This is a genomic window from Acinetobacter qingfengensis (assembly GCF_008693185.1).
GTDB classification, from domain to species: domain Bacteria; phylum Pseudomonadota; class Gammaproteobacteria; order Pseudomonadales; family Moraxellaceae; genus Acinetobacter; species Acinetobacter qingfengensis.
Window position 1 is genome coordinate 57672 of record NZ_VXKN01000011.1, and the last position, 57671, is coordinate 115342.

General features: G+C 35.0%; 53 protein-coding genes and 4 pseudogenes (2 of these 57 cut by a window edge). 33 read left to right on the forward strand and 24 right to left on the reverse strand.

The genetic code is table 11. The annotated features are described in order from the left end of the window. The 4 genes and pseudogenes from F4V57_RS12725 to F4V57_RS12740 all read right to left on the reverse strand — a co-directional run. A protein-coding gene (locus F4V57_RS12725; RefSeq protein ID WP_081409221.1) for a hypothetical protein crosses the window boundary here: on the reverse strand, window positions 1-391 show its start. 1433 nt of this gene lie to the left of the window's left edge; the window shows 391 of its 1824 coding nt (coding positions 1-391); it begins with the start codon at window positions 389-391; its stop codon lies off the left edge, out of view. Window positions 392-650: 259 nt separating this feature from the next. Continuing rightward, window positions 651-1247, reverse strand: a complete 597-nt coding sequence (locus F4V57_RS12730; RefSeq protein ID WP_070070055.1) for a putative adenosine monophosphate-protein transferase Fic — start codon at window positions 1245-1247, stop codon at window positions 651-653. A 7-nt stretch (window positions 1248-1254) separates the two neighbouring features. Beyond that, complete coding sequence (locus tag F4V57_RS12735; protein WP_070070054.1) at window positions 1255-1416, reverse strand: YhfG family protein; 162 nt, start codon at window positions 1414-1416, stop codon at window positions 1255-1257. Window positions 1417-1514: 98 nt separating this feature from the next. Continuing rightward, a pseudogene (locus F4V57_RS12740) lies at window positions 1515-1715 on the reverse strand (tyrosine-type recombinase/integrase); the annotation flags it as partial. A 275-nt stretch (window positions 1716-1990) separates the two neighbouring features. Here F4V57_RS12740 and F4V57_RS12745 point away from each other — a divergent pair. Beyond that, the gene (locus F4V57_RS12745; RefSeq protein WP_141729241.1) at window positions 1991-2971 is read left to right on the forward strand and encodes a hypothetical protein; all 981 of its coding nucleotides are present in this window, start codon (window positions 1991-1993) and stop codon (window positions 2969-2971) included. Between the two features lie 84 nt (window positions 2972-3055). On the opposite strand, the gene F4V57_RS12750 is transcribed toward F4V57_RS12745, so the two are convergent. Beyond that, complete coding sequence (locus F4V57_RS12750; protein WP_070070051.1) at window positions 3056-4321, reverse strand: tyrosine-type recombinase/integrase; 1266 nt, start codon at window positions 4319-4321, stop codon at window positions 3056-3058. 314 nt (window positions 4322-4635) lie between these two features. On the opposite strand from F4V57_RS12750, the gene F4V57_RS12755 reads away from it, so the two are divergent. The 3 genes from F4V57_RS12755 (at window position 4636) to F4V57_RS14795 (ending at window position 5622) form a co-directional block, all read left to right on the forward strand. Beyond that, on the forward strand, window positions 4636-4905 hold the full coding sequence (locus F4V57_RS12755) for a hypothetical protein (protein ID WP_070070050.1): 270 nt from the start codon (window positions 4636-4638) through the stop codon (window positions 4903-4905). A 16-nt stretch (window positions 4906-4921) separates the two neighbouring features. Continuing rightward, complete coding sequence (locus F4V57_RS12760; protein WP_070070049.1) at window positions 4922-5383, forward strand: hypothetical protein; 462 nt, start codon at window positions 4922-4924, stop codon at window positions 5381-5383. A gap of 65 nt (window positions 5384-5448) precedes the next feature. Further along, on the forward strand, window positions 5449-5622 hold the full coding sequence (locus F4V57_RS14795; protein ID WP_171257544.1) for a hypothetical protein: 174 nt from the start codon (window positions 5449-5451) through the stop codon (window positions 5620-5622). Between the two features lie 235 nt (window positions 5623-5857). On the opposite strand, the gene F4V57_RS14960 is transcribed toward F4V57_RS14795, so the two are convergent. Continuing rightward, window positions 5858-6229 carry a hypothetical protein gene (locus F4V57_RS14960; protein ID WP_227515693.1) on the reverse strand — a complete coding sequence of 124 codons (372 nt, stop codon included), beginning with the start codon at window positions 6227-6229 and terminating at the stop codon, window positions 5858-5860. Between the two features lie 114 nt (window positions 6230-6343). On the opposite strand from F4V57_RS14960, the gene F4V57_RS12770 reads away from it, so the two are divergent. The 5 genes from F4V57_RS12770 (at window position 6344) to F4V57_RS12785 (ending at window position 14826) form a co-directional block, all read left to right on the forward strand. Next, a complete protein-coding gene (locus tag F4V57_RS12770; protein ID WP_070070048.1) occupies window positions 6344-6655 on the forward strand; it encodes a 3-hydroxybutyryl-CoA dehydrogenase in 312 nt (103 codons plus the stop codon). A gap of 497 nt (window positions 6656-7152) precedes the next feature. Continuing rightward, the gene (locus tag F4V57_RS15025; protein WP_264754220.1) at window positions 7153-7275 is read left to right on the forward strand and encodes a hypothetical protein; all 123 of its coding nucleotides are present in this window, start codon (window positions 7153-7155) and stop codon (window positions 7273-7275) included. A 462-nt stretch (window positions 7276-7737) separates the two neighbouring features. Further along, window positions 7738-10740 (forward strand): cytosine permease, encoded by a 3003-nt coding sequence (locus tag F4V57_RS12775; RefSeq protein WP_081409220.1) that lies wholly within the window; start codon window positions 7738-7740, stop codon window positions 10738-10740. 196 nt (window positions 10741-10936) lie between these two features. Next, window positions 10937-12430, forward strand: coding sequence for an aldehyde dehydrogenase (locus F4V57_RS12780; protein WP_070070047.1), 1494 nt, complete (start codon window positions 10937-10939; stop codon window positions 12428-12430). A gap of 1094 nt (window positions 12431-13524) precedes the next feature. Next, a complete protein-coding gene (locus F4V57_RS12785; RefSeq protein ID WP_070070046.1) occupies window positions 13525-14826 on the forward strand; it encodes an MFS transporter in 1302 nt (433 codons plus the stop codon). A 343-nt stretch (window positions 14827-15169) separates the two neighbouring features. Here F4V57_RS12785 and F4V57_RS12790 read toward each other — a convergent pair whose 3' ends face one another. Continuing rightward, window positions 15170-15661 carry a GNAT family N-acetyltransferase gene (locus F4V57_RS12790; protein ID WP_070070045.1) on the reverse strand — a complete coding sequence of 164 codons (492 nt, stop codon included), beginning with the start codon at window positions 15659-15661 and terminating at the stop codon, window positions 15170-15172. Window positions 15662-15748: 87 nt separating this feature from the next. On the opposite strand from F4V57_RS12790, the gene F4V57_RS12795 reads away from it, so the two are divergent. Continuing rightward, window positions 15749-16642, forward strand: a complete 894-nt coding sequence (locus F4V57_RS12795; RefSeq protein WP_081409219.1) for a LysR family transcriptional regulator — start codon at window positions 15749-15751, stop codon at window positions 16640-16642. A 266-nt stretch (window positions 16643-16908) separates the two neighbouring features. On the opposite strand, the gene F4V57_RS12800 is transcribed toward F4V57_RS12795, so the two are convergent. Beyond that, window positions 16909-17793 (reverse strand): dihydrodipicolinate synthase family protein, encoded by an 885-nt coding sequence (locus F4V57_RS12800; protein WP_070070043.1) that lies wholly within the window; start codon window positions 17791-17793, stop codon window positions 16909-16911. After that, window positions 17793-18581: an aldolase gene (locus tag F4V57_RS12805; protein ID WP_070070042.1), complete on the reverse strand. Its 789-nt coding sequence runs from the start codon at window positions 18579-18581 to the stop codon at window positions 17793-17795. Before F4V57_RS12805 ends, F4V57_RS12800 begins: the two co-directional genes overlap by 1 nt. A 105-nt stretch (window positions 18582-18686) precedes the next feature. Between F4V57_RS12805 and pdxR the strand changes: the two genes are divergently transcribed. After that, the gene (gene pdxR, locus F4V57_RS12810; RefSeq protein ID WP_070070041.1) at window positions 18687-20123 is read left to right on the forward strand and encodes a MocR-like pyridoxine biosynthesis transcription factor PdxR; all 1437 of its coding nucleotides are present in this window, start codon (window positions 18687-18689) and stop codon (window positions 20121-20123) included. 37 nt (window positions 20124-20160) lie between these two features. Here pdxR and F4V57_RS12815 read toward each other — a convergent pair. Next, window positions 20161-20403 (reverse strand): annotated as a pseudogene (locus tag F4V57_RS12815) (GNAT family N-acetyltransferase); the annotation flags it as partial. A gap of 30 nt (window positions 20404-20433) precedes the next feature. On the opposite strand from F4V57_RS12815, the pseudogene F4V57_RS14970 reads away from it, so the two are divergent. Continuing rightward, window positions 20434-20547, forward strand: a pseudogene (locus F4V57_RS14970) (hypothetical protein); the annotation flags it as partial. Between the two features lie 214 nt (window positions 20548-20761). Here the strand turns inward: F4V57_RS14970 and fur are convergent. Then, window positions 20762-21181 carry a ferric iron uptake transcriptional regulator gene (fur, locus tag F4V57_RS12825; protein WP_070070040.1) on the reverse strand — a complete coding sequence of 140 codons (420 nt, stop codon included), beginning with the start codon at window positions 21179-21181 and terminating at the stop codon, window positions 20762-20764. A 335-nt stretch (window positions 21182-21516) separates the two neighbouring features. Here fur and F4V57_RS12830 point away from each other — a divergent pair, with 335 nt between their 5' ends. The 3 genes from F4V57_RS12830 to zigA are packed head-to-tail and all read left to right on the forward strand — an operon-like array spanning window position 21517 to window position 23920. Continuing rightward, on the forward strand, window positions 21517-22263 hold the full coding sequence (locus F4V57_RS12830) for a D-Ala-D-Ala carboxypeptidase family metallohydrolase (protein ID WP_070070039.1): 747 nt from the start codon (window positions 21517-21519) through the stop codon (window positions 22261-22263). A 22-nt stretch (window positions 22264-22285) separates the two neighbouring features. Continuing rightward, window positions 22286-22684 (forward strand): Fur family transcriptional regulator, encoded by a 399-nt coding sequence (locus F4V57_RS12835; protein WP_070070038.1) that lies wholly within the window; start codon window positions 22286-22288, stop codon window positions 22682-22684. Between the two features lie 27 nt (window positions 22685-22711). Beyond that, window positions 22712-23920: a zinc metallochaperone GTPase ZigA gene (gene zigA, locus F4V57_RS12840; protein WP_070070037.1), complete on the forward strand. Its 1209-nt coding sequence runs from the start codon at window positions 22712-22714 to the stop codon at window positions 23918-23920. A gap of 317 nt (window positions 23921-24237) precedes the next feature. Here zigA and F4V57_RS12845 read toward each other — a convergent pair whose 3' ends face one another. The 3 genes from F4V57_RS12845 to F4V57_RS12855 are packed head-to-tail and all read right to left on the reverse strand — an operon-like array spanning window position 24238 to window position 29763. Further along, entirely contained in the window at window positions 24238-25461 is a 1224-nt protein-coding gene (locus F4V57_RS12845; RefSeq protein WP_081409238.1) for a multidrug effflux MFS transporter, read from the reverse strand. 22 nt (window positions 25462-25483) lie between these two features. Further along, complete coding sequence (locus F4V57_RS12850; RefSeq protein ID WP_141729259.1) at window positions 25484-28591, reverse strand: efflux RND transporter permease subunit; 3108 nt, start codon at window positions 28589-28591, stop codon at window positions 25484-25486. Continuing rightward, window positions 28588-29763, reverse strand: a complete 1176-nt coding sequence (locus tag F4V57_RS12855) for an efflux RND transporter periplasmic adaptor subunit (RefSeq protein ID WP_070070321.1) — start codon at window positions 29761-29763, stop codon at window positions 28588-28590. The genes F4V57_RS12850 and F4V57_RS12855 overlap by 4 nt, the downstream gene beginning before the upstream one ends. Window positions 29764-29910: 147 nt before the next feature. Here F4V57_RS12855 and adeR point away from each other — a divergent pair, with 147 nt between their 5' ends. Both adeR and adeS read left to right on the forward strand, forming a co-directional pair. After that, entirely contained in the window at window positions 29911-30636 is a 726-nt protein-coding gene (gene adeR, locus F4V57_RS12860) for an efflux system response regulator transcription factor AdeR (RefSeq protein ID WP_070070322.1), read from the forward strand. Beyond that, complete coding sequence (adeS, locus tag F4V57_RS12865) at window positions 30633-31706, forward strand: two-component sensor histidine kinase AdeS (protein ID WP_070070323.1); 1074 nt, start codon at window positions 30633-30635, stop codon at window positions 31704-31706. The genes adeR and adeS overlap by 4 nt, the downstream gene beginning before the upstream one ends. A 130-nt stretch (window positions 31707-31836) precedes the next feature. Here the strand turns inward: adeS and F4V57_RS12870 are convergent, their stop codons facing one another. The 4 genes from F4V57_RS12870 to F4V57_RS12880 all read right to left on the reverse strand — a co-directional run bounded on the left by F4V57_RS12870 (window position 31837) and on the right by F4V57_RS12880 (window position 35947). Continuing rightward, the gene (locus F4V57_RS12870; protein WP_070070324.1) at window positions 31837-33243 is read right to left on the reverse strand and encodes an aminotransferase-like domain-containing protein; all 1407 of its coding nucleotides are present in this window, start codon (window positions 33241-33243) and stop codon (window positions 31837-31839) included. Between the two features lie 119 nt (window positions 33244-33362). After that, window positions 33363-33491, reverse strand: a complete 129-nt coding sequence (locus F4V57_RS15030) for a hypothetical protein (protein WP_264754223.1) — start codon at window positions 33489-33491, stop codon at window positions 33363-33365. Between the two features lie 13 nt (window positions 33492-33504). After that, complete coding sequence (cydB, locus tag F4V57_RS12875; protein ID WP_070070325.1) at window positions 33505-34509, reverse strand: cytochrome d ubiquinol oxidase subunit II; 1005 nt, start codon at window positions 34507-34509, stop codon at window positions 33505-33507. Continuing rightward, on the reverse strand, window positions 34502-35947 hold the full coding sequence (locus F4V57_RS12880) for a cytochrome ubiquinol oxidase subunit I (RefSeq protein ID WP_070070326.1): 1446 nt from the start codon (window positions 35945-35947) through the stop codon (window positions 34502-34504). The genes cydB and F4V57_RS12880 overlap by 8 nt, the downstream gene beginning before the upstream one ends. 308 nt (window positions 35948-36255) lie before the next feature. On the opposite strand from F4V57_RS12880, the gene F4V57_RS12885 reads away from it, so the two are divergent. From F4V57_RS12885 to F4V57_RS14975, 5 genes are all read left to right on the forward strand, one after another. Further along, entirely contained in the window at window positions 36256-37068 is an 813-nt protein-coding gene (locus tag F4V57_RS12885; protein ID WP_070070327.1) for a hypothetical protein, read from the forward strand. 41 nt (window positions 37069-37109) lie between these two features. Then, window positions 37110-38753 carry a nitrite/sulfite reductase gene (locus tag F4V57_RS12890; protein WP_070070328.1) on the forward strand — a complete coding sequence of 548 codons (1644 nt, stop codon included), beginning with the start codon at window positions 37110-37112 and terminating at the stop codon, window positions 38751-38753. Window positions 38754-38811: 58 nt separating this feature from the next. Continuing rightward, window positions 38812-39120, forward strand: coding sequence for a CidA/LrgA family protein (locus F4V57_RS12895; protein ID WP_171257554.1), 309 nt, complete (start codon window positions 38812-38814; stop codon window positions 39118-39120). Between the two features lie 27 nt (window positions 39121-39147). Continuing rightward, a complete protein-coding gene (locus F4V57_RS12900; RefSeq protein WP_070070330.1) occupies window positions 39148-39834 on the forward strand; it encodes an LrgB family protein in 687 nt (228 codons plus the stop codon). A 406-nt stretch (window positions 39835-40240) separates the two neighbouring features. Further along, the gene (locus tag F4V57_RS14975; protein WP_228268233.1) at window positions 40241-40345 is read left to right on the forward strand and encodes a hypothetical protein; all 105 of its coding nucleotides are present in this window, start codon (window positions 40241-40243) and stop codon (window positions 40343-40345) included. 168 nt (window positions 40346-40513) lie between these two features. On the opposite strand, the gene F4V57_RS12905 is transcribed toward F4V57_RS14975, so the two are convergent. Beyond that, entirely contained in the window at window positions 40514-42448 is a 1935-nt protein-coding gene (locus tag F4V57_RS12905) for a sigma 54-interacting transcriptional regulator (RefSeq protein WP_070070406.1), read from the reverse strand. A gap of 218 nt (window positions 42449-42666) precedes the next feature. Here F4V57_RS12905 and F4V57_RS12910 point away from each other — a divergent pair, with 218 nt between their 5' ends. The 7 genes and pseudogenes from F4V57_RS12910 to F4V57_RS12935 all read left to right on the forward strand — a co-directional run bounded on the left by F4V57_RS12910 (window position 42667) and on the right by F4V57_RS12935 (window position 48511). After that, window positions 42667-43149, forward strand: coding sequence for an MSMEG_0572/Sll0783 family nitrogen starvation response protein (locus F4V57_RS12910; RefSeq protein WP_070070407.1), 483 nt, complete (start codon window positions 42667-42669; stop codon window positions 43147-43149). Window positions 43150-43175: 26 nt separating this feature from the next. Further along, complete coding sequence (locus F4V57_RS12915) at window positions 43176-44168, forward strand: Nit6803 family nitrilase (protein ID WP_070070408.1); 993 nt, start codon at window positions 43176-43178, stop codon at window positions 44166-44168. Window positions 44169-44198: 30 nt separating this feature from the next. Beyond that, entirely contained in the window at window positions 44199-45281 is a 1083-nt protein-coding gene (locus F4V57_RS12920) for an MSMEG_0568 family radical SAM protein (protein ID WP_070070409.1), read from the forward strand. Between the two features lie 10 nt (window positions 45282-45291). Beyond that, complete coding sequence (locus F4V57_RS12925) at window positions 45292-45855, forward strand: MSMEG_0567/Sll0786 family nitrogen starvation N-acetyltransferase (RefSeq protein ID WP_070070410.1); 564 nt, start codon at window positions 45292-45294, stop codon at window positions 45853-45855. Beyond that, window positions 45855-46841: pseudogene (locus F4V57_RS12930) on the forward strand (sll0787 family AIR synthase-like protein); the annotation flags it as partial. The gene F4V57_RS12925 and the pseudogene F4V57_RS12930, both read left to right, overlap by 1 nt. A 63-nt stretch (window positions 46842-46904) precedes the next feature. Continuing rightward, on the forward strand, window positions 46905-47195 hold the full coding sequence (locus tag F4V57_RS14800) for an MSMEG_0570 family nitrogen starvation response protein (protein WP_171257556.1): 291 nt from the start codon (window positions 46905-46907) through the stop codon (window positions 47193-47195). An 11-nt stretch (window positions 47196-47206) separates the two neighbouring features. Continuing rightward, window positions 47207-48511, forward strand: a complete 1305-nt coding sequence (locus F4V57_RS12935) for an MSMEG_0569 family flavin-dependent oxidoreductase (RefSeq protein ID WP_070070411.1) — start codon at window positions 47207-47209, stop codon at window positions 48509-48511. A 61-nt stretch (window positions 48512-48572) separates the two neighbouring features. On the opposite strand, the gene F4V57_RS12940 is transcribed toward F4V57_RS12935, so the two are convergent. After that, the gene (locus F4V57_RS12940; protein ID WP_070070412.1) at window positions 48573-49319 is read right to left on the reverse strand and encodes an alpha/beta fold hydrolase; all 747 of its coding nucleotides are present in this window, start codon (window positions 49317-49319) and stop codon (window positions 48573-48575) included. A gap of 103 nt (window positions 49320-49422) precedes the next feature. Here F4V57_RS12940 and F4V57_RS12945 point away from each other — a divergent pair, with 103 nt between their 5' ends. Continuing rightward, the gene (locus tag F4V57_RS12945) at window positions 49423-50307 is read left to right on the forward strand and encodes a LysR family transcriptional regulator (protein ID WP_070070413.1); all 885 of its coding nucleotides are present in this window, start codon (window positions 49423-49425) and stop codon (window positions 50305-50307) included. Between the two features lie 173 nt (window positions 50308-50480). Here the strand turns inward: F4V57_RS12945 and namA are convergent, their stop codons facing one another. Further along, window positions 50481-51557 carry an NADPH dehydrogenase NamA gene (gene namA / locus F4V57_RS12950; protein WP_070070915.1) on the reverse strand — a complete coding sequence of 359 codons (1077 nt, stop codon included), beginning with the start codon at window positions 51555-51557 and terminating at the stop codon, window positions 50481-50483. Window positions 51558-51663: 106 nt separating this feature from the next. On the opposite strand from namA, the gene F4V57_RS12955 reads away from it, so the two are divergent. From F4V57_RS12955 to F4V57_RS12965, 3 genes are all read left to right on the forward strand, one after another. Continuing rightward, a complete protein-coding gene (locus F4V57_RS12955; RefSeq protein ID WP_070070916.1) occupies window positions 51664-52059 on the forward strand; it encodes a winged helix-turn-helix transcriptional regulator in 396 nt (131 codons plus the stop codon). A 287-nt stretch (window positions 52060-52346) separates the two neighbouring features. Beyond that, window positions 52347-53588: a 3-(3-hydroxy-phenyl)propionate transporter MhpT gene (gene mhpT, locus F4V57_RS12960; RefSeq protein WP_070070346.1), complete on the forward strand. Its 1242-nt coding sequence runs from the start codon at window positions 52347-52349 to the stop codon at window positions 53586-53588. A gap of 203 nt (window positions 53589-53791) precedes the next feature. Next, window positions 53792-54679: a LysR substrate-binding domain-containing protein gene (locus F4V57_RS12965; protein ID WP_070070345.1), complete on the forward strand. Its 888-nt coding sequence runs from the start codon at window positions 53792-53794 to the stop codon at window positions 54677-54679. A 110-nt stretch (window positions 54680-54789) separates the two neighbouring features. Here F4V57_RS12965 and F4V57_RS12970 read toward each other — a convergent pair whose 3' ends face one another. From F4V57_RS12970 to F4V57_RS12980, 3 genes are all read right to left on the reverse strand, one after another. Continuing rightward, a complete protein-coding gene (locus F4V57_RS12970) occupies window positions 54790-56046 on the reverse strand; it encodes an OprD family outer membrane porin (RefSeq protein WP_070070344.1) in 1257 nt (418 codons plus the stop codon). 195 nt (window positions 56047-56241) lie between these two features. Further along, entirely contained in the window at window positions 56242-57102 is an 861-nt protein-coding gene (locus F4V57_RS12975; RefSeq protein ID WP_070070343.1) for an alpha/beta fold hydrolase, read from the reverse strand. A 202-nt stretch (window positions 57103-57304) separates the two neighbouring features. Then, window positions 57305-57671 carry the 3' portion of a LysR substrate-binding domain-containing protein gene (locus F4V57_RS12980; protein ID WP_070070342.1) on the reverse strand. 524 nt of this gene lie beyond the right edge of the window, so only the last 367 of its 891 coding nucleotides appear in the window; its start codon lies off the right edge, out of view — the gene reads right to left on this strand; it ends in the stop codon at window positions 57305-57307.

Below are 57671 nucleotides of genomic sequence, written 5' to 3' on the forward strand. Positions count from 1 at the left end.
GGTGTGTTAAAAAATCTTGAGGTACTCCATTGTAATTTAATGCACTTAAGCGTAAATCTGACATCAATTTACAAGTTAATGGTGAAACAAGATTAAACTCTTTAGTACCTTGCTCGATCTGAAACTTGGCATTTTTTAATATGCTTGTATTATTTAAGGCTGAAAGAGTCCAAAATTCATTGCTTCCATTTCCAGCTTTGCATTGATGATGTTCTGTTCTGCCATCTAGTCTTCCAATAATGACGTCTACACCTACTTCATCAGTACCTATGGGTTCTATAGTGACATAAGCAAGTTTTTCTTCAAGAAGTCTTATTAATTGATAGGCAATCCAATTTGTCTCAAAATAGTTGCCCAATTTCTCAGCAAAACCACCTGCTTCTAGTGCCACGTATAAAACCTTATTTAACTCTAGTGTTCAGTAATATATAACAATTCTTAGTTATGGCAATACTCTCCCCAATCTACTATTAATCCTTTTTGCTTTTCAAGATATGCTCCATTGAAGTAAGCAGCTCTATCCATCTAGATATCGTTTTTAATGAATTATAATATTTAACTAAGTTGCTTTTTTATAGAAATATTTTATCTAAAATGATGATGAGAATTCAGTCTATTTGTGGGAAGTATAGCTCAAGATAAGAAAAAAATTAATCGTGAGTAATAATGCAAACTTCAAATATTTTAACTAAACTATTTAAATCGCAGAAATAGCCAGCAATGTTGGCTTCAATCCAAACCTCTTGACTGGGAACTTTTGACCAGTCAATACCATAACCACAGAAGGCAAGAAGGTGTTCAAAAAAGATACGTTGAGTACGTCCATTGCCTTCTCTAAAAGGATGAATAATATTAAGCTCACAATACAGATCAGCAATTTTTTGAATAAATTCTTGTTGATTCAAGTGTTGAAAATAATTTTGTTGCTCCAGATTTTTGAAAATTTTATTTGCTTCAATTTCAATACGGGGAAAAGTACAAAAGCGAGTATCATCCTTAGAAATATCTACTTGTCTAAGTTCACCAGCCCAAACATATACATCTGAAAATAATTGATAATGAATAGACTTTAGATAATTTAAATCATAAGGCGGGTCAATGTATTCTATTTGAGAAATAGCAAGCTCTGAAAAGTCTTTTTCTGCTTGGGATAGTAGCTCTTGGTTTTTAATATTTAATTTATTTTTTAAGATATTAGAATCAGGATAACAGTATAGTTGATCGCCAGAAGCGCTATATTTATCCATGACTCTGTTAGCCTTTATTGGCTTGTTGATATTTTTTGAGTAATTGTGATTTAGTAAGTGACGGTTGTGCTGAAGATGCGTGATAGCCTTCAAGCACTAGACTTGCTTGATAGTTTTTTAAACGAGTTTCTTGAATATATTGTTTCTTTTTTTCAAAAGTATTTAACATTGCATTTACTCACAATAAAAGTCAGTGTATACGAAAATTTTAACATATAAATCTGAAAACTATAAATATCCTGTAATTTAGCACATACAAAATTCTGCCTAATCAGCCATTAAATCTTTCCTTTTTCCAAGATAAGCTCCTCGTAGATAAGCAGCTTCAACTTCATCAGGAAGTTTGTGGGCAAGTACATGTTCACAAACTTCACGAGGGTAGTCGGTTTTATCAACTGACCAGTCACGGAATGTAGATCGGAAACCATGTGTAGTAATCACACGGTTTTGTTTTGGATCAATATGGCCTGAGAGGTATGGGAAGGTGTCGTGATAGGAATAGCCTTTTTGATTCACCTTTACCGATAGAAGTACTGATCAGTTGTTTTTCTGTCGGAATTTGTACCGAAGTTTACAGTAAATAATTAAGCGTAAAGAGCTGACTATAATTAGTTAGTCTTTTATGCGTCATTTCATGACGTACTCTAGTTGACTATATTGACGTAACTTTATATTTTAAATTGATTAGTATAATTTTTAGTAGAACGTATATGACAAGAGGCCTCTATAATTCGATACAGGAAATGCCTGAGTATAATGATGCTGAGAAAAGTTGGCACATTACAATCGACTCATCATACTTTCTTTGGTACGACTTGATTGTTGATCCGCCATTTGATGAAGCTAAAAATGAGCTTAAAGAAATGTTGAATAATTTCAAAGAGTATGTTGAATCAAGTAATGAAAAAAGATTTATCTATTTTGTCACTTCACGAAAGAAAGTTCGTTTCGATGTAAAAAAGCAACCGAAATTTTCCTTCTTCGATAGACGAAAGTTGACTATTTATTTTTTAATAGGAAATAAAGATAAAAGGAAAATTGAAATTTATTTCCCGAAAGAAATTCCATCTAACATAACTGTAGATGAAAAGTTTATTTATTTTCACAGTGAAGTTTCTGAATCACTAGCTTATCCCATTCATTATTTTCTAAGAGAGTATGGGATCAATTTGGGGATTGCAAGTGAAGTACAGTATGTTGGTATAACTGAAAATCCTGTAGGACGAGCTTTAGGCTTGAAGCACAGAGGCTTGACAGAGATACTTTATAAAGTTCCTACATCAGAAAATGATATTTTTTTAACAGTTAATACATTTAAAGTTGGATCATTTACTAAAATTGAAGAGAGAAATATAGATATAATATCAACTAACTCAATGATTTATGATATACCTTTAGACAAGGAAGGTTTAGTTATTGAAAAAGCACTAATTTATTATTTCAATTCCAAATTTCAAGAGGTTGATAAAAAGGCTTGGGGGGAGTTTCGAAATCTTTTGATAATGATGAAAAAAAAGAAAAATATTAGTTCAGTATCCTTTCATTTAGAAATTAACGACCCAAATGAATATGACATAATGGGCTCTAGAGATGTAGAAGCAAATATATCCCATTCATTTCTATGGAAATTGGGAGAGATAGAACCTGAATTAAAGAAATTTAATTCAGAAATAGATCTTTTGGAGTATACGAAAGTCCTTAGCAGAGATTTGGGTTCTGTTTAAATAAATGATATTGAGTGACTTCTCTCCAAAAGGAGAAAAGTCATACTTTAAATCTTTGATAGAATTCAGTATCTACCATGTGAGCTAAAGAGTACAAAAGTTAGCCCAATCACTCATTAAAGCTTTCCTTTTCTCAAGATAAGCCCCACGTAAATAAGCGGCTTCAACTTCATCAGGAAGTTTGTGGGCTAGAACATGCTCACAGACTTCTCTAGGGTAATCTGTCTTATCGGCTGACCAGTCACGAAATGTAGATCGGAAACCATGTGTAGTAATCACACGATTTTGTTTTGGATCAATATAGCCTAAACCATTTTCTTTAAGTCTTTGTTCATGCAAACGCTTAATTAGAGTTGTCAAAGACATATCAGAGAGCATACCGCCACGAGGTGCAGGGAAGATAAAATCATTGGACTGAGTATACTGTCGAATGGACTCAAGCAAAGTAATAACTTGTTGAGACAAAGGAACACGATGCTCTTTATCTGCTTTCATCCTTTCTTTGGGAATAATCCAGACTTTATTTTTAAAATCAATTTCCTGCCATTTTGCCCCAAAAACTTCACCAGAACGACATGCCGTTAAAATAGCAAATTCAAGAGCTTTAGGTGAAATGCCTTTTCTTTGTCTTAGATGTTGAATAAATTCATTCACTTGTTCATAAGGTAAAGACGGATGAGGGCGAGACTCTTGTTTTAAGTTTCCAAGAAGAGGTTCTAGATTGCCTTTCCACTCAGCTGGATTATCGCCTTCAAAATATCCCATTGCTTTAGCATAGTCAAAAACTGATTCTATTCGACCACGAATACGTTTAGCGGTTTCATTTTTTTCAATCCAGATGGGTTCGAGAGCCGTAGCAATATTGGTCTTGTTAATTGTTCCAATGATCAAATCCCCAAGAGTAGGATAAATATAAGTTTCAAGGGTTGATGACCATTGACCAATATGTTTCTGATTTTTGAGTTCAAGTGTTTTCTTGTCAATAACAATTTCGGCACATTCACGAAAGGTCTTAGCACGATGTTTTTGTATTTTTAAAGCGTTAAGGCGTTCCTGTTTTTCTTGTAGTGGATCAATGCCATCTCGAATCTTTTTCTTTAATTCACGGGCTTTTTCTCGTGCTTCTGATAATGAAACTTCTGGAAAAGACCCTAGCCCAATATCTCTACGATGAATTTTAACTTTACCTTGATCATCAACTCTGTTACCGACAGCAACTCGAAGTACCCATGCACGAGAACCATCTACAATACGTAAATGTAACCCATCTACACCGCCAACAGCATGTCTACCATTTTCTTTGATCTTTGATACACTAAACGCAGATAGCTCTTTTGCTTTCTTTGGCATGGATATATTGTCCCACATTAAAACCCACATAGAATTGTGGATTTGACTTTACTATATCAAATGCTATCGTACAAGTATTTATTTAAGTTATTGAAAATAAATATTTTAAAATATTGCATAAGATGCCATAGGATCTATGTTATACGGACACCGCTTCCGCCAAATATCAATGACTTAGCCCTGACATTCTCAGGGCTTTGTTGTTTCTAGGGTTATGCAACGTAAGCCTGTAGTAAGCGAAAGATAAATACTAAACTTATATAAATTGTTAAAATCAAAACAAATTAAATCATTAATAACGGAATAACTAACTTATGACACCATTTTCAATCGAGTTAGCAATTGAGAACATTGTAGATAGAAATTCTAAAGAAAATTTTCTAGAAGTGTACAAGTGCTATGAAGCTGGGTGCTATAGAGCTGCTGTTGGCTTACTGTGGTCTGTAGTTGTAACAGATATAGTTTCAAAATTGCAAAAGGTTGAAATCGATTTTAATGATTCCACAGCCCATAAAATTTTAGCCGAAATAAAAACTAAACAACAAAAACGAGAAAAAGGAAGTGATTTAGCAGTCTATTGTTAAAGATGTATGTGAGCGAATGAAATTTTTTGACCAAGATACATATGAAAATCTTCTACATTTACAAAAGAAACGTCATTTATGTAGCCATCCTTTGATTCAAGAAAATGATAATAAACTTTATACCCCGACTCCTGAAGAAACAAAATCTTTTTTACGACATGCCCTTGAAGATGTTCTGACAGTTCCAGCTAGCTTTTCAAGGCACGCTTTGACCGATTCTATTTTGGGGGAGATATCTAAATTAAGAGAAGCAGAGCATACCTTAGAAACCTTTAAAATAATTATTCGCCAAAGATATCTTAAACATTTACCAAATGAAATTTTACCAGTTTTATTAAAAGATCTATGGAAATTTGTTTTTGTTAAAGATGATGAAGATATTGATGCTAATAGAGTATTTAATGCGGAATTTCTTTTTCAAGTTATTGAAAGTAAAAAGAAAGATGCAAGGAGATATTTAAGGATGAAGACTATGTAAATAATATAAATCAAAACGATAAAATACTTTTTATATTTGTTATGTTGCTTTCTTGATTTGAATTTATGTATGAGTTACTTGATGCGGGTGGAAAAGCTATCTTAGAAACGTACTTATCTAGAAAAGAAAAAATGAAAGTATTTTGTCCTTTCTTATCTGCTAATATTTTAGAGCACTTAAAGATCTATATTCCTTTGGCTGACAAAAGAGATTTCAAGTATTTTAAAGCTAGCAGATAAGCATATGATTAGAAGGGAAGCTCTAGAAATGGGGTTGAATGAATACATTGCTTGTCCAACATATAATGGATTTGCTTTTACCAACTGTTTTTTCCACTTCTTTAAATACTAAGTCACCACGTTCACCCAGTAACGCTGCTGCATTCTTCATCACTTTTAAACTCTTAGCTAAAGCAGGGTTTTGAATTTCGTGAAGTTGGCGTGTGTAATGTTGGACTTCAATGTCGATTAAATCCTATAGATATGACGGAGCACCTAAAATAGCTTGAAGTGTCTGTAAGTCTTTTCTCTGCTGTGCTTCTGCAATAAATGTATGACGTTTATTGTCATTCATATTCTTAACATGTGAACGAATCTCTTTAGCCACAGGGTCATTAGCACCTGCTGTCAAAGGTGTAGTTAGTTCTTTTTCAATATGTGCAATGCTTTTACTTAGGTTTGCATTTGCAGAATCAATAGATTTAGTAATTTTAAGAAGCTTCTTATTTGCAAAATCATCAGTTTGAATTAATTGAACTGCTTCATTCCAAACTGGATTTCGCTTATGCGAGGAGAAATAGAGGGAGGTAGCTCCCTTTATTTTGTTGTTGTAGCGTACATCGTACATGGGAAAGCTGTTTATTTCGTATAAGAGATTTTTATATTAAATGGATCAATTTCTAAGGATTTTAATATCTATAGAAATCACTTATTATTCATTTTTAAAATGAAATTTCCCATTATGAAAAAAACAATATTGTTCTCGATATTATTATTAACTACTTCCTTTGCACATGCGGAGAACAATGAACAATGTGATGGAGTTGCATATGCAGCAGACACATTGATGACTTTTCATCAAATGGGTTGCGACGTAGAAAAAGCTAAAAGTATTTATAGTAATATTTTTAAAGAAGAAGGTGAAATTTTCAATCAGATAGTAGATGAAGTAAAAAAATCACCTACCTATACTAAAGAGGAGGAAGCAGAAAAAGCGATAGAAGATTTTAAAAATAAATGGAAAAAATATTGCATAGAAAACAATATAAAATGATTCGTAATTGGCTTGATTATCTGTAAATATTTTATAAAATTAATCAATAATTTATGTGAAGTACATCATAAAAATGATGTGCGTGAACATGACGATTATGAATAAGATTATTTATCTTAATAATTCAATTCATATAACTGAAATATATGTATGAGACTTTGGAAGCTATATTTTTATCTTCATTATTAATTACATGAAAGCTTTAAAAAATTTACTATTACAAGCCTAAGCACAATAACCTTAGCTCAACCAACATTAGTAAAAACTTAATCAGGGACAAAAATTGAGGAGTACAAATTAAATAATGGATTCAGAATTTTACTTGTCCCAACCATAACACGAATCAAGTTTATGTGAATACAATTTCTTTTACTGGTTCATTGAATGATCATCCTCAAGGAAAAAGTGGATTATCTAAGGCAATAAAAGTTTTGTGCAAACTCTACTGCTTCTTTTATCGCTATTTCATGCATTTGGTAAAATGTCAAGGATAATGTTTGTGGGATGCCGCAGGTTATCAATATTTGAATGTCTGCTACAATGTTGACAGTATTAGTTATTATCATTCTACGATGATTGAACTGGTAAATGAAAATACACCTGAAGCTAAGCGTAAATAGTATAAGATTTTTCTTCAATTAGTTTTACCCATTGGTTTTATTTCTGCGGTAGGTTCATCTTTGGTATTAGGTGTTTTCTGATTACATGAAGAGTTTTTGCCATGAGGTTGGAGAACTTGCTTTATTGCAAGTGCGTATATCCATTTAAAACTAAATAAATTTCCAACATTTCAAAATATATTGGATAAGCAAATTGTATCTATAAGGCATTTTTTAAAAATATAATATAAAACATATAATTAAGGATGTTCTAGAGTATATATTTCTATAGCTTTGCTACTTTTTGGATAGGGCCTTAATTTTTATTATATAAAAAATCGTTTCCTTACCAGAACATTTGGTCGTTATCTTTTTGTACTTTGATCTTGCTTTAGAAAAATTAAAGATATGGTACTGAATATAAAAATTTATGTTTTTAAAAAAAATAGCTATAACTTTTTTTATTTACGGAATGAACTTTAAATGCCTAAATTCTCTCTGGAAAGCAGCACAATTCAGGAAATTCCTGAAAATCAGCGCCATGGTAATGCACGTGATTTGTTTACGATTTGGTTTGGTTCTAACATCATGTTATTGACCATGTTTACTGGATCATTAGCTGTAACTGTATTTAATCTTACTTTTTTATCAGCATTATTTGCATTGATATTAGGCAATCTTATTGGTGCAATTTTTGTTGCGCTACATTCTGCACAAGGTCCTCAGTTAGCTGTACCACAAATGATTCAGACACGCGGTCAGTTTGGTTCATATGGAGCTTTGTTGGTTGTTGGTGTTGTTGTAATCATGTATTTAGGCTTTTATGCATCTAATCTTGTGGTAGGGGGAGATGCATTACATAGCATTTATAATCCTATTTCCAGAACACAAGGGATTAGTATTATTGCTATTGCTAGTGTCATTGCTGTTATTTTTGGTTATAAACTGATTCATAAATATACACAAATTTTAAGTGTAATCTCTGGTTTGATGCTAGTTGCTGCATTTTTGAGTGTTTTTAGTTCAAAGTATATTCCAAGCAACTTTTTTCAACTCGGTAATTTTTCGACTATCGGCTTTATGGGTACATTATCAATTGCTGCATTGTGGCAATTGGCCTATGCACCTTACGTTTCCGATTACTCCCGTTATCTGCCTAAGGGAACTGGCTCAAAAACTGCATTCTGGTCAAGTTATTGGGGATGCGCGTTAGGTTCATTAATTTCAATGATTTTGGGGATGTCAGTATCTCGTGCTTATAACGGCAATTTCATTGAGGGTTTGATTCATCTAACCGGTGCTGGAGCGTTTAGCACAGCATTAATTATTGTATTCTCCTTGGGTATTGCTGCAACAAATGCTATGAATTTGTATTGTGGCACTTTATCAACAATTACTATTTTCCAAACTATTTTTCATCGTTGGTCACCTCGTGTGATTGGTCGAAGCATAGTAGCCTTGTGTCTGTTTAGTGTGGCGCTGTACTTGTCGATCTCAAGTTCTGAAGACTTTGTAAACAGCTATGTTAACTTTATCCTTTTATTAATGTGTGTGTTGATTCCCTGGACAGCAATTAATTTAGTCGACTATTATTTTATTCATCATGCAAACTATGACGTTGGGTCTTTCTTTAAAAAAGATGGGGGGATTTATGGCTATTTTAATTGGCCCGCATTGATTTGTTATGTGATAGGTATTTTGATTCAGATTCCATTTTTATCAACACCACTCTATGTCGGTAAATTTGCTAAAATGTTGGGAGAAGTGGATATTTCTTGGGTTGTTGGACTGCTAGTTGTTAGTCCTTTGTATTATGTTGTTGCGATGTTATACAAACGTACATTGCCCGAAATTCAAAATACGAATTTGCAGCAAAAACAATTTGACTATGTGATTGTAGGTGCAGGATCGGCCGGAAGCGTAATTGCAAATCGTCTAAGTGAAAACCCGGCAGTAAGTGTTTGTTTAATTGAAGCGGGTTCAGCCGATAATTCACCCCGTATTCATATTCCATCAGGCACAATCACGCTATACAAAAGTCATAAATATAGCTGGAATTATTTTTCTGTACCACAAAAACGTTTAAATAATCGACAAATTCACACACCGCGTGGCAAGATGGTTGGTGGTTCAAGTTCGATGAACAGCATGTTGTATATTCGTGGTAATGCCTCTGATTATGACAATTGGAAAGCGAAAGGCTGTACAGGTTGGGGATGGAACGATGTCTTACCATTTTTCAAAAAATCTGAAAAAAATTTACTTAAGCAAAGTGCTTTATTCCACGGTTTTGAAGGAGAACTATGCGTAGATCAGCCAAAAGATCCAAATCCACTATCTTATGTATTTATTAAAGCAGCATCACATCTGCATCTTAAAGAAAACAAAGATTTTAATGCAACATCTAGTGAGGGCGTCGGTATTTATGATGTAACCCAACAAGAGGGTAAACGTTTATCAAGTTTTAAAGCATTTGTACAACCAATTCTAAATCGTCCGAATCTAACAGTAGTGACTGACTGTGAAGTTGATCAAATCAACCATCAGCAAGGTCAAGTAGAATCAGTCAGTGTAAAACGCCAAGGTGAAATATTTGATCTAAAAATTAATAAAGAGTTAATTCTATCTGCAGGTGCATTTGTTTCACCAATGCTATTAATGAAGTCTGGTATTGGCCCAAAACAACAACTTGAAGAAGCCGGTATTACATGTAAAGTAGATTTGGCTGGTGTAGGGCAAAATTTACAAGAACATATAGATGGATTAGTTACTGTTAGAACCAATTATACAAAAACACTTGGTTTCTCTATGGCTGCTTTAGTATCGATTTTGCCTGCACCATTTAAGTATGTGATGAAACGTAAAGGTTGGATGACTACCAACTATGTAGAGGCAGGAGGTTTTGCTAAAACACCATTGGCAACTGATCGACCAGACGTGCAATTTCACTTCGTACCTGGATATCGTAGTCACCGTGGTCGGTTGTTTGAATGGGGACATGGTTATGCGATACATACTTGTGTATTAAGACCAAAAAGTATTGGTGAAGTCAGGATCAATGCAAAAAAGCAAATGGAAATAGATTATAATTTCTTTGAAAAAGAAGAAGATATGAAAGTATTGATTGAAGGTGTTAAACTAGCTCAAAATATTTTAAAGCAAAAAGAATTTGAAGTATTTAACGGTAAAGAAATTCTGCCTGGGCCTCATGTAAAGACTAATGCAGATTATGAGAAATATGTACGTGAATCTGCGGCAACAGTATTCCACCCAATTGGTACATGTAAAATGGGTACAGATGCCATGAGTGTAGTTGATCCTCAACTTAAAGTTTATGGGTTTAGAAACTTACGCGTTGCTGATGCTTCAATTATGCCTGATCTGATTTCAGGAAATACCAATGCACCATGTATTATGATTGGCGAGCGTGCAGCTGATTTTATCACTTGTGATTCTTGGTCTAAGAATAATCATGCGATTGAATAATATTGATTTGTTATAAAACATCTAAAACATAATGTTTAGCCATACTAGGCATTATGTTTTTGCTTAATTAAAATTCTAATTATTCGATTGATCATCTAGATTCACTTTTTCAAAACTTAAAGCTTGTATAAAACGAATTCACAAATTTGTCTAAACATAATATTTTCAATATCAGAAATAATTTTAAGGTAATTTTATGAAAACTAAGCAAGATTGGTTGGATCAACTGGCGCAACTTACTTTACCTACGATGGCATTTATAGCTGGTCAATATACTTCAACTAAAACCAGTTATGCAGTTATTAACCCTGCTACAAATAAGCTTCTAGTAGATATGTCTGCCTGTGATCAAGAAGATGTTGACCGTGCCGTGCAATATGCAAAGGCAACATTCGAAAGTGGTATTTGGTCGAAATTGTCACCTCGTGAGCGTAAAGACAAGTTAAAAAAACTGGCGTTTTTAGTACGTGAATATGCCAATGAGCTTGCTCTACTTGAAACGATAAACGTTGGTAAACCAATTACTGAGTCATTGAATGTTGATATTCTAGGTGCAGCTTTTTGCTTTGAATGGTACGCAGAAAGTTTGGATAAGATCTATGATGAAGTTGCCCCTACTGCGTTAGATCAACTTGCAATTATTAGTCGTGAAGCGATTGGTGTAGTGGCTGCGGTTGTTCCTTGGAATTTTCCAATGGATTTAGCCAGTTGGAAGCTTGCTCCTGCGTTAGCAACAGGCAATAGTGTAATTTTAAAACCTGCTGAACAATCTCCATTTACGGCATTAAAACTTGCCGAATTAGCACAGCTTGCAGGTATTCCTGATGGCGTTTTGCAAGTAGTTACAGGTTTAGGTCATATTACTGGTCAGGCTTTAGGACGGCATATAGATGTTGACTGCTTAGTGTTTACGGGATCAACAGAAACAGCTAAAAAGTTTCTGAGTTACTCAGCCGAGTCTAATATGAAACCAGTATGGCCAGAAACAGGTGGTAAAAGTGCCAACATTATTTTTGCAGGTGCAAATATTGATGTTGCTGTTGATAAAGCTGTGTTTGGTGCATTTTATAATCAGGGAGAAGTTTGTTCAGCGAACTCTCGTATTCTAATTCAACAAAGTATTTATGATGAATTTTTGAGTAAATTCGTTCAGGCGACCGAGCAATTACGTATAGGCGACCCACTTGATCCTGAAACAACCATGGGATGTTTGATTGATGTTCAGCATACCAATAATGTTCTCGCTACGATTGCAAAAGCCAAGGTAGAAGGTGCAGTTCAAGTAAATGTGGAATGTAAAATATTAATAAGGGATTTAGATAATTTTAACTTCGTGAAACCAACGATTTTAACTAATGTGACACCAGCACAGGAAATTTTCTATCAAGAAATATTTGGACCTGTGGTGACATTGACAACGTTTGAATCTGAACAACAAGCTATTGATCTAGCAAATGATTCAATTTATGGTTTAGCAGCATCGATTTGGACAAATGATATGCAACAAGCTATTCGCTTGTCTAAACTTCTCAGAGTAGGGACTGTGTCTGTAAATACGGTTGATGCGCTAGATATTTGTACTCCTTTCGGTGGATATAAGCAATCTGGTTATGGACGTGACCTATCCTTACATGCGCTAGATAAATTTACACAATTAAAAACCACCTGGCTTAATTTAAAAACACATTAAAGATTAGCAGTATATTTTTCACTTGGTACTTTAAATTTTGGTTAAAAAATCTCGTTTTTTTACCATACATAAATTTAAAAATCATTTCCTAAAAGAGCATTGGTAGTTCAAACAATCAAGTCAAATATTCAAGTTCATAGCTAGATAAGAGGTGTATGTTGTTCCTGCTAATCTGAAGAAATGGATATCAAAGAGACGTTGGAATTTTTTATGACCACTGTAGTACAAGAAGTGAAGGGCATTAGAAATTATGACATATCAGACCGATACCAGCTTCAAACATTATCTTGCCACTTCTGAGGCTGGTTCAAATGTCTATGTCTAGTTGTGATATTGAATTATGTTGATTTATGGCATCGGATAGCCATGCCACAAACTCTAGGATATTGCTTAGCTTAATGAACTGAGAGAAGTAAACAAAAGAATCCATATTTTAAGCTAATTATAGTGCCTAACTATAGGATTAAATTATTCTGCAAAGTGCAGTCTAAAAATTAATGGATTTTTAATTAATAAGTTAAATCCATTAATTACGTTTTTGTGACCAGTTGCTATGTAAGGGACATACGTAGACAGAAAGGAATTTTGACACGTGCAATCGAACCATGAAACCATTTTACATCTTCTGCTGTTTCATCGATTTGATTTGAAGTTGAATCAAATTAATCTTTTCAGTAAAAAAATATAAATAGCCCTGAACTTAAGCCAAACTATATAAAAACAATTTTTTTACATTCTTAAAGGTGAATTTTTTTCATGCTTTATTGAGGAAAGATCGTTTTTATTCATGTTGTGATTAGAGTATAAATTACTACATATTGAAATGTTATAGAATTTAACTTTTGCTTCTCAATCAAGTCAAATGTTTTTCTGATGTTCATAAGCATTACTCTAAAGGTATATTGCTTGAAAATCCGAAACCTTAAAAATCATTTTGTATGATTGACTACGCTTAAAATTGTTAGAAGAATTGAGGTAAGTTTTTAATATATTTCGGTATTTGGTATCGAAACCGCTATCATTTTTGTATATGAACAAGAATGTATATGGATTTATATGCCTTATCATCTTTCTTTAAAATATGATGGTCTCTCATGGAATATGCAGAATACGCAAAATCTACCACCAATTCAAACTCTAAGACACGCGTCTTGTTTGCAAGTCTGGTGGGTACAACAATCGAATTTTTTGACTTCTATATTTATGCCACAGCTGCAGTACTGGTTTTTCCACATTTGTTCTTTCCAGAAAGTAGTGGTAGTGCTGCATTATTGCAATCTTTAGCAACTTTTGCGATTGCATTTGTAGCACGTCCGATTGGTGCTGCTGTCTTTGGACATCTAGGCGATAGGATTGGTCGTAAAGCAACACTTGTTGCAGCATTATTATTGATGGGAATTTCTACAGTTTGTATTGGTTTATTACCAACCTATGCGCAAATTGGAGTTGCTGCACCAATATTATTGGCATTGTGTCGTTTGGGGCAAGGTTTAGGTTTGAGTGGTGAGTGGAGTGGTGCGGTATTATTTGCAACAGAAAATGCACCTAAAGGTAAGCGTGCTTGGTATGGGATGTTTCCACAATTAGGTGCTCCGATCGGTTTTATTTTTGCCGCAAGTTCATTTTTATTATTAGGTGCTTTTTTATCAAATGAAGAATTTTTAACATGGGGTTGGCGAATTCCGTTTATTGCAAGTGCATTGCTGGTGCTTGTTGGCTTATACATTCGTTTAAAACTACATGAATCTCCAGCGTTTCAAAATGTTTTGGATAAGCAAACTACATCTAAGGCACCTTTTAAAGATGTTATATCAAAACATATGATCAAAGTTATATTGGGTACATTAGCGACTGTTTGTACTCTAGTTGTATTTTATTTAATGACAGTATTTGCATTGAATTGGGGAACAACGGTACTTGGTTATAGTCGTGATGCATTTCTGAAAATGCAATTGATAGCAACGGTCTGTTTTGGTCTATGTATTCCAATATCTGCAAAGTTGGCAGAAAAATTTGGTCGAAAAAGTACATCCATTGCAATTTGTATTCTTACTATTATTTTTGGTTTATTCTTCTCGACATTCTTTGTTGCTCAGAACGGTCTTTCTGTACTGATTTTCTTATGTCTTGGCTTAAGTATTATGGGATTAACCTATGGTCCCCTTGGAACAATTTTGTCAGAAATTTTCCCTGTTTCGGTTCGTTATACAGGTTCGGCTTTGTCTTATAATTTAGGCAGTATTTTAGGTGCATCTTTTGCTCCGTTAATTGCAACTAAATTAGCGCAAACTTATGGTCTACATGCAGTTGGTTATTATTTGTGTGGTGCTGCATGCCTATCTTTATTTGCTTTTGCTTGTATTCGTGAAACTAAAAATGACGATATCATGCGCTAATTAAAATAGATATTAATAAAACCAATATTTCAACAACAGTATCAATCCTGATACTGTTGAGAGGTTTATAAATTATTAATTTTTAGAACAAATGCAAAATAATCGAAATAACATCCGCAGCGTAATTAAAGACATGTGGCAGCGCTAGTATAACTGGTTTTGGCACAGCTTATTGCGATAAGGTTGATCTTAATGAGTTATTTCAGCCAGCTAAAATTATGGTTTCGGCTTGGAATGTACTAATAAAGTATGTTCCACGTCGATAATAATAAAGTTGTAGTTTGAAAATGCCATTTGTTCGATATGAAGGGAATATATATAAATTAATACGTTCTAGTAACTTTTAGATAAGCTTTAATTTCATTTCAAACCATTTCATCCCCCCGTGTGATGAATCTGATTCTTTAATAAACTCGAATCCAAACTTTTCATAAAACTTTAAATATTGTTCTTTACACATTAAATAAATAGCTTCTTTTTGCATGATTTTTGCTCTTCTAATAAATTCATTTATTAATTTTGAAGAATAACCTTTTCCCTGAAATTTAGGCATGACAACAACAGACATAATCACAAGATTTTTTCCCAAAGGTAGATGGCCTTTTAGTGCTTTAAAGTCGTCATTAGACATAATAACTTGATCTGCACATCCACTATTTATGAATCCAATAATTTGGCTATCGACTTCTAAAACAATAAAACCTTCTGGATATTGCTCAGCTCTAATTTGAATTTTTTCTTTTGTTGCTGCTTCATCTATTGAGTAAGCAGCTGACTCAATTTCATAACAATGCTCAATGTCATTGGATGTAACGGTGCGAATTTCGTACTGCATAAAATTTACCTAAAATTAAATTTTAGACATTCTAAAACATAATTTAAGTGTATATACTGCATTTTTTTAAAATATATAATGAATATTATGCATTCAACTCAACATGGTTTTGACTTAAATTTACTTACTGTATTTAAGGCTTTATATCATCACAAAAATGTTAATAAAGCGTCAGAATCTATTTTTATAAGTCCATCAGCATTTAGCCATGCCTTAAATAGATTGAGAGAAGTAGTGGATGATCCACTTTTTATCCGTATGAAAGGTGAAATGTTACCGACAAAAAGGGCTGAAGAAATAGCACCTTTTATTTTTGAAAGTTTGGAATTGGTATCAAACCAATTATTTCAACCCAAAAAATTTGATGCACGATCTAGTGATAAAGAATTTATTATTGCCACAACAGATTATACGGCGTTTTGTGTATTGCCAGAATTGATGAAAAATCTTGAAAAAATTGCGCCTAATATTAGAATTAAAGTTATTACAGAAAGTAAGAATGAATCCTTGCAAAACCTTATCCTGGGAAAAGTTGATGCTGTTATTGGATATTCTGAACACGACGAAATCAACAATTCATCTATCGATGTTTATGAATGCTGTTCAGATCATTATGTAGTAATTGCATCTAAAGGTATCTATAATTCTATAAATTTGAAAGAGTATATTGAAGCAAATCATATTAAAGTTAGTGCTTGGAAAAAGCATCATGGTATTATTGATCAAGCATTGAAGGAAATCCATCTAGAGCGAAAAATTACTTTAGAGTTACCTAATATGATGATTGTTCCTTATATTTTAGGAACTACTAATCTGATGATTACTTTGCCGAATAAGGCTGTTGAAATTTTTAAGAAGCTACATAAAATTGATGTTTTTCCCTTACCTCTAGATATTCCTGACTATAAGATCAATTTATATACTTCAACGAAAGAGATATCTCAAGTATGGCTAATTAATGAGATAAAAAAGTTATTTTAAGTATTTTTCATCTAGAATAAAAAATAGCAAATTTTTTGATGTGATGAAACTATCTTTAATTTTTCGTAAACACTTAGTGGTATGTCTAAATTTATCGCTAATATATAAACATGGGGTGTTGTTTAAAAGTAAGCTTACATTCTAATAATATTAATGCGGTTTTAGGGTAGTTAATCCTATCAATTATTGTAATCATAATAAACAGATGAAATTTAAGATTATACACAGGTTAAAATTTTAACCTATGTATAAAACATTACATTAATCTACTGAGTAATTGCTATTTTAATCAATGATTTCAATTGATTAACTTCAGACGGACTGGCTTTCTGTAAAGGTTTTCTTGGATCACCCACATTAAATCCCAATTCGTTTAAACCTGCCTTAATAGTTTTCGGTAAACCACCTTGAACGATAAAGCGTAATAATGGTAACTGTTTATAAAAAAGCGTTTGTGCCTGAGTGAGGTTACCACTTTTAGCTGCTTGATAGAGTTGATGAGGTAATTTACCTAACAGGTTTGGAGCAACTGTACACCAACCACTTGCACCAGCACAAAAGGCTTCCAGTGCCAATGGATTACACCCATTATAAAAAGGCAATTTCCCCTGAGTAAGTTCATGGAATTTGTGCATGCGTTGAATATCACCTGTACTATCTTTGACCATACAGATATTTTCAATTTCCTGAAACATCTTGGTAATTAATTCAGGCGACATATCTACACCACTGGTTGCAGGATTGTTATAGACCATAATCGGTAATTTGGTTGCTGTGGCAATCTGCTGATAATATTCATAAATTTCCTGATCTGTCAGCTTCCAATAGGAAATTGGAATCACCATGATTACATCAGCACCCAATTCTTCGGCTTTTTTAGCTTTCTGAATTGCCATTGTGGTGGTCAGTTCAGAAATACCCAAAATGACAGGGACACGATGATTGACTACTTCAATACTTTTCTCGGCGACCTGTTGCCATTCCTGCCAGGATAGGTAGGCACTTTCTCCTGCGCTCCCCAAAGGGGCAATGGCACTGCATTCCTGTTCAAGTAAAGCATTCAATGTGATGGTGAGTGCATCGAAATCAATATCCTGATTTTCAGCTTTAAATGGTGTAATTGGATAAGCAATAATACCTTCAAGTTTCATTACAAGTTCTCCTCAAGACAATCTGGATGATTTTTTAATGCTTTACGTGCATAGTAGGCAAAATTTACTTTGTTACGTTTGTCTGTAGAAACCCAGTCATGGGCTTCTTTGGCTAATTCATGTGGAATCTGTTGAATTTTTCCTGCGGACATGGCTAAAAGCTGTAAACGGGCAGCACGTTCAATCAAAATGGCTAAATTACAGGCTTCTTCAATGGTTTTTCCTGTAACCAATTGGCCATGATGTGACAAAAGTACCGCACGGTTTTTACCTAATGCAGCAGAAATAAAAATTCCTTCCTCATTACCGACAGGTACACCAGGCCAGTCATCAACAAAAGAGCAGTCTTCATACAAGGCACAGGTATCCATGTGGGAAACGATCAATGGCACACGCAACATAGACAGTGCCGCAACATGGGTCGGATGAGTATGAATAATACAATTCACTTCAGGATGATCTTTATAAATCCATGTGTGAAAACGATTGGCCGGATTTGCCATACCTTCACCATTTAAAGGTTTGAGATCTTGATCGACTTCCAAAAGGTTGTCTGCGGTAATCTCATCAAAACCTAAACCGAAAATTTGGGTAATAAAGGTATTGCCTTTATCGGTACGGCTGGTAATTTGTCCAGCCAGTCCTGCATCATGCCCATGATCAAATAAAATACGGCAGGTTAAGGCTATTTTTTGTGGGTCTGTATAATTTTCATCTCTAAAAAGCTGTTGCATGCTTTGTTGAGCATTTTGCATTAATTGTTGCTTATCAAGTAATGCCGTCTCCATAAGACCTCCTATTCGGTTGCTTTGTTGTGGTGACAGATGCAGAATATGAAATCTGTGGATTGTTTAAAATATCCAGTTTTTAAAAGTTATATGGTCCAGTGAAATATGCAGCAGCCTTGGAAAATTCGATTACATCTTGAAGAGCGTGAAGAAAAGACCATTTTTTTTAAATTGGCAAATCAGATTATTCAAGAAATATTATCTGGACGTTTAGGACAAGGTACACGTCTACCGGGTTCAAGAACCTTATCTGATGAACTGGGTATCAATCGTAAAACAGTACAATCAGTCTACGAAGATTTAGAGGCACAAGGTTGGTTAATTTCCAAACCCAGACAAGGGACATTTGTTTCACGGTATTTACCCGATTTAAATGTAAAATCAGAAGTGTCCATAGCTCATCCAGTGACAAAAATTCCTATTAGAGCATCAAAAAAAGATGTGATTAAAAATGATGGAATTCCAGATACTAGATTGATTCCTTATGAATTATTTTCTCGTGCCTATCGCCATGCATTAATTCAAGCGACACGTCATCAAAGTATGGGTTATGGTGATCCTCAAGGTAGTATTGAGTTACGTCAGGCGCTATTAAATATGCTGTCAATGGAACGTTTTATTCAAACTCAAATAGAGCAAATTTGTGTGGTGCGTGGCAGTCAAATGGGGATATTTCTAGCCGCCCGTATCTTGGCTAAACAACGGCAGGGTGAGGTTATTGTGGTGGAAGAATGGTCTTATCCACCCGCAGTGGAAACTTTTCTATCGCATCATTTTCAGATTATTCGAGTTGGGTTAGATCAGTATGGTCTAGATACCGAGAATTTAATGGAAATTATTACAAAACATAAGGTTGTGGCCGTATATACCACACCACATCACCAATATCCGACCACAGTTACGATGTCGATGGATCGAAGATTAAAGCTATTAGATCTCTCAAAAATTTTTAATTTTTATATTATCGAAGACGACTATGATCATGAATTTCACTACGATAGTCGTCCTATTCCACCTTTAATAAGTTTACCTTCTGCGGATTATGTTATTCATATTGGTTCATTGTCTAAGGTTTTTGCTCCAAGTCTAAGGGTTGGTTACGTTGTGGCTGATCTAAATATCATTCAAGCTATGAAACAAGATATTTTATTGATTGATAAACAGGGCAATGCGATTACAGAATTGGCCATTGCGGAATTGATGCAACAAGGTGAAATCAGACGCCATACCCGAAAGATGCGTAAGATTTATCAAAGTCGTCGCGATTTTGCTTTGATGACATTTGAACAAGTATTTAAAAACGTTGTAGAAATTTCAACACCTGCGGGTGGAATGGCATTGTGGGTAAAATTTAAATTCATGTATCAGCCACATTATGGCGAAATTCTGAAAAAATTGAATATTGATTCAGAATATGAGTTTAGTTCAAAAAATGATATAACATTAGAATATGGTTTTTATATTCGTTTCGGTTTTGCTGCATTAACAGAAATAGAAATTTCCACAATAATTCGTGAATTATATCAAGGGTTTTGTTTATAAAGGCCAAAACCATAATAGATTTTGGCATGTTTAATTTTTAGACTAAAGACATACGATATTCAATGACACCTGGTTTATCAGCAATCCAGTCATATAACTTTTGAGCAGTATGATTAGATTCTTGTGTATACCAATATAATCGAGCACAATGCAGAGATTTGGCTCGTTGCTGTACGTATTCGATTAAATGTTTACCAATGTGTTGTCCACGAACTTTAGGTGATACGTATAAATTTTCAAACAACGCTAATTCCTGAGCAGTGGTGAGATGTAAAACGTGTAATTGTATGTCATATTTTTTCGCCAATGCCATGCCGATATTGCACAATTTATGAGTGTTGATACTTCGGATTTGACGATAACGGAAGCTGCTTGTGCGGCAATTGATGCAATCCGAGAATTATCTGAAGCAATTGGTATTCCGCATGTATGCTGATCAATTCATGTAAAGTAAAAAATCGCCCCCAAGCTGTAGCGATATTTAAAGCTGCAATGTAATTTAAGAGATAGATCAATGTGTTGAGGATATTGTGAATTGCAATACCCTCAATTTTATTAAACATAATAATGTATAATTAAATATCATCTACTGCTTATGCTAATTTAAACCAATTTCTGGTTGATGATATCTGTTGAACTTATTCAGAATCAGATTGATTGCAGTGACCATATAGTGTTAAAGAATGTCCTTTTAATGTAAAATTATGTTGTTTAGCGATTTCACGAATTCTTTGCTCAATTTCTTCATCTTTAAATTCTATCACTTGATTGGTATTTTGACAGATCAGATGGTCGTGTGATGTTTCCTGCATAATTTCAAATACTGAATGAGTAGTGTCAAAATTATGCCGTTGAATGATACCTGCCATTTCAAATTGAGTGAGAACACGATACACTGTTGCCAAACCGACATCTTCGCCTTGTTCTAATAACTTCTTATAAATATCTTCCGCACTTAAATGATGAGGAACTGAATTTTCTAGTAGCTCTAAAATTTTAATACGGGGTAAGGTAACTTTTAATCCTGCTTTTCTTAGATCTTGATTGGTAATCGCCATTTCTATAAACCTCTTGTGATAAAGATACTAAAATAAATTTTGACAACATAAGAGCATCATATTTTACTTATCCCTTTATACGTCCAAACTGTCTGATTGTCTGTAGCGTCTAATACCATAATGCCTTAATTGCAATAATTTTTATCAAATTTAGCTTGTTTAAGTAAATTATCTAGATTGCATTGCTGATTCAATATTTAGAAAAAAATTTAAGTATTCAGACTAAAATAACTTTTAAATATTATTGTTATGTTATAACATAACAATAATTGGGGCAAGAAAACATAAATTTATCTATGAAGATTCTTGTCGTTGCTTGGTTGTGATGGGTAATAATGAAACGAATATTTTTCTTCTTCTTAGTTTTGTGTATGTCTGCATGTAGTCAACAAAAAATGAGGCAACAATCCCAGCATACTACTTTAACTTTACCATCTTTATCTAAAGAAAATATCATTGCTGATCAAAAACAAAATTCAACGTTTATTGTAGTCAGGCCCTTACAAAAAATTATACCTACAACATATCTTGATTGGTTATATCAATCTAATAATCGGCAAAAGGTCCAAGCATACAAAACTTTTTTACAGCAACAAAAAGTTCTCGATATTGTCCCAGATTTTGAATTATTTCAAAGTGCTAGAGATTGGAAAAAATGTAATGCTCAAGAGTTTGAAATCCCATCACAGGAAATTTGGTCAAATATCATTCCGACTCTACAGATTTTGAAAAAGCTAGTTAATACTGGAATTTTGACTGATTTTACAGTGACCTCAGTCTATCGAAACTTTAATTTAAATCGTTGTGCAGGTGGTGCGGATTCATCCAAACATGTATTTAATGCTGCATTAGATTTCCGTATTGGTTCAGCCCAACCATCACCGGAAGAACAAATTACTATTCAACAGACTAAACATAAAATTTGCCAATTTTGGATTGAACAAGGGAAAAAATTCAATATGGGTCTAGGTATTTATGCTTCAGGGCAAATTCATATTGATAGTGCAGGGTATCGAAGCTGGGGTATTGATCATCGTAGCACATCATCTCCTTGTATGGGTGTTATTTTGAATAAAAAATAATCATAAATGGCGGAGAAATTATATGGCAACAAAACAGCTTAACTACGCACAACAGATCGTATTACAGATTTTACAAAATGAAAATAAAGCCATCAGTGCATATTATTTATTAAATCAAGCGAAACCTTTTGGTTTTCATGCTCCAATGCAAATTTATCGGATTCTAAACAAACTCATGGATTATGGGCTAGTCGTAAAGCTGGATAGCTTAAATATGTATCTCGCCCATGAGTGTCAGCATCAACACGCTTATCAATTACTTACCATCTGTACCGAATGTCAAAAAGTACAGTGTGTTGATTTGCCACAACTCGGACAAGTCATTCAGCAATTTATTCACCCACAACATTTTAATTGCAAACATCAACATTTAGAGCTTTTAGGTCAGTGTGCTTTGTGTTGCTCCCAACATAAAGACTAAATCAACATGAAAAAGTGAGAAAAGCCAATGAAGACATCTTTAGCCATTCCTACTAAATTACCTGTGACTGTATTATCAGGTTTTTTAGGTGCGGGAAAAACTACACTACTTAATCATATTCTCAATAACCGTGAAGGGCGACGTATTGCCGTTATTGTGAATGATATGTCAGAAGTCAATATTGATGCGGCGTTAGTTCGGGAGGGTGGTGCCGAACTATCCCGTACCGATGAAAAACTGGTTGAAATGAGTAATGGCTGTATTTGCTGTACTTTACGTGAAGATTTATTGCTTGAAGTCCGTCGTCTGGCCCAGGAATGTCGTTTTGATCAACTGGTGATTGAATCTACAGGGATTTCTGAACCTTTACCAGTAGCAGAAACTTTTACCTTTGAAGATGAACAGGGTATTTCGCTTAATGAATTTGCTCGTCTGGATACCATGGTCACAGTAGTTGATGCCTTTAATTTTCTGAAAGATTATAGCTCAAGGGATTATTTACAGGAACGAGGCGAGTCTTTGGGCGAACAAGATGAACGAACCGTGGTTGATTTGTTGATTGACCAAATCGAGTTTTGTGATGTCATTGTACTCAACAAAGTTGATTTGATTAGTGCAGCAGAAAAACAGCAACTCTTTGCTATTTTACAGAAACTCAATCCGAGGGCAAAAATCGAAGTGGCTGAATTTGGCAAAGTTAATTTAGATAAAGTACTCGATACCAATCTATTTGATTTTAATGCAGCAGCTCAAGCGCCAGGTTGGTTAAAAGAATTGCGTGGTGAACATACACCAGAAACGGAAGAATATGGAATCAACAGCTTTGTTTATCGGGCAAGGCGACCTTTTCATCCACAACGCTTTTATGATTTTGTAAATTCTGAATGGAAAGGTGTCGTACGTTCTAAAGGTTTTTTTTGGTTGGCGTCAGATCCAACATTGGCAGCTTCATGGTCGCAGGCCGGTGCAATGGCAAGACATAATGTAGCAGGTTACTGGTGGGCAGCTGTACCTAAAGAACATTGGCCACAAGATCCACAAAGTCTTGTTGCCATTGACAAGAACTGGAATGCACAAACTGGCGATGCTCGCCAAGAGATTGTCATGATTGGTATGGAAATGGATCAACAAAATTTAATCCAGAAATTTGATGAATGCTTATTAACTGATACAGAAATGGCATTAGGGCCAGAACAATGGCAAAACTTTGATAATCCTTTTCCGAATTGGCATTAATATAAAAGCCTTATTATTTTTTTAGAAGATTATGTAATTAAATATTAATCATTTTATTGAGCTGGCATTGATATTTATTTCATTAAACAGTGTCAGCTTATTACCAAACCAATATGTTTAATCGAACTTTTTATTCGCAGATAAATATCAAAGAAAACGTATAATCTATTAAAATAAAATTGCATAAAAAAATGAAAATTAGAAAATATAGGTATATTTAATAAATAAAATTCTTTAATTAATTTTTTGTACAAATAAAATTTAAAAAATATTATATTAATGATTAACATGTGATCTTAAGACCACACGTCTGAATTTTAAATATATTTTTGACCTATAATACTGAATAAACTAATTGCGCCACAAATAGTCATAATTACTGAAATTTTAACCAAAGGATCTTGTAATAATAGTCCTAATAGCATGGCTAAAAGTGCACCCAATAAATACTGTACTATGCCAAATAATGCCGATGCAGTTCCGGCATTATCTTGGGTGTATTGCAGAGCTAAAGCAGTTAAATTTCCCCACACCAAGCCTAAGGCGGAAATTGCCAGCCATAACAAGAATATGAAACTATATACATTGAGCTGATCTGTTAAAAATAAAATTAGATTGATTAAACTGGCAATTACATGAATAGTTAAGCCGATTATCGCTAATTTATATTGTGAAATACGGCTTAATAGTAGTGTGTTGACTTGACCAAAAATAATAAAACCAACGGCATTAAAGGCGAAAATATAACCAAATTGCGTTGGACTAAGATTAAAAATATCTAAAATTACGACAGGGGTTCCACCTAAATATGCGAGGAAAGAGCCAAATAAAAATCCACTTGCGATGGTATAAGTCATAAAAGGTAAATTTTTTAACTCTTTAAAATAAGATTGTAGAACAACTGAGATATTTAAATGGGTTAATGCTTTCTCAGGTTTTAAACTTTCTTTTAACGAAAAGAAAGACCAAATTAAACATATAAAGCTTATGGCAGAAATACACCAAAATATTGCATGCCATGAAAAATGTATTAAAATCCAGCCCCCTAAAATAGGAGCAATAATTGGAGCAAGCATAAATACCTGCATTAATACTGAAAAGAGAACAGCAGTTTGCTGATGCGAAAATAAATCAGAAATAATGGCACGTGGTATAACGACACCAGCGGCTGCACCTAAAGCCTGTATAAATCTAGCCAGTAATAAAATTTCAAAACTTTGTGCTAACGCCGCAATTACAGAACCGATACTAAAAATTAAAATACCGATCAATAAAGGTTTTCTGCGACCAAATCGATCTACTACTGGTCCAAAAATTAGCTGTCCAATGGCCAATCCAATAATAAAATAGCTTAAACTGTATTGAATTGCTGCACTATCAACCTGTAATGATTGTGAAATTGCTGAAAATGCAGGCAAATACATATCTATTGCCATAGCATCTAATGCAGTAATACATGCTAATAAAATGATAAGTAGCCAAGGAAAACCATCAGTAAAGCTGACTTTACTTTGGCTCTTGTTTATTGCCTGCTGTTCCATCGTTGATGATCTCTTGAGTTTTTTAAGTGGGTTGTTTTTTACCGTAAATTTTTTCAACCAAGTTCAATATAAAAATAAAGAATACCGGGACAAAGAAAATTGCCAGAATTGTCGCGCTGATCATTCCACCAAATACACCTGTACCAATCGCATGCTGTGTTTCTGAACTTGCACCACTTGCAATAACTAAAGGTACGACACCGAAAGTAAAGGCGAGAGAAGTCATTAGAATAGGACGTAAGCGGAGTTTTGCGGCTGTTACGGCAGCATCTACTGAACTCATTCCTTCTTCTTTTAATTGTTTTGCAAACTCCACAATTAAAATGGCATTTTTAGCTGATAATCCAATAATGGTGATCAAACCGACTTTAAAGAAAATATCGTTAGGAATGCCTCTTATTAATACAGCAACTATGGCGCCAATTAAGCCTAAAGGGACAACCAACATTACTGAAAGAGGGATTGACCAGCTTTCATAAAGTGCGGCCAATACGAGGAATACTACAAATATGGAGAGTACTAACAAGAAAATTGTTTGTGACTCAGATTGTTTTTCTTGTAGAGATTGTCCAGTCCATTCATAACCGATCCCTTTGGGTAATTGCGATACCAGATTTTCCATCTCAATCATTGCTTCACCTGAAGATACGCCAGGTGCTGCTGTTCCGGCAATGCTTAGAGAAGGGCGACCATTATAGCGATTATATTGTTGTGGAGATTTATTCCAGTGGGGTGTTACAACTTCACTGAGTGTTACCAGCTTACCATTGGAGTCTTGTACTTTTAATGCCAGAATATCTTGGACTTGCATACGAGATTGAGCATCTACCTGTACAATCACTTGTTGCATACGACCTTGGTTTGGAAAATCATTGACATAAGATGATCCCATTGATGTCGAAATAATCTCGTTGAGATTATTAAAACTCACACCCAATGCTTCGGCTTTAGTGCGGTCAATTTCCAAGCTTACACTGCTACCAGCGGGCAAACCTTCGGGATATACGCCGACGACTTTTTTACTTTGTGCAGCCATGCCTAACAGTTGGTACTGTGCTTGAATTAGTTTATCCATACCTAAATTAGCTTGATCCTGTAATCGCAAAGTAAAACCAGAGGAAGTACCTAATTCATCAATTGCAGGAGGTAGTACGGACATGATCATGCCTTCTGTACTATTTTGCATTGCCATATTCACAGCATCAGACTCTTGTTGTGCAGTTGATCCGGTACGTTCTTTGAAATCTTTTAAATTAGTGAATGCCAATGCCATATTCTGACCAGAACCACTAAAGCTGAAACCAAGAATTGACATATTATCTTTGATATCTGGTCGTTGTTTGAGATGTTGTTCGAACTGATGAACGACATTTCGGGTACGCTCTTGGGTTGCTTCGGAGGGTAGCTGAAATGAAGTCATGAAATAACCTTGATCTTCATCAGGTAAAAATGCAGTCGGAACAGCACGGAATGCAAAAATCATTGCAGCAGTGATCACAACAAATACCGCCATTGCGGGTAATGTGTGTTTTACAACTTTATATAAAACACTTTCATATTTACGATTTAGACCATCGAAGAAACGATCAAACCAAGCAAAAAATCCACGTTTTTGCTGATGTTGATTGACTGGTTTAAGTAAAGTTGCACATAGGGCTGGAGTAAGTGTAAGTGCCAGAAATGCCGAGAATAAAATTGATACCGACATGGTGACCGTGAACTGGCGATAAATCACACCTACAGAACCACTTGCAAAGGCCATGGGTAAAAATACCGCAGTAAGTACTAATGTAATGCCGATAATTGGGCTGGAAATCTCCTTCATGGCTTTAGATGTTGCTTCTTTAGGTGATAAACCTTCAGTTGCCATAATACGTTCGACATTCTCAATGACCACAATAGCATCATCAACAATGATCCCGATTGCGAGAACCATACCAAACATAGTAAGCACGTTCACAGAAAAACCTGCCAGAAGCATCACAGCAAAAGTGCCTAATAAAGCAATTGGTGCAACAATCGCAGGAATAAGTGTGTAGCGAATGTTATGTAAAAATACAAACATTACGATAAATACTAATACCATTGCTTCGAGCAAAGTCTGGATTACTTTTTCAATTGAGATTTTGACGAATGGCGCATTGTCATAAGGAAAAGAATATTTCATTCCATTTGGTAGATTTTGGCTCAGTTCAGCAATTTTTGCATGCACGCCATCTGCTGTTTTCACAGCATTTGCTCCGGGGCTAAGCTGAATTGCGACAGCAGTAGACGGTTTTCCACCGTCTAAAATAGCAAAATTATAACTTTGTGCACCAAGTTCAACACGAGCAACATCTTCTAAACGGACATTTGCACCAGAAGTTGTGCTACGTAAACTAATTTGTTTAAATTGATCTACGGTTTCTAGTTGACCTTTTGCAGTAAGAGGTACGCTGATCATTTGACCATTAATAGCAGGTAAATCGCCAACTCTACCGGGAGAAATAGGAATATTTTGATTGCTAATTGCTGTTGTAACATCGTTAATTGATAAACCATAAGCAACCAATTGTTCAGGTTTGACCCAAATTCGCATGGCTTTTTCAGCCCCAAAGTTTTGAACTTTACCTACACCTTCAACACGCTTTAGTTCCTCAACAACATTACGCACCATATAATCACTTAAATCTACTTCTGAAAATTGATTATTGGGTGAATTTAAGCCAACGATCATCAAAAATCCTGATGATGCAGCTTCTACAATTAATCCGTGTTGGCGTACTGTTTGTGGAAGACGGGCTTCAACAGATTTAATTTTATTTTGGACATCTACCTGTGCCATTTCAACATCTGTGCCGGGCTTAAAAGTTGCTGTAATTGACGCACTGCCCGAAGTATCTGCGGTAGCACTGTAATACAATAAATTTTTAACCCCAGACATTTCTTTTTCAATCAGTGAAATCACACTGTCATTCAATGTTTGGGGTGTTGCGCCTGGATAAGTTGCGGTAATGCTCACCTGTGGTGGTGCAACCGATGGAAATCTGGCAATCGGAAGTTTGGGAATACTCAATGCACCAAACAAAATAATAAAAATTGCAATTACCCAAGCAAAAATAGGCCTGCGAATAAAAAATTGGGACATCATAATGTGCCTCCAGTTTTATTTGTTGCTACAGTTGAGGGTGCTTTCCACTGAATGGCTTTAAGTTTTTGTTGTGGCGTGATACGTTCCAAGCCCTCAACAATCACTGTGTCACCTGCATTCAAACCTTGCGTCACAATGTAATAGCCTTTGTATTGCTGTGCTAAAGTAATATTACGTGCTTCACCTGTGGCGTTTTTATTTAAAATAATCACTTGTGCATCGCCTTTTTCATCACGCTGAACTGCTTGTTCTGGAACTAATAATGCATTTGGGACAGATGCACGGTTTAAATTTACCCTTACATACATGCCGGGTAAAAGTTTGCGCTCAGGATTATTGACTTCAATTCGTAAGATTATGTCGCCAGTATTTTGATCAACATTCGTATCCGAAAATAAGATCCGTCCCGATACAGGATAAGCTTCGCCTTGACTATTCAGCACTTGAACGGATTGCTGATTGTTTTTTGTTAAGGCACCTTTTTCAAATTCTTCTTGTAATTTTTCATAATCATGAATAGATTGCGTCACATCTACATAGACTTTATCTAATTGTTGCACTACCGCCATTGCATTACTATCACCTTGGTTGACCAAAGCCCCTTCAGTCGTTAAAACTTTACCAATACGTCCTGAAATAGGCGCACGTACTGTTGCATATTGCAAATTTAGATTTTGACGGGTCAGGGTAGCTCTCATTTGTGCAACATCAGCAAGCGCTTGGCGGTACTGAGCCTGAACATTATTTAATTCTTGTTTACTAATCGCATGACTCGGGAGTAACTGTTGATAACGATCTAACTGTACTTTCAGACGGATTACCTCAGCTTCTGCTTTGGCTAATGCTGCTTTATTACTATTTACATCGGCCTGAAATATTTCAGAATTAATTTTAAATAATGCCTGACCAGCTTTTACTTCAGAACCTTGTGTAAATAATACTTTCTCAATAATCCCACCAACTTGCGGGCGAATTTCAGCAACTTTATAAGCCTGAACACGAGCAGGTAAATTTTCACTAAAAACTACAGTTTGAGGTTGAATTTTTATAACACTAACCTGTACTTCGGTTGTTTCAGCCTGTTGATGAGTGTCTTCTGATTTTTGGCAAGCAACCAGTGTCATAGCAGTGCAAATGACCAAAAATAAAGGAGAAAAAGTACGTTTAAGCATTAAAAAATACCTACAAATATCTATTTAGGCATTATTCATTGCTACTGTGTAGGCGAAGTGTTTAAAGTATGGAGATCGTGTGGAATTAAAAAAAACAAATAAAATTCCGTTATATAATGCATTGTTGTTATCTGAAAAATAATCGTTATGTACAACACCTATTTTTCTTTAGATTTAAAAAATAAAGCCATACTTGTAGTCGAAGATGACTACGATATTGGCGATATTATTGAGCAATATTTAAAACGAGAAAATGCACTCGTTTTACGGGCAAATAATGGTGTGCAAGCGCTTGAAATTCATGCAACCCAGCAAATAGATCTTATTTTGCTAGATGTAAAATTACCCAAGATGAATGGCTGGGATATTTTAAATAATATTCGTCAACATAGCCAAACGCCAGTGATCATGTTGACAGCTTTGGATCAAGATATTGATAAGGTGATGGCATTACGTATTGGTGCAGATGATTTTATTGTTAAGCCTTTCAATCCAAATGAAATGATTGCTCGTGTACAAGCAGTTTTACGGCGCAGCCAGATACAAACTTCATCTGCAAGCCATATTCATCGATATAAAAATATTGAAATACACACAGACACGCACGTAGTCTACATAGAAAATCTTTCGCAAAAATTAGCACTTAATTTAACGCTGACTGAATACAAAATTTTATTATATATGCTGCCACGTCCATACAAGGTATTTACTCGTAGTGAATTAATGGCAAACTGTTTACAGGATAATGATGCTCTGGAACGAACAGTAGATAGCCATGTGAGTAAATTGCGTAAAAAATTAGAAGATCATAATGTATTTAATTTGTTAATTAATGTTCGAGGTGTTGGTTATAAATTGGATAATCAAATATGAAAAATACCAGTATCAGCCGTCAGCTCATTATAACAATGGGTATACTTAATCTGGCCATTACATTTTGTGCTGTCGTCTTTAGTTGTGGCGTGTATACCTTGGCATTGAAATATCAATGGATTTCATTAAATGATCTTGACACTGACAGTGTATCTTTGCACATGATTGATATGGTGTGGATCATGATTGTACTTTGTACAGGCTTTATTATTTCAACCATGCTTAGTTTTCCATTTGCCAAACGTTTAATAGATCCCATGAATGCTTTAGCGGAAGCAGTGTCAAAAATACGTCTAGGTGATTTAAGCGCACGCGCAGAAAAAACGCATAACAGCTCAACTGAAATAGATAAGCTGATAGAAGATTTTAATTTAATGGCTGAAAAATTAGAAATTTCCGTTAAAAATGCACATATATGGAATGCATCTATAGCACATGAATTACGTACACCTATTACAATCTTGCAAGGGCGGCTCCAAGGTATTATCGATGGTGTTTTTCAGGCAGATATGACACTGTATAAAAATTTACTTCATCAAGTTGAAGGCTTATCACATTTGGTTGAGGATCTACGAACACTTACATTATTAGAAAATCAACAACTTCGACTCAATTTAGAAAAAACCAATTTAAAATCCAGTATTGAAAAATGTCTAAATGCATTTCATGGCCGTTTGGTTTCGGCAGGCTTAAATGTACAAACTGATTTTACATATCAATCATGTTTTTGTGACTGCCGTAGAATGGAACAAGTATTACTTGCGTTATTGGATAATGAAGTGCGTTATGCAAATTCTGGAAATTTATATATAAAAACTGAAGTTAATGCTAAAACATGGATATTACACCTTGAAGATGATGGTCCAGGAATTTCTGAGGAACATATCAATTATTTATTTAAACCTTTTTATCGTCTAGAGTCATCACGTAATAGGACACAAGGCGGTACAGGTTTAGGTTTGGCTGTTGTTTACGCTATCGTGGCAGCACATCATGGTACGATTAAATATCATATTACACAGGGCACAGGTAGTCGTTTTTCGATTTATTTACCACTTTTAGATAATTAATTATAAAATGACTGCCCTGATACTTACTTAAAAATTACTGCTCAGAAACCACTGATTCATATTTTGATATTGAGCTTAAACTATTCATGGTTTTGTATGACAACGCAACCAATATATTTTGCATATCAAATTAATCACTAATATTCGCAATTAATTGCTTTACAGCCATTTCAATTTCTATTGTCCATGAAAATGAGCAATTAATTCGTAAATGATTTTTTTGAGCCTGTTGAACATTAAATAATTGGCTTGGAGCAACACCAATATTCTGTTGAATTAAATGTTCATATAGGGTCATGCTACTTATATGAGAAGGTAAAGTTAACCATAAAAAATAACCGCCTGCATAATTATGAATTTCACAGCCCGTAGGAAGGTTTTTCTTAAAATATTCAAAGAAAATTCTTTTATTTTTTTCAAGATTACGTCTAAGTACGCGTAAATGTTTTTCATAATGATGATTTGAAATAAATTCAACTAAGGCATTTTGCATCAATGTATTGGCGGAAATGGTACTCATCAGTTGCAGGTGTTGTATATGTTCAGAAAATTTACCAGCATAAACCCAACCAATTCTAAAAGTTGATCCAAGTGTTTTGGAGAAGGAGGAGCAATGTAGTACCAGATTTTGTTGGTCAAAATATTTCATTGAAAGTGGTTTTGTACCACGGTAAAAAAGTTCTTCATAAACATCATCTTCAATTAAATAGATTTGGTGTTCATGTAGAAGTTTTGCAATCTGGAATTTAATTTTTTCACTGACGGTAAAACCAATTGGATTATGACAATTAAGCATGAACCAACAAACTTTAATCGGGTAGGTTTGAATTGCCTGTTCAAAGGCTTCTATGTCAAAACCTTCCTGTGGATGTTCGGGAATGGTAACGACTTTCAGTCCCAAACGTTCAGCAATTTGCCATGCACCATAAAAAATAGTTTCCTGTAAAAGGATGTAATCCCCAGCTTTGGTGAGCGCTTGTAATGAAAGATTAAGCGCATCCAGACAACCGGAAGTAATCACAATATCATCAGGCTGAGTCGGGATACCTTGCATACCATAACGTTGTGCAATTAATTTACGTAATTCAAAATTTCCGGGTGGAAGATTAATATTTTGCTCAAAGTTTTTTTTATTACGCGTCAATTGTCCCATGATTTGAATTAATTTAGGCGGATTAAGTAGCTCATGATTTGGAAAAGCTGAGCCTAATGGTACGATTTCACTGGGTTGGATGGATTTTAGATAATTAAAGACCAAGGAGTTGATTTCAATTTTTGCATTTAGCGATACTGTCGGATTATGTGTGCTAGAAAGGCTTAATGGAGAAAATAGTTCTGCAACAAAATAACCGGACTTCTCAACAGAATAAATAAGCCCCTGAGATTCTAATTCCTGATAAGCATTGAGAACCGTCATTAAGCTTAATCCCGAGCGATTTACCTGATCACGTAATGACGGCAGTTTTTCGTTTGCTTTTAAACTGCCATTTTCAATGAGCTGTTTGATGCTATTTGCAAGCTGTTCAGATTTATACATACTCACCTATAAAACAATAAAATAATTAGCATTCAGAAGAAAAGATAGGCATTTTAGTGCTAACTTTTCTTTTGAATAAAGTCCAAAAAAGCGATACCAATCATTTAACAAGATAATGCTCATGATGAATAAGCAAACAAGAGTAATAATCTAAACAGACCAGCAATGATTGCCAATCCTAAAAATCCTACCAACCATAACACAATAAACCATTGTGTTGATGTTAGTTCAAGCTTGAATTTTTGCATCGTTATTATACCTTTAATGATAACCCTCATCACCAAGACGTACTTTGTCCCTAAACACCCAATACGACAAAATAGTATAAGCAATGATGATCGGGATTAAAATGACTGCACCAATCAGGGCAAACATTTGACTAGAGCGAGGTGCGGCAGCTTCCCAAATGGTGACAGAGGGAGGAATAATATAAGGGTATAAACTAATCACAAAGCCCGTAAATGCAAGAAACACCAAAGCCAATGTATAAATAAAAGGTTTGACGTCATTTTGTTTTTTACATGCCATTAAAATCAATATAACAAAGGCAATCACCAAGATTGGTACTGGACTGAAATACAGTAAATTTGGCATTGAAAACCAGCGCATCGCGATTTCTGGATGAGTCACTGGTGTATATAAGCTGACTCCACCAAATACAATCAATAGCACCCAAATGAGTTTTGGCATTAACTGAAACATACGCTGTTGTAAATTTTTTTCAGTCTTTAAGATTAACCAACCACAACCTAAAGCTGCATACATCACCAGTACACCAAATCCTGTAAAGATAGAAAATGGGGTGAGCCAATCCATTGCATGTCCAGAGAATATACCATGTGTGGTTTCGATCCCTTGAATAAAAGCACCAAGCAAAATACCCTGAAGGAAGCTGGATAAAATAGAACCCCAGATAAAGGCTTGATCCCACAAATATTTCGTACGGTGTGCTTTAAATCTGAATTCAAATGCAACACCTCTAAAAATAAGGGCAATGACCATGAGCATAATCGGCAGATAAAGTGCCGAAAGTACTGTTGAATAAACCAGAGGAAATGCTGCAAATAAACCAGCACCACCAAGCACCATCCATGTCTCATTACCATCCCAGACAGGAGCAACAGTATTCATCATCACATCTCGTTCATCGCTGTTTTTGATAAACGGGAACAGAATACCTATGCCAAGATCAAAACCATCAAGAATAATATAAATTAATACGCCAAGCCCAATAATTGCAACCCAAACTAAAGAAAGATCAATCATGATTTTTCTCCTGTCTAACATCTGTATCATCTATGCTTTCATCAACAGCACTTAATGGACGCATAGGGGTTTTAAAATGACCAAGACCAGCAATTTCAGGTTTCTGTGAATAAATAAATTCAGGACCTTTAAACAGTAACTTTGCAATATAATAAATACCGCTACCAAAGACAATGGTATATACCGCCACAAAAATAATCAGGGTTAAGCCGACTTGATCCGCAGAAACAGTGTGTGATAGTCCTTCCTTAGTTCGCATCACACCATAAATGACCCAAGGTTGTCTTCCGACTTCAGTTGTGACCCAACCAGCCAATAAGGCGATATATCCACTTGGCCCCATGATGAAGGCAAATTTATGAAACCAAGATGTCTCATACAGTCTGTTACGTTTTCTTAACCATAAGGCAATGAGGGAAAGTGTGACCATCAACATTCCTAAACCAACCATGACCCGAAAACTCCAGAAAACAATAGTGACATTTGGACGATCTTCTGCTGCAAAGTCTTTTAATCCAGTTACTGTCCCGTTCAGACTATGCTTGAGAATGATACTGCCGAGATTAGGAATACCAATTTCATATTTATTCTGTTCATTCTCCATGTCTGGAATCGCAAACAACAATAAAGGCATACCATGATCATGATTGGTTTCCCAATGACCTTCGATTGCTGCCAGTTTGGTAGGCTGATGTTCTAGCGTATTCAAACCATGATTATCTCCAATAAAAACTTGTGCAAGAGAAGTGACTAAAACCATCCATAATCCCATAGAGAAAGACTTTTTAATCAGCTCATCTCTACGACCTTTAATCAAATGCCATGCTGCTGTACCAACCACCAATAGAGCTGAAACTAGAAATGCAGCCGTTGCCATGTGAGCAAAACGATAAGGAAATGATGGATTAAATACGATTGCCCACCAGTCTTGTGGCACAATAATTCCATTTTCGATAGCAAAACCTTGTGGTGTTTGCATCCAGCTATTAGAAGACAAAATCCAGAACATAGAAATACATGTTCCTATGGCCACCATAAGTGTTGCAAAAAAGTGTGCCTTGCGGCTAACACGTCCCCAACCAAAAAGCATAATGCCAAGAAATCCAGCTTCAAGGAAAAATGCACTCAATACTTCATAGGTGAGCAGTGGGCCTGTGACACTACCAGCGATACGAGAGAATTCACTCCAGTTTGTGCCAAATTGGTAGCTCATGACGACTCCGGACACAACCCCCATACCAAATGCAACAGCAAAGATTTTGATCCAGAATTTGAATAAATCCTGATAAATTGGGTTATTCGTCCTCAACCACCGCCACTCAAGCATTGCTAAAAAACAGGCTAAGCCAATTGAAGTAGCAGGAAAAATAATATGAAAGGATACTGTAAAAGCAAACTGAATCCTCGCAAGTTCTAATGCTGTTAGACCGAGATCCATCAGTTGTCTCCTGTAAGATTGTTTATTTAATAAACAGAATTAAACTCACAAGAATCTTCTTATATCTGGAATATAATTTGAATATATAGCTTTAAGATTAAAAACTATAACAGATAGAATATATATCTATTATTTTAAAACCAAATCCATGAAATTATTAAAATAATAAAATAAATTACAAGCACTTATGTCTTATATTGATTAAATTTTCTGTTATGGTTTTTAATTCTATTTCTGTAACTTGCAACACCATCTGTTTTAAGTAGAGAATATCTACTAATTATCTATGATTAATGGTGCATATTAAAATGTTTTATACGCAGCAATTGGATGTTATACCGTATTTATTAATAGGACAAGAATGGTCTGATAAGGTACAAAAAAAATTACATCATGAATATTTAAACCTTGAAGCCACCTTGCTAAGAGCAAAAGTTCTTAGAAGCCTTGCTGAACCAAAATTAACTTATGTCGTACAATCACATATTCATTCACAAAGTAGTGACTTGGCATATATGTTTATTCCCTTTGTATTTGCAAATATTAATAAAAAAACAATATATAGCACACCTGCAACACAGACAGTATTGAACATTCTTAATAAGTATTATCAAGTTGATATTAATCGTAAACTTAATATTGATACTGCTTTAAATGCTCTAAATATGTATATAGATTTATCTGATCCACAAGTAGAAAGTGATGAATTTTTTTATATAAATCTAATAAAAGCACTATGTCGCAATGATATTTATACAATATTTTTAATTACTAGTAATCAAATTGATCAAGAAAAAATAAAGTCTTTATCTGAATTTTTAAAGGTTGATATTTTTGTCATTTCAACTCAGGACCAGCAAAAAATTATAGATAGCCAACTCGTTAATATGCGAAAATTATTATTTAAAAATAAGGATGAAGAATATATTAAGTTATGTGCTCTATTTTCAAAGAAAAATGCTGAACTATTGACACAGATAGAAATTTTAAACAGTCTTCAAGCCAAGAATTTTATTGAAGATATGTTTTATGCCGAGCATATTTATGAAAAACTTTCTGTATATGCTGAATATGTACAAACTCAAATTCAATACATAAATACCAGTCAAAAAATCAGCTAATCAGCTATTGAAATATAAAGTAATTAACAAAGGTAATCCCCATGTTTTTATATTCTGATTTTGATCAAAATTTGTTAAATGAACGTGTTGCCCAATTTAGAGATCAAACTAATCGTTATTTGGCCGGCAAATTGACAGAAGATGAGTATCGTCCATTACGGTTACAAAATGGATTGTATATTCAACGCTATGCGCCAATGTTGCGTATAGCTGTACCTTATGGACTCATGAATTCTAAACAATTAAGGAAACTGGCTGAAATATCTAGAGTCTATGATCGGGGCTATGCACATATTTCAACCCGCCAAAATATTCAATTGAACTGGCCTAATCTTGAAGATGTACCAGACATTATTGAGCAGCTTGCAAATGTACAAATGCACTCCATTCAAACCAGTGGAAATTGTATCCGCAACACAACCACAGACCAATATGCAGGCGTTGTTGCTGATGAAGTTGCAGACCCCCGACCCACATGTGAATTGATTCGGCAATGGAGTACATTCCATCCCGAATTTTCATTTTTACCTAGGAAATTCAAAATTGCTGTGTGTGCACATCAGCAGGAAGATCGGGCTGCAACCAGCTTTCATGATATAGGTGTATATTTAGTTAGAAATGAAAAAGGGCAATTGGGATATAAAATTAAAGTAGGTGGGGGCCTTGGAAGGACACCGATAATTGGTGTAGTAATTCGTGAATTCTTGGCTCAGGAAGATCTTATTGCCTATCTGGATGCGATTTTACGTATTTATAACCTACACGGGCGGCGTGATAATAAGTACAAGGCACGTATTAAAATTTTAGTAAAATCCCTGACACCTGAAGTATTTGCACAAAAAGTTGAAAAGGAATTTTTGATTACCCAAAGTAATCTCAGAATAGAAAAATCGGCATTAGAAAAAATGAATAATGCTTTTAAACCCTTTAACTATCAGAATCTCGAAGATGAAAATTTGGATAACTTATTTGAACAATATCCAAAATTTAAGCACTGGTTTAATGTAAATACTTACCCACATAAGGTTAAAGGTTATCGGATTGTGACTATCTCTTTAAAGCGGGCAGGTGTTGCCTCTGGAGATATAACCGCAGAAGAAATGGAACTCATTGCAGATTTAGCAGATAAATTTACCTATGGTGAATTAAGAACGACACATGAACAAAATATTGCTCTCACAGATGTTGCTCAAAAGAATCTCTTTCATCTTTGGAAAGCCTTAGATCAGGTCAATTTGGCAAGAGCTCATATTGGTTTTTTGACAGATATTATTTGCTGTCCCGGTGGTGATTTCTGCTCATTGGCAAATGCCAAATCCATCCCTGTATATGAAGCAATTATGCGAAAATTTGATGATCTGGACACAATTTATAATTTAGGCAAAATTGATTTAAATATTTCAGGTTGTATGAATGCCTGCGGGCATCACCATGTAGGTCATATTGGTATTCTGGGGGTAGATAAAAAAGGTGCTGAATTTTATCAAATTACTTTGGGTGGTAATTCAGGACATAGTGCCGCAATTGGTAATATTCTAGGACCATCATTTCCAGCAGAAGATATTCCAGAGGTTATTGAAGAAATTTTAAATACTTATCTAGATTTAAGAGAAAAAGGTGAATCATTTTTAGAAACCTATTACCGAGTATCCATTCAGCCATTTAAACAACGTGCTTATGCATAGTTAAATATGGCTTAATTAGATGTTTAGTTTAAAAGTTAGTATCCAAATCATTCTTCTTATGATGATTTGGTATCTGCTTGATCAATTACTGCAAAGTTTACAACTTACAATGTCTGCAAGTGTTTTAGGATTGTTTTTGCTGTTATTAAGTCTAAAAAACAACTTGTTACCAGTAAGTTATGTGCAGGATGGTGGACATTTTTTATTAAAAAATATGCTGTTATTTTTTATTCCACCTGTAGTTGGACTCGTGCAATACACGGATATTTTGCTTGAAAATGGAATCAAGATATTTACCGCAATATTTCTTGGAACATTAATCGTTATGTACAGTTCAAAAATCACTGTACATTTTCTAATGAAATAAAATTTTAAATAATATATTGGTCAGGCAATGAACTGGATAAGTCTATTTTTCTTTATTTTAACCGTAATATTATATTTTTTGGCTAAAAAAATCTATGAAAGAAAGCCGTTCTTCCTATTTTCACCGATTATTTTTGTGCCATGTATAATAATAAGTGTATTGCTAATCTCAGGGATGTCTTTTGATGAATATTATTATTATACCAAGTATTTGGTCTGGATGCTTGGTCCAATTACGATTACATTTGCAATTCCATTGTATCAATATGGGCATTTAATTAAGCATTATTTTAAGGTGCTATGTATTACCTCTTTGGTAGCAATAATCACTGGATTACTAAGTAGTTATCTTTTTGCATATTTATTTAGTTTTAATGATGTGATTAGTAAAAGCCTATATGTAAGATCTGTTTCTATTCCATTTGCTTTAACCATCACTGAGCAAATTCAGGGGTCATTGAGTTTAGTTCCTTTATTTACTGTTATTACAGGATTGGTAGGCATGATTTGTGGTGATATTATCCTTGGAAAAAGCTCTAAGCGTTATATTTTAGCCAATGGTAGTGCGTTGGGAAATGCTGCTCATGCGATGGGTGTAGCAAAAGCACAACAACGAGATATACAAGAGGCAGTAATTGCAAGTTTATCTTTAATTATTTCTGGTGTGTTGCTAGTGGTTTTAAGCTGCTTATTTTTACTGTTTAGCCAAACTTAAAAATATTTTTTGATGTAATAACATATTTTTTAATCAGTCATGATGATATTTCAATATATTGATATTTATCAAGTTGATCTGATTGTATTTATGCTCAAAAAATAGCTATTCTGTTATAGTGTATTAGTTAAAATCTGTATATTTTAAAAATTACATAGAGCAATCATAATTCTATCATGAATTAACTTTTAACAGATACGTTATTCAGATTCAAAAAGATGATTCTATCTTTTATTGTGTTACGATCTTTATTTGATTGCTTTAATCAAACTTGATAGAGGCAAAATTGACACAGTAAAAGTATCATTTTTCAAACAATTAAATATACTATCAATAGATATTATTCTTTTTTAAAGAAAACATCGTACATTTGTAAGTATATTTTTCTATAAAGGTTAAGTTGATTATGAAAGAATTTTTAAAGCGCAAGAACAAAACTTGGTTTGTATTTTTTATCATGATTGTATATTCTATTATAGGTTTTGGTCTTGGATTTTTTATTTATAAATAAAATTTCAATGATAAAATAAAATTAGTTACCGATTTATAATATAGTTATTAATTTTATTAAAAATCAAATTATCATTTATTAATATTACAAAATAACTTTAAATATTAATGTATCTTAATAAGATATCGCTTTTTAATTAAAATATTATTATAAAAAACCAAAACTAAATTAATATTTTATTTCTAATTTTTTTAACCTTGATATTAAAGTAGTTGGATTAATACCTAATAATTTAGCAGCACCATCTTCACCAAAGACTTTGCCATCACACTGTTTGATTGCCAATGTTAGATTATGGATCTCCAGTTCTTTGAGTTGTTGGATAGTAAAAACCTGTTCTGGCTCTGGTACAGTTCTATTGTGCTGACGAGCCTGATTCTGTGTATTCTCATGCTCAAGTAGATATTTGAATGAAATAATGCCTTGCTTGGCAGTAATTAAGGCTCGCTCTATGACATTCTGTAATTCACGAATATTACCCGGCCAATCATATTGCTGTAATTCCAGAATATGTTTTTGAGAAAATGGTAGATACTGTATTTTCCGACCATCACTAATCAGCTTGCTAAAATGGGAAACCAATAACGGAATATCCTGTTTTCGGTCACGTAGGGCAGGAGAGTGAATTGGAAAAACATTGAGTCTGAAGTATAAATCCTCACGGAAATTCTTGAGTTTGACTTCCTGTTGTAAGTTACGATTGGTTGCTGCAATAATTCGGACATTAACATGCCGAGTTTTTTCTTCACCGATGCGCTCAAATGTGCCTTCTTGTAATACACGGAGTAATTTACTCTGTAATTCTAAGGGGATTTCCCCAATTTCATCTAGGAATAATGTCCCTTGATCTGCCAATTCAAATCGTCCAGCACGGTCACGCACTGCACCTGTAAAAGCCCCTTTAACATGACCAAAGAACTCACTTTCAAATAGTTCAGATGGAATAGCAGCACAATTGACACGAATCAAAGGGTGTTGTTTTCGGTGACTGGATTGGTGTATTGCTCTGGCAATTAATTCCTTACCTGTGCCCGATTCGCCATAAATCATCACATTGGCATCAGTTGGAGCAACGACTTTAATTTTTTCGATAATTTGTAGAATTGCTGGACTGTTACCTACAATTTCATGGTATTGATTTTCTTGTAGAATTTCTTCCTGTAAATATTCGTTTTGTTGTTCTAGGCGACTTTTTAATTCCTGTAATTCTTCTAAAGCATGAGTAAGTTGTTTTTCGGTATTCAGTCGGTCTGTAATGTCTCGAAATACGACAACTGCACCGACAATTTCACTGTCACGAATAACAGGTGTACTGGTAAACTCTACGGGGAAATAACTACCATCTCTTCGCCAGAAAATTTCCTGTATACCTTCATGTACAACGCCATCCTGAACAGCAGCATAGATAGGACATTGTTCAACTGGATAATGATCGCCATTTTCATGAGTATGGTGGTGGATTTTATGAATGTTTTTACCAAGTACAGCTTCGGGTTCCAAACCCAGCATTTTTGCACCGACAGGATTAATAAAGGTACATAATCCCTGTTTATTAATACTGTAAATACCATCTCCGACAGAACTGAGAAGCAGATGTTTACCTGTATCAGATTCTATAAATAATTCCTGTAGTGCCTGCCATTCCTTTAAGCCTGCTTTAATAACTTTATCTACATTTCTATTCAATTGACGTAATTCTAAATCTTTGACATCAACAAGCGACCAAATCAGTAATGACCGATTTTTATAAGTGATCAGAATTGAAGTGACATCAAGTTGTATTTTTTCGCCTTCCTTGTCAAAAGCATATAGCTCATTGTTCCATGCCCAACCTTTTGTTAAGGCTTCCTCAGTAAAAGCAATAAGCTGGGGTAACTGACTGAAATGTCCAAAAATTGAGGTTACAGTTTTTTGGATCAGTTCATGTCGCTCATAACGCAACAACTGTGTAGCACTGATATTGACATCGACAAAACAATTTTGATGAGGGTCAATTACAATCAGCGCCTGAGACGTATGTTCAAATGCCAATGGACGAATAGAGTCTTCAGTGGCATTCCAGTCAGAAATAAAGTCAGTGTTGGGCATACTATGAACTTTCATAATTTTAACTATGAAAAATCATAATACTATGAAAAATCGTAATTATCTAGTGGTTTTTTATCATGATAAAATGATGCTAAGTAAAAAATAAATTAATATATTTCAATTAAATATAGAAATATTTATATCTTAAAAAAACAACTTGGCACAGCTCTCGCAATAACAGGGACAAACCAGACAAATGGTTGATTGTCAGTAGCATTAAAAGAGGAACTGCTATGCCAAAAGTTGATATTGAGCAATACAAAGACGGTGACTTTCTCGTTGATTATGAAGAGAAAGTATTTGAAGACGTAAAGGCACAGCCGGGTGAGAAAGCTCTAGTGACATTTCATACAGTAGCCTTTGAAGGTTCGATTGGTCTAGTTAATGTCTTACAGGCAAAACGCTTATTACGTAAAGGCTTTGAGACCAAAATTCTTCTCTATGGCCCAGGTGTACAACTTGGCGTACAGCGTGGTTTCCCGACACTAGGGGCAGAAGCATTTCCGGGGCATCTGGCTGTAAATAATCAGCTTAAAGCATTTATGCAGGAAGGTGGTGAAGTTTATGCCTGCCGCTTTGCACTACAAGCATTATATGGCCAAACAGAAAAGGCATTAATTGAAGGTATTCGTCCAATCAATCCTTTAGATGTAATGGATCTCAAACTTTTAATGCGTCGTGACAATGCATTAATCATTGATACATGGACTGTTTAAGCATCTAACAATAAGGGGAATAAGACATGAGCCAAATCATTAAAGCTGCGGCAGTACAATGTAGTCCAGTGCTATATAGCCAATCTGGTACGGTTAAAAAAATCTGTGACACGATTCTGGAGTTAGGCAAACAGGGTGTACAGTTTGCAGTCTTTCCTGAAACAGTTGTGCCTTATTACCCTTACTTTTCTTTTGTTCAACCTCCATTTGCAATGGGTAAAGAACATCTCAAACTTCTTAAAGAGTCTGTCGTTGTACCCTCAGAGGCAACACATTTAATTGGTCAAGCCTGTCGTGAAGCGCAAATGGTGGTTTCAATTGGGGTGAATGAGAGAGCTGGCGGCACGATCTATAACGCCCAATTATTGTTTGATGCTGATGGTTCTATGATTCAGCACCGCCGAAAAATTACACCAACCTACCATGAACGCATGGTATGGGGACAAGGTGACGGTAGTGGTTTAAGTGCGATTGATTCAGCAGTAGGACGTATCGGTTCACTGGCATGTTGGGAGCATTATAACCCGTTGGCACGTTTTGCCTTGATGGCAGATGGTGAACAAATTCATGCCGCAATGTTTCCGGGCTCTTTAGTCGGGCAAATATTTGCCGACCAAATCAGTGCAACCATTCAACACCATGCTTTGGAGTCTGGTTGTTTTGTGGTGAATGCTACCGCATGGCTGTATCCAGAACAGCAGCAGCAGATTATGCAAGATACAGGTTGTGATATTGCGCCAATCTCTGGCGGCTGTTTTACCGCCATCGTTTCTCCAGAAGGAAAATTTCTAGCAGAACCGATTACACAGGGCGAAGGTTATTGTATTGCTGATCTGGATTTTGGTCTGATTGATAAGCGTAAACGCATGATGGATTCAGTAGGACATTATAGTCGTCCGGAACTATTAAGCCTGCTGATTGATCGTCGCCCAACACAGTTACTACATGAACTTAAACTAGAAACTGTATCGAAAAGTACATTGGAAAAAATCTCCGAGTTTGCTGAAGAAAATATCTAGCAAATGACATGAAATCAACAGGAGAATGCGATGTCTGCAATTGAGTTATTAAGTGATTTGCAATGCAATGGACTCAAATGGGAAGGTGAAATTGGACTCTCCCGTAAAGGTGGGGCTGGGCCAAGTGATCACAAGGCATTGAGTCTGAATGGTCAAACCATGATGATTCCTGTGCTAAATCTTGCTGCTGTGGAAGACTCACCCTATACCGGTAAAAAAGATCCCGATACAGGTGAAGTGGTTGTATTTAAAAATCGGATTCCTGTCGCCACACTGTCAGCACCTGCACGTCCAAGATTTTATGATTTAACCACAGTCGATGGCATTCCCTATGAACAAATTGCAACTTTACATAGCCATGATGTATTAGCGACCACAGTATTACAGCATTGCATTCGCATGAATGATAAATCAACCGCCTGTCAATTCTGTTCCATAGATCAATCCTTGAAAGATGGTCGAACACTGATTCGTAAACGTCCTGAACAATTGGCAGAGGTTGCCAAAGCGGCTGTAGAGCTAGATGGTGTCACACAGATGGTGATTACCACTGGGACACCCAATACACCTGATCGTGGTGCTGAAATTCTGTATGACTCAGTAAAAGCAATAAAGGCACAAGTCGATTTGCCTATACAGGTGCAATGTGAACCGCCAGATGATTTTGCATGGTTTCAGAAACTCAAAGATGCTGGTGCAGTATCTATAGGCATGCATCTGGAAGCAGTCAGTGATCGGGTTCGGAAAAAAATTATGCCGGGAAAAGCAGAAGTTTCCCTTGAGGTTTATTTTGCTGCTTTTGAAGCTGCTGTTCGGATATTTGGTCGAGGTCAGGTCAGCACTTATATCTTGGCTGGTCTGGGTGATACCGAAGAAGAAATTATCAGCATGACAGAACGACTGGCAGAAATTGGTGTTTATCCCTTTGTTGTTCCTTTTGTTCCAATTCAGGGAACAGCGTTACAGCACCATTCAAAACCAGACCAGAGCTTTATGCAAAGGCTTTACCCTCAAATTGGTCATCAGTTGCGTCAATATGGGCTGAATTCTGAACAAACTAAAGCAGGCTGTGCCAAATGTGGGGCTTGCTCATCATTAAAAGCTTATGAGTAAGGAGATTGTGATGGAATTATCCCGTTATCCGTGGCTGATTGAGCTCAATGAAGACCTAAAACAGTTTATTACTGATGACATTATTATCAAAGTTATCACTGATGATTGGGAGCATTCTCAGTATTACCAACTGCGAGAAGCAACCTTCCGTGATGAGCAAAAAATTCTGAAAGAAGATCGTGATGAACATGATTTTAAAGCACTCGGTATTGTAGCGATTGGACAAATGTTTGGAGAACATGACCGTGTGATCGGTGCAGTTCGTATATTCCCTGAAAATAAACAATGTTGGTGGGGTGGTCGTTTATGTGTAGAACCTTTATATCGGCATCATCATGCGATTGGTAAAGCCCTGATTAATGCGGCGGTTTCTACGGCTAAAAATCTAGGTTGTCAGACTTTCTTGGCGACGGTGCAACAACAAAACGAGCGATATTTCCAAAAGTTATGCTGGGACAGTGTTCGGGAACTCACCGTTGCCAATATTCCGCATGTGTTGATGCAAGCCCAAATTAAGCAATATCCATTACAGCACGTCATCATGCAGGCTTATAGTTATCGGGAGCTTTGCTGATGATGCTTTTAGATTTATTAACAGCGTTAAAGAATACCTCTGCAATGCGTTCCAAACAGGATATTCAACATAATGCGATACAACATTCTTCCACGCATCTACACACTTTAGATGATGTATATGCCTTACCTGCTGATGATACCGCAGCTATTCGTATGGGAGAGCAATATTTGCTACATGCGTGTGAAGGCATGATTCCAAACTTTGTTGCCAATCATCCTTACTTTGCAGGTTGGTCGGCAGTCATGGCAAATGTCAGTGATATTGCAGCGATGGGGGGCAAGGCATTAACTGTGGTAAATAGCTATTGGCACACAGACGCAGAAAATGCTGAACAACTGATTCAGGGTATTCAGGCAGCATGTGAAGTCTATGAGGTTAAATTAGTCGGTGGACATACCAATATTCAGGCAGATTTTCAGCCTGCCTTGGCTGTAGCCATTCAAGGTGTCGCTACGCAATTATTGTCTGTTTTCCATGTGCGTACAGGACAAAAAATTCTGGTTGCCCTGAATTTAAAAGGCAAATTCCACCCTGATACCACTTACTGGAAATGTTTTGAAAACGTACCAGCAAGTCTTTTACGGACACAACTTGCACTTTTACCAGAAATTGCAGAGCAGGGACTTGCCTATGCTGCACGAGATATTAGCAATGCAGGCATTCTTGGCAGCCTCTTGATGTTATTAGAAGCGACTGGATCTGGTGCAAAGATCGACCTGAATAACATTCCTAAACCCCAAGAGATTGAGTGGCTCAAGTGGTTACAGATTTTTCCCAGCTATGGCTTTTTACTCACCGCAGATCAGGAAGAGTGTGAAGACATTATTGAACTATTTGCTTCCCAGGATATTGATTGTGCAGTGATTGGTGAAGTCACCGATTCAGGAAAAATAGAAACTCAATTACAGGCCGAACAGCATATTTTCTGGGATTTTCAGCAAGAGTCATTCACTGGACTGAATTATCAGCAAATGCTGAAACAGTGTGATTTTTTTTCCATCTTTAACCGGAACGGATGTAAAGCAACAGATACAGGAGCAGCCTACATGCCAAGCGTAAATTTTACTGTGAAGTGGCCAAATGGCGAAACTGGACAATATTACTCACCCTCTACAGTGATTTATGAATATTTAAATAGCGGGCAAGACTACGCTTTAGATGATTTTCTTAAACAAGTTGAAAATGGTCTAAATAAAGCCTCGGATCGAGTTCGTATGCGTTACGGTTTTGCATGTAGTGCAGCAATGGATAACCTCGCCACGATTAAACGCCAAATAAACATATTGGGACTTACCGCCCAGGATCGTATCGAAATTATTGAAATGACGAATGAATAGGATAGAGCCACATGAACACAATTAAGCAAACAAAACTGGAAGCACATTATGATGTGGTGATTGTCGGTGGTGGGCAGGCTGGATTATGTGTCAGTTACTACCTTAAACAGGCAAATATTCATCATGTTGTGTTAGAAAAAGAGCCTGAGCTAACCCATGCTTGGCGTTGCAAACGTTGGGACAATTTCACATTGGTCACACCAAATTGGCAATGTCTATTACCTGACCACCCCTATACTGGAATAGAACCTGATGGTTTTATGAAGAAAAATGAAATTGTTGAATATCTCGATGGTTTTATTGAAAAGCTTCATCCACCTGCCATTTTAGGAATTCATGTCACCCATGTTGCAAAAGTTGGTGACCAACAGTTTGTCATTGAAACTGATCAAGGCACGACCTATGCCAAACATCTTGTCGTGGCAGCAGGCGGCTACCATACTCCTATTTATCCTAAACTTTCATCACCATTACCAGACAATGTAATGGTGATGCATTCAGAACAATACTTTAACCCTGAACAGCTTCCAGAAGGCAATGTTTTAGTGGTTGGTTCTGGACAATCAGGCGCACAAATTGCTGAAGATCTACATCTTGCAGGTAAAAAAGTTTATTTATCTACGGGAGATGCACCTCGTTGTGCCAGATTCTATCGTGGTAAAGATGTAGTAAAATGGCTCTATGAAATGGGTTATTACGAAACCACAGTTAAAGATCACCGTTATAGTGAAGAAGTGCGTAATAGTACCAATCATTATGTAACAGGACGAGATGGTGGACGTGATATTGACTTGCGTAAATTTGCACTGGAAGGTATGCGTCTATTTGGGCGTTTTGAAGATTATAAAGATGGAAAATTAATTTTTCGTCCAGATTTAGTTAAAAACCTTAATATGGCAGATGAAACCTACAATCGTATTAACGCAGGTATTGATACATATCTTTCAGAGAATAACATTCAAACTGATGAACCTGCCTCTGTATATGAGCCTGTGTGGCAACCAGAATCAGAAGTAACAGAAATTGACTTGGCGGCAGAAAATATTAGCTCAATTATTTGGTGTATTGGCTTTAGACCTGACTACTCATGGATTGATTTAGACATCTTTGAGAAAAACGGTTATCCGACACATCATCGGGGTATTACCATTGATCCAGATGTTAGCTTTATCGGTTTACCGTGGTTACATACATGGGGATCAGGACGATTCTTAGATGTGGCAAAAGATGCACAATATTTGTCTAAATATATTGTGCAGCACTTGTCATTAGATATTCGAGATAATCCGTCTTCATCTGAACTTGTTAATATTTAATTAAACTATATAGCGAATTAAGTCTTTTTTACACCTGATTCGCTATTGCTAAATAAGCAATTTAATTTAAGTTAGGTGCTAAATTTAGCGCAGCATCAAGAATCACTTTTGCAACTTCTTCTGGTTGAGATAAGTGAGGCACATGGCTTGCTTTTAAACTAAAAGTATTTGCTGAAATTTTTTCTGCCATTTGCTTCTGGAGTTCTGGTTGAAGCATATTATCATTTTCACTGATAATATAATAAGAAGGCTTTGTTTCCCAAGCAGCCGTTGAAACTTTTTCTTCAAAATTTTTTGCTTGGATAGGACCCTGTGTTGCGTACATTAGCTTGGTTTGTGCTGATATAGAAAGATCTTGAGCAAGATGTTGCTCTATGCCTTCCAGTGTCAATGTTAAAAAACCATCTTTATCACTGTTTAAGTGATCAAATCCTGATGGTGCTGGAAAATCTTTACCTAAATCGACAACAGATTGTCCTACTGACGGTGCAAAAGCAGCAACATAAACTAATGTTTTCACTGATTCATGTTGTCCAGCTTCAGTAATGACCATACCTGCCCAAGAATGACCAACAAGAATAATCGGTCTATCTTGGGCATTTAGTATACGTTGTGTCGCCAAAATATCATCTGTTAATGAGGTTAATGGATTTTGTACAGAAATAACATCAAGACCTTCTTTTTGCAGCAATTCGATGACTTTATTCCAGGTTGAACCATCTGAGAATGCTCCATGAACAAATACGATCGTTGCTTTTATCTCTGCCAGTGCTTTGTCAGTAGATATTACATCTGCTTGTTTAAACATAACGGTTCTCTTGCTTTATGTATTATTGAGTCATTACTATACATAAGAAAGAATTTGAGATAAATTATGCGAAATTATCAAAACTATATATGAAAAGTTTCAAATGGACAGATTTTCTTGTATGCAGGTTTTCGTTAAAACAGTTGAATTAGGTTCTATTTCTGCCGCAGCAATAGAATTAGATATTTCATCACAAGTTGCAGGAAAACAAATTAAGTCGCTTGAGCAATTATTGGAAATAAAATTATTACATCGCACTACACGCCAGCAAAGTCTTACAGATGCGGGACGAATTTTTTACGAGAAAGCGAAATATATTCTGGCTGAAATGGAAGAAGCAGAAAATTTTTTAGCAGAAATCAAATCAACACCTAGAGGTAAGCTTCGCATCAGTGCACCGGTCACATTTGGAAATCATGTATTATCTCTTGTAATTGTTGAATTTTTAAAAAAATATCCAGAAGTTAATGTAGAGTTAATTTTGACAAATCGTAAGGTCGATTTAATTGAGGAAGGGTATGATATTGTATTTCGTTCTGGCGATTTACAGGACAGTGGTCTTATATCTCGTTTATTAGTACCTTATAAACTTGTATTATGTGCATCACCAGAATATATAAAATTCAATAAAAAATTAGCTAATCCCGAAGATTTAAAAAACCATGAATGTCTTGTGTTTACTCATTCAGCATTAAAAACACAATGGTCTTTTAAGAAAAATAATCAAATAACTTCTGTACTCATATCTGGAAAATATTGGACAAATAGTGGAGAGGCTCTTCGTATAGCAGCTATTGCCGGACAGGGCATACTTTTACAACCATACCAATTAGTTTCTGATGACCTTAACTCTGGTCGTTTAATTAGAATATTACCAGAGTATGAGCCTATAAATAGTTCAATGCATATTTTATATTCTCGTGATCGTAGAATGCCACCTAAATTAAAAAGCTTTATTGATTTTATTTTAATTAAATTTGGAATTTAGACTTTAAACATAATTCTTCAGATTATTAGTTATAAAACTTTTTTATCTTCTGAAAATAATTTATTAAAAAATTGATTATGGTTAAATTTTAGGTGCTTACTTAAGCTGAAATTTTATTTTAATTATTAATGAATAAAGAGAAAATTTTTTTCTCTTTATTCAATTTCTATTATTTACTTTTCAACGGTTTGATCGAGTGGGGCTGCAGCTAGTTTAGGCAAGGTACGTTGCCACGCAGAACCATAACGAGTGTATTGTGCAGGTACTGGAATGGCTGTTTTAAGATCATCAGCTGCTGTACGTGCCCAAAATGGATCTTTTAACATTTCACGACCAACAAAGATCATATCCGCACGACCATTTTGTAAAATTTCTTCCGCTTGGCGACCTGTTTCAATCAAACCGACCGCTCCAGTTAGAATATCTAAATTTTTACGTAATAACTCTGATGCTGGTACTTGATAATTCGGGTAAGTATTGACAGAAATCATTGCGATACCACCCGATGAACAGTCAATTAAATCAATAGACTGTTCTTTCATCCATTTTCCATAAATAAGAAAATCTTCCGGAGTATTTCCACCTTCAACATAATCGGTTGAAGAAATTCGTAAGAATAAAGGACCTTGCCATTCACTACGAACAGCATCAATGACTTCTCTCACAATACGATAACGATTTTCATGGTTGCCGCCATACATATCGGTACGTTTATTAGCGAGAGGGGACAGAAACTCATTGAGTAAATAACCATGAGCACAATGGATTTCAATGATATCAAAACCTGCTTTTAATGCTCTTTGTGTAGCTAGACGAAAAGCTTCAACAACTTCTTTGATTTCTGCAATACTCATTTCATGTGGTACACGAGAGTCAGCAGTAAAAGGAATTGCTGATGGCGCAATAGAAGGTAAATCTATCCCCAGTTGACGGCCTGCATGACCCAATTGAGCACCAATTTTAGCTCCAAATCTATGAACAACATCAACTACACGAGATAAGCTTTTAATGTGACTATCATCCCATATTCCAATATCGCCCGGTCCAATAGGACCATTTGGTAATACGGAAGCTGTTTCAAGCATAATTAATCCTGTACCACCTAAAGCACGAGCACCATAATGTACAAGATGAAAGTCTGTGGTATGTCCATCTGATGTCGCTGAGTGCATACACATAGGTGACATTGCAATTCGATTCTTAAATTCGACATTGCGGATCGTAATTGGTTGAAATAATAATGCTGACATATTTTCCATCATTGGTTATCTTCGATGGATTAATGATACATACTGATTAAAAGTGTTTATACACTAAAAAAATTCATATACTTACTAAAAGGTAACTGTAATTCTTATGAAGAAACTTCGTAATTATGATTCTGCTCCAGGTTGTTCAATGGAAGCAGCATTGCATATTCTTGGTGGCAAATGGAAAGGTGTAATTGTATTTCATCTTTTAAAGGATGGGACTTTGCGCTTTAGTGAGTTACAACGCCATCTTGTAGGTATTAATCAAAGATTATTAACTAAACAATTACGTGAACTTGAAGAGGATGGATTGGTTATACGACATGTATATCCTGTTGTTCCTCCAAAAGTTGAGTATTCATTAAGTGAAGAAGGTAAAGAATTACAGCATTTAATTATTGAATTAAGCCTTTGGGGAAGAAAATGGTTGGAAAAAAGAGAAATGAAGACTGCTGTAGAAGAAGATTTAGATGTACTCAAAAATCTTTTGAAAAAGCAATAAATATCAGAAAAATTTGGTCTTTCTATCCATCAATGGTTGGTGATTATTGATATTTTAAGAAGAAATATTTGAATTAAATATATATTTAATGATTTTTTATGGTTAATAAATATATATTTTAGAAATTAGCTTCTATTTTCAGAATGAAAAAAAATTACAATAAATTGATCTTTATAATAATTTTATTAATTACATTGATATTTATCTGTCAATTAATTTTTATTAAGGTATTCATAAATGATAATAAATGGAATGATGCTATAAATTTATGACAAAGGACAGTCAATATGGAAAGTAGTGTCAATGCAGATAAAAAAACATCGCCAATTACGGTGTTTTTATGTTTTGTGATTGCAGTAATCGAAGGTTTAGATTTACAGGCAGCCGGGATTGCAGCCTCAGGGATAAAAGAATATTTTTCTCTAACACCTGAACAGTTAGGTATTTTTTTTAGTACAGGAATTTTAGGGTTATTGCCGGGTACATTATTTGGAGGACGATATGCTGATAAAGTAGGGAGAAAAAAAGTCCTCATCTGGTCAGTTGCAACTTTTGCAGTGTTTACATTAATGACAGCTTGGGTGAATTCATTTTATACATTACTTCTGGTTCGTTTTTTAGCTGGTGTAGGTATGGGAGCTGCTTTGCCTAATTTAATTACTTTAGCTTCCGAAGCAACAACTGAAAATAATCGTGGTCGTGCAGTTGGACTCATGTACTGTGGCTTACCTGTTGGAGCAATTTTATTGTCATTTTGGGCTGCTTATGACCCAACAGGGAGTTGGAAGTCTATTTTCTATATCGGTGGAATTTTACCTCTATTAGTTATTCCCCTAATGATTTATTTATTGCCTGAATCAAAAGAATACTTACAAGCTGTAAAAAATAAAGCTGAACATAATATTGCAGAAACAAGTTTTAAGGATATTTTGAGTGGGCAATACATAGGTCGAACCATATTGTTATGGATTAGTTATTTTTTTACCCTCATGGTGGTATACATCATGTTGAGCTGGTTACCATCTTTGTTTATGGGATTAGGTTTCTCACGTCAACAGGGCAGTATGGCCCAAGTATTCTTTATGATCGGTGCATTCTTCGGTACAATTATTTTGGGTATGCTGATTGATCGCTGGAATAAAGTATTGGTGATCATCTTAATGTATATTGGTATTCTGGTCGGATTACTGAGTTTAAATAATGCGAGTACATTAACTGAAATTTATATTGCAGCGACGATTACCGGAACATTCACTATTGGTGGACAAGGCGTCCTCTATGCTTACGGAAGTTTTGTATATCCAACAAATTTACGCGGTACTGGTGTTGGGGCAGCTTCAGCGGTTGGGCGAGCAGGAGCAATGGTTGGTCCGACAGTAGCTGGATTTATTGTTGCTTCTGGTGCAGGTGCATCAGGTGTATTTACTGCTGCGATTCCTGGAATTCTGCTATCCGCGATCATCATGGTTCTTTTATCAAAGAAATTAGAATCTTCAAAGAAAGTAGAGATCAATCAACAAGCTGCTTAATGCATGAAAAGAAAACCATTTTAGTTATGCTAAAGTGGTTTTTTTACTTTTTTAAACTTATTTTTATATAAAAATCATGCAAATTAATTCGGATAGAAATAGTTTTTTAAACAATGTTATATTGATTTCAATGTAGGGAAAGAATAGCTACAGGAAGCTATTGATCTATCTTTTAAGGAACATTTAAAGTCAAGGAAGGACTTATGCTCGCGTTAAGACATCTCAAATATTTTGTCACAATAACTGAAGAAGCCAGTTTCGTATCTGCCGCTAAAAAATTAAATACTGTCCAATCTTCGTTAAGTCAACAAATGAAAGATTTAGAAGATTTTATTGGTGTAGATCTGTTCGAACGAGGAAGTCGGGTAATTTCTTTGACCAAAGCAGGAGAAGTTTTTTTGATTGAAGCCAAAAAAACTTTAATTGAAGCAGAAAAAGCACAAAATTTAGCATTAAAATTAAAAACTAAAATTAGCGAAATTAAAATAGGTATCCTGATTGGTGCAGAAGTAAAAATTCCGCACATTATTTTAGATGCAATTAACGTAAATAGTACAACTGTTAAAGTGGAAATTATTAGTGAAATGGGGCCTAGCTTAATCTCTAAGTTAGAGAAAGGTGAAATTGATTTAGCATTTACCCGATGTAATATTAATAATGAAGAAATCAGTAGTTATGAATGTTTAGAGGAAGATTTAGTGATCGTCCTCCCTAAGAATCATGAACTGAATAAATATTCACATATTCCCATAAAAGCATTAAATGGACTAGATTTTATTATGCCATCTGCTGAATATGCACCTGAGTTGCGATCAAAGATCATGAAAATTATGCACGATCATCACATTGCAGTAAATGTAACATGCGAAACAGAAAATGCTTTTGTTACGATGAGTTATGTAAGTATGGGTATGGGATTAACAATTTTACCTGACTATATTTATTCTATCGCAACCAGTGATGTCATTATTAAAAAGTTTCTTAGAATAGAACCCAAAGTAAAACTATTTTTAAATTATAAAAATTCAAGTAATCCAGCACTGGAAATATTATTATCGTTAATCCCTAAAAAACAAAAAGTATTACTTTGAAATTAAAATATCAAATTTATTTTTAAATCAATTAATGCAATATACCCTTTAAGAATAAATAATATCTCAAAGGGTAGTTCTATTTTGGAATTAAATGAAATAAAAGAATTTTATTTAAACTTCCATGTATAATCTATGTTTATACGTGTTTCATTCGCAGGTTTAAATGAAGCATTTTGAGCAAAATTATTGTCATAATGAGCATATCTTCCACGTAGTCCTAAACCTTTTAATCGGCCAGTTTGTACAGTATATTGCAGATCAAAATCTAAAGAATCTTCTTTTAAGTGATTACCTCCTAAATGTGGTAGGTGAATATTTTTTCCCTTTGTATATCGAGTCATGAATTTAAGGCCGGGAATATAATTTTTAAAATCATAATCATAACGAACACTGTAGACTCGCTCATTAGGATTTAAGAAATCAGTACTCCAGCCATCAATAAAAATTAATACTTCACCGCCAGAAAGATAAGGGTGTGCTGTATCGCCATAGTTTTGCATGGTACTCAAGGTGAGGGTATGATTCTGGTGGTTCAAACCCAAATTTGCAGTGATTAAAGAATTATCTATTTTTCCAGCTTTTGCTTCCCCATTGTCACGACTATTCCATAACCTTAAATCCGTAATCAATTGTGTATCATCTTTAATTGCATAAGTATTTTTAAAATTTATAGCAGCCTGATTATATAAATCTTTTGCTATACCGTAATAAATACCTGCTTGTGTTTTGGGGGATAAATTATACTTTGCACCTAACATTGAAAAATGATCAGTTTTAGCGGATTGAAATCGACCATTAAAACCAATATTAGATAAATCTTCATTATTCGTAGAGTCACGATGATTGACTTGATCAATATAAGCTGCTGTTAGTTCTAAATTTTTAACATCTGTCGATTGAATGATTGCACCACGAAAAGTTTGTGGTAATAATCTTGATGGAGAACTAAAAATAACTGGAGTCCACGGCTGTATTGTTCCAACTTTTAATTCCGTATTTTTATATTTCATTTTCCCGGTTAGGCCAATTTCACTGGCAGTATCAGCACGTTCTCTCGTCACCGCATCTGTAGTAAGCAAGCCGCTGCCAAGATATTTTGAATCCCCTTGTAATTTGACTGAAGTTAATGTTTGCATATCTAAGCCAAAACCAACTTTTCCGGGAGTATATCCTGAATTGATTTTAAATATAAAACCTTGTGCCCAGTCTTTTGATCCTGCAATGGGTTTAAAATCAGTAAAATCACGATTCAGATAATAATTTCTGGTGGTCAAACTCATTGATAAATCATCAATAAATGGGTTGGCGAAAGTTTGAATAGATAATAGTGAACTCATGGCTAAAAATAAATGTGCCTTTTTCATGGGTACTTCCTTGTAGATAAATTCCATTTTACACTTATGATTATAATTTTGTTTTATGATTATTCTAATTCAAAAAAAAGATTTATGATTATATAAAGCCTATAAGATTAAAAAAACAAAATACTTTAATTAAAAATGGAACAATTAAATAAATAATGTTCCATTTAATTTTTTACCTGATATTTTAATTAAAAACTAGTTTATAATATTTCTCTTTAAAAAATTACAGATTAAAATATTAAACTCATCGGCTTTTTCAACTTGTGACCAGTGTCCGCAATGATTAAAAATGTGTGCATTTGAGTTAGGTACTGTATTCAGTATGTCCCAAGTACGACTTACCGGAATAACGACATCTTGTACACCATGAATTAAAAGTACGGGAATCGTGATCTCTTTCATTTTTTCAAAATCAAGTGGAAACTCGAAACGATCACGATCACGTGCACCAACTACTTCAAAAATACGGTCTGAAGCACAATCATTTTCTGCCGCAGCCAAACGAACCTTGACCAGTTCATCTGTGACCAAAGATTTATCTACGACAAACATTTCAAGAGTTTTTCGGATACCTTCAAGTGATAAATCAGGATTTGAATGCTGTTTCAATGCAGCCGTTTGTTTGGCACCACCCGTACCCATTGAAACAATACCTAAAAGACGTTCGGGATAGTCTATGGCCATTTGAAATGCTAACCACCCACCCAGAGAGTTACCGATCACCCATGTCTTTTCAATACCTTTGGCATCTAAAAAGCGGATGGCGTGATCTACCCATTGCCGGATACCGTATTCTGTGTTTTCAGCAACAATAGTCTGTCCATAGCCAATTGAATCAATCGCATAACAATGTCCAACCTGACTAATTTGCTCTAGGTTAAGCCACCAGTTTGCTGCTGCTGAAACGCCTGTTCCTGAACCATGCAAAAACAGTAAAGGTGTACCATCACCAAGCTCATGGTAATGGGTTAATTCACCGGAAGCAGTTTCAATCCATTGGTCTTCCAGACCAAAGAACGAATCTGTTTTATAGTCAGGTATTTCCATTGCGCACATAAATAATCCTTTTCATTTTGAAAAACATTTTTAATAGATTTAAATGATTTAAAAATCATTAAATCTTATTTTTGAATGGTTTAATGATCATCGTGTTAAACCATCACGTTTAATGATGGTTTAAATTGAATATATTGACTAATACAAATTTTAAGAAATTTAATCTATTTTAAATATCAATACAAAGTTCTGAGACAAAGGATTAAATTTTAATTTTCCGTGCGACTTGGTTGAGAAATTTTTGAATATTAGCTTGATTATTGTGCTTATGATAACAAGCGAATAGATTTAGCAAAGGCAGCTCCTCACCCAGTTCTTTTACAACAATTGCGTTATTATTTTTGACAATCGGTAAAACATAACTTGGCAAAATAGCACATCCCAATCCCATACTGACTGAATTAATGTTAAAGATAATATTTTCTGCAACCTGTATATAGTTGACAGTCACTTGATGCGTATTGAAAAAATCTTTAATAGAGTGATGTAGTGTTGGTGCATAATTTTCATCGGGAATAATCAACGATATACCTTCTAAAGATTTTGCGGTAATTTTGGGTGATTTATTC

Coding starts and splice junctions, on each gene's coding strand:
- F4V57_RS12830 (WP_070070039.1), top strand. CDS start 21,517: ATGAAACGAATATTTTTCTTCTTCTTAGTTTTGTGTATGTCTGCATGT.
- F4V57_RS12880 (WP_070070326.1), bottom strand. CDS start 35,947: ATGGATCTCGGTCTAACAGCATTAGAACTTGCGAGGATTCAGTTTGCT.
- F4V57_RS12795 (WP_081409219.1), top strand. CDS start 15,749: ATGCATTCAACTCAACATGGTTTTGACTTAAATTTACTTACTGTATTT.
- F4V57_RS12835 (WP_070070038.1), top strand. CDS start 22,286: ATGGCAACAAAACAGCTTAACTACGCACAACAGATCGTATTACAGATT.
- F4V57_RS12755 (WP_070070050.1), top strand. CDS start 4,636: ATGACACCATTTTCAATCGAGTTAGCAATTGAGAACATTGTAGATAGA.
- F4V57_RS12885 (WP_070070327.1), top strand. CDS start 36,256: ATGTTTTATACGCAGCAATTGGATGTTATACCGTATTTATTAATAGGA.
- F4V57_RS12970 (WP_070070344.1), bottom strand. CDS start 56,046: ATGAAAAAGGCACATTTATTTTTAGCCATGAGTTCACTATTATCTATT.
- F4V57_RS12845 (WP_081409238.1), bottom strand. CDS start 25,461: ATGGAACAGCAGGCAATAAACAAGAGCCAAAGTAAAGTCAGCTTTACT.
- F4V57_RS12965 (WP_070070345.1), top strand. CDS start 53,792: ATGCTCGCGTTAAGACATCTCAAATATTTTGTCACAATAACTGAAGAA.
- F4V57_RS14800 (WP_171257556.1), top strand. CDS start 46,905: ATGCCAAGCGTAAATTTTACTGTGAAGTGGCCAAATGGCGAAACTGGA.
- F4V57_RS12870 (WP_070070324.1), bottom strand. CDS start 33,243: ATGTATAAATCTGAACAGCTTGCAAATAGCATCAAACAGCTCATTGAA.
- mhpT (WP_070070346.1), top strand. CDS start 52,347: ATGGAAAGTAGTGTCAATGCAGATAAAAAAACATCGCCAATTACGGTG.
- F4V57_RS12780 (WP_070070047.1), top strand. CDS start 10,937: ATGAAAACTAAGCAAGATTGGTTGGATCAACTGGCGCAACTTACTTTA.
- F4V57_RS15030 (WP_264754223.1), bottom strand. CDS start 33,491: ATGCAAAAATTCAAGCTTGAACTAACATCAACACAATGGTTTATTGTG.
- adeR (WP_070070322.1), top strand. CDS start 29,911: ATGTACAACACCTATTTTTCTTTAGATTTAAAAAATAAAGCCATACTT.
- F4V57_RS12805 (WP_070070042.1), bottom strand. CDS start 18,581: ATGGAGACGGCATTACTTGATAAGCAACAATTAATGCAAAATGCTCAA.
- F4V57_RS12915 (WP_070070408.1), top strand. CDS start 43,176: ATGAGCCAAATCATTAAAGCTGCGGCAGTACAATGTAGTCCAGTGCTA.
- F4V57_RS12890 (WP_070070328.1), top strand. CDS start 37,110: ATGTTTTTATATTCTGATTTTGATCAAAATTTGTTAAATGAACGTGTT.
- F4V57_RS12945 (WP_070070413.1), top strand. CDS start 49,423: ATGGACAGATTTTCTTGTATGCAGGTTTTCGTTAAAACAGTTGAATTA.
- F4V57_RS12745 (WP_141729241.1), top strand. CDS start 1,991: ATGCCTGAGTATAATGATGCTGAGAAAAGTTGGCACATTACAATCGAC.
- F4V57_RS12855 (WP_070070321.1), bottom strand. CDS start 29,763: ATGCTTAAACGTACTTTTTCTCCTTTATTTTTGGTCATTTGCACTGCT.
- F4V57_RS12800 (WP_070070043.1), bottom strand. CDS start 17,793: ATGAAACTTGAAGGTATTATTGCTTATCCAATTACACCATTTAAAGCT.
- zigA (WP_070070037.1), top strand. CDS start 22,712: ATGAAGACATCTTTAGCCATTCCTACTAAATTACCTGTGACTGTATTA.
- F4V57_RS14795 (WP_171257544.1), top strand. CDS start 5,449: ATGTATGAGTTACTTGATGCGGGTGGAAAAGCTATCTTAGAAACGTAC.
- F4V57_RS12850 (WP_141729259.1), bottom strand. CDS start 28,591: ATGATGTCCCAATTTTTTATTCGCAGGCCTATTTTTGCTTGGGTAATT.
- F4V57_RS14960 (WP_227515693.1), bottom strand. CDS start 6,229: ATGTACGATGTACGCTACAACAACAAAATAAAGGGAGCTACCTCCCTC.
- pdxR (WP_070070041.1), top strand. CDS start 18,687: ATGCAGCAGCCTTGGAAAATTCGATTACATCTTGAAGAGCGTGAAGAA.
- F4V57_RS12900 (WP_070070330.1), top strand. CDS start 39,148: ATGAACTGGATAAGTCTATTTTTCTTTATTTTAACCGTAATATTATAT.
- F4V57_RS12935 (WP_070070411.1), top strand. CDS start 47,207: ATGAACACAATTAAGCAAACAAAACTGGAAGCACATTATGATGTGGTG.
- F4V57_RS12975 (WP_070070343.1), bottom strand. CDS start 57,102: ATGTGCGCAATGGAAATACCTGACTATAAAACAGATTCGTTCTTTGGT.
- F4V57_RS12955 (WP_070070916.1), top strand. CDS start 51,664: ATGAAGAAACTTCGTAATTATGATTCTGCTCCAGGTTGTTCAATGGAA.
- F4V57_RS12790 (WP_070070045.1), bottom strand. CDS start 15,661: ATGCAGTACGAAATTCGCACCGTTACATCCAATGACATTGAGCATTGT.
- cydB (WP_070070325.1), bottom strand. CDS start 34,509: ATGATTGATCTTTCTTTAGTTTGGGTTGCAATTATTGGGCTTGGCGTA.
- F4V57_RS12770 (WP_070070048.1), top strand. CDS start 6,344: ATGAAAAAAACAATATTGTTCTCGATATTATTATTAACTACTTCCTTT.
- F4V57_RS12785 (WP_070070046.1), top strand. CDS start 13,525: ATGGAATATGCAGAATACGCAAAATCTACCACCAATTCAAACTCTAAG.
- namA (WP_070070915.1), bottom strand. CDS start 51,557: ATGTCAGCATTATTATTTCAACCAATTACGATCCGCAATGTCGAATTT.
- F4V57_RS12905 (WP_070070406.1), bottom strand. CDS start 42,448: ATGAAAGTTCATAGTATGCCCAACACTGACTTTATTTCTGACTGGAAT.
- adeS (WP_070070323.1), top strand. CDS start 30,633: ATGAAAAATACCAGTATCAGCCGTCAGCTCATTATAACAATGGGTATA.
- F4V57_RS12895 (WP_171257554.1), top strand. CDS start 38,812: ATGATGATTTGGTATCTGCTTGATCAATTACTGCAAAGTTTACAACTT.
- F4V57_RS12750 (WP_070070051.1), bottom strand. CDS start 4,321: ATGCCAAAGAAAGCAAAAGAGCTATCTGCGTTTAGTGTATCAAAGATC.
- F4V57_RS12940 (WP_070070412.1), bottom strand. CDS start 49,319: ATGTTTAAACAAGCAGATGTAATATCTACTGACAAAGCACTGGCAGAG.
- F4V57_RS12775 (WP_081409220.1), top strand. CDS start 7,738: ATGCCTAAATTCTCTCTGGAAAGCAGCACAATTCAGGAAATTCCTGAA.
- F4V57_RS12735 (WP_070070054.1), bottom strand. CDS start 1,416: ATGTTAAATACTTTTGAAAAAAAGAAACAATATATTCAAGAAACTCGT.
- F4V57_RS12730 (WP_070070055.1), bottom strand. CDS start 1,247: ATGGATAAATATAGCGCTTCTGGCGATCAACTATACTGTTATCCTGAT.
- F4V57_RS12920 (WP_070070409.1), top strand. CDS start 44,199: ATGTCTGCAATTGAGTTATTAAGTGATTTGCAATGCAATGGACTCAAA.
- F4V57_RS12910 (WP_070070407.1), top strand. CDS start 42,667: ATGCCAAAAGTTGATATTGAGCAATACAAAGACGGTGACTTTCTCGTT.
- F4V57_RS14975 (WP_228268233.1), top strand. CDS start 40,241: ATGAAAGAATTTTTAAAGCGCAAGAACAAAACTTGGTTTGTATTTTTT.
- fur (WP_070070040.1), bottom strand. CDS start 21,181: ATGGCGATTACCAATCAAGATCTAAGAAAAGCAGGATTAAAAGTTACC.
- F4V57_RS12760 (WP_070070049.1), top strand. CDS start 4,922: ATGAAATTTTTTGACCAAGATACATATGAAAATCTTCTACATTTACAA.
- F4V57_RS12925 (WP_070070410.1), top strand. CDS start 45,292: ATGGAATTATCCCGTTATCCGTGGCTGATTGAGCTCAATGAAGACCTA.